This window comes from Tistrella mobilis KA081020-065 (assembly GCF_000264455.2).
GTDB classification, from domain to species: Bacteria; Pseudomonadota; Alphaproteobacteria; order Tistrellales; family Tistrellaceae; genus Tistrella; species Tistrella mobilis.
This window is the reverse complement of sequence record NC_017956.1, coordinates 2,764,197-2,821,401: the sequence shown is the minus strand read 5'-3', so window position 1 is coordinate 2,821,401 and position 57,205 is coordinate 2,764,197. Positions and strand designations below refer to the sequence as shown.

At 69.4% G+C, this 57,205-nt stretch carries 46 protein-coding genes and 1 pseudogene (2 of these 47 only partly in view); 21 read left to right on the top strand and 26 right to left on the bottom strand.

The features are described 5' to 3' along the window. On the top strand, positions 1-2,560 hold the 3' portion of the coding sequence (locus tag TMO_RS32585; RefSeq protein ID WP_051045380.1) for an AMP-binding protein. 185 nt of this gene lie to the left of the window's left edge; only the last 2,560 of its 2,745 coding nucleotides appear in the window; its start codon lies off the left edge, out of view; it ends in the stop codon at positions 2,558-2,560. Here TMO_RS32585 and plsY read toward each other — a convergent pair. The 6 genes from plsY to TMO_RS12805 form a co-directional block, all read right to left on the bottom strand. Beyond that, positions 2,545-3,180 (bottom strand): glycerol-3-phosphate 1-O-acyltransferase PlsY, encoded by a 636-nt coding sequence (gene plsY, locus TMO_RS12830; RefSeq protein WP_014746063.1) that lies wholly within the window; start codon positions 3,178-3,180, stop codon positions 2,545-2,547. The genes TMO_RS32585 and plsY overlap by 16 nt on opposite strands. A gap of 51 nt (positions 3,181-3,231) precedes the next feature. Continuing rightward, positions 3,232-4,575, bottom strand: coding sequence for a dihydroorotase (locus TMO_RS12825; RefSeq protein ID WP_014746062.1), 1,344 nt, complete (start codon positions 4,573-4,575; stop codon positions 3,232-3,234). Positions 4,576-4,659: 84 nt separating this feature from the next. Further along, positions 4,660-5,595: an aspartate carbamoyltransferase catalytic subunit gene (locus TMO_RS12820; RefSeq protein WP_014746061.1), complete on the bottom strand. Its 936-nt coding sequence runs from the start codon at positions 5,593-5,595 to the stop codon at positions 4,660-4,662. A gap of 161 nt (positions 5,596-5,756) precedes the next feature. Next, entirely contained in the window at positions 5,757-6,569 is an 813-nt protein-coding gene (locus tag TMO_RS12815; protein ID WP_014746060.1) for an ABC transporter permease, read from the bottom strand. Further along, a complete protein-coding gene (locus TMO_RS12810) occupies positions 6,569-7,417 on the bottom strand; it encodes an ABC transporter ATP-binding protein (RefSeq protein ID WP_051045514.1) in 849 nt (282 codons plus the stop codon). The genes TMO_RS12815 and TMO_RS12810 overlap by 1 nt, the downstream gene beginning before the upstream one ends. 223 nt (positions 7,418-7,640) lie before the next feature. Beyond that, on the bottom strand, positions 7,641-8,567 hold the full coding sequence (locus TMO_RS12805) for an AEC family transporter (RefSeq protein ID WP_014746058.1): 927 nt from the start codon (positions 8,565-8,567) through the stop codon (positions 7,641-7,643). A 237-nt stretch (positions 8,568-8,804) separates the two neighbouring features. Between TMO_RS12805 and TMO_RS12800 the strand changes: the two genes are divergently transcribed. After that, positions 8,805-10,154: an alanine/glycine:cation symporter family protein gene (locus TMO_RS12800; RefSeq protein WP_041606261.1), complete on the top strand. Its 1,350-nt coding sequence runs from the start codon at positions 8,805-8,807 to the stop codon at positions 10,152-10,154. Between the two features lie 14 nt (positions 10,155-10,168). On the opposite strand, the gene glmU is transcribed toward TMO_RS12800, so the two are convergent. Next, positions 10,169-11,533, bottom strand: coding sequence for a bifunctional UDP-N-acetylglucosamine diphosphorylase/glucosamine-1-phosphate N-acetyltransferase GlmU (gene glmU / locus TMO_RS12795; RefSeq protein WP_014746056.1), 1,365 nt, complete (start codon positions 11,531-11,533; stop codon positions 10,169-10,171). A 218-nt stretch (positions 11,534-11,751) separates the two neighbouring features. Here glmU and TMO_RS12790 point away from each other — a divergent pair, with 218 nt between their 5' ends. Further along, positions 11,752-12,909: a glycosyltransferase family 4 protein gene (locus TMO_RS12790; RefSeq protein WP_014746055.1), complete on the top strand. Its 1,158-nt coding sequence runs from the start codon at positions 11,752-11,754 to the stop codon at positions 12,907-12,909. A 3-nt stretch (positions 12,910-12,912) separates the two neighbouring features. On the opposite strand, the gene TMO_RS12785 is transcribed toward TMO_RS12790, so the two are convergent. Next, entirely contained in the window at positions 12,913-13,761 is an 849-nt protein-coding gene (locus TMO_RS12785; protein ID WP_014746054.1) for an oxidoreductase, read from the bottom strand. 75 nt (positions 13,762-13,836) lie between these two features. On the opposite strand from TMO_RS12785, the gene TMO_RS12780 reads away from it, so the two are divergent. Next, positions 13,837-14,433 carry a TetR/AcrR family transcriptional regulator gene (locus tag TMO_RS12780; protein ID WP_014746053.1) on the top strand — a complete coding sequence of 199 codons (597 nt, stop codon included), beginning with the start codon at positions 13,837-13,839 and terminating at the stop codon, positions 14,431-14,433. Positions 14,434-14,475: 42 nt separating this feature from the next. Here TMO_RS12780 and TMO_RS12775 read toward each other — a convergent pair whose 3' ends face one another. From TMO_RS12775 to TMO_RS12745, 7 genes and pseudogenes are all read right to left on the bottom strand, one after another. Then, positions 14,476-15,903, bottom strand: a complete 1,428-nt coding sequence (locus TMO_RS12775) for a gamma-aminobutyraldehyde dehydrogenase (RefSeq protein ID WP_086015170.1) — start codon at positions 15,901-15,903, stop codon at positions 14,476-14,478. Positions 15,904-15,932: 29 nt separating this feature from the next. Next, positions 15,933-16,745, bottom strand: coding sequence for an ABC transporter permease (locus tag TMO_RS12770; RefSeq protein WP_014746051.1), 813 nt, complete (start codon positions 16,743-16,745; stop codon positions 15,933-15,935). Then, positions 16,735-17,688 (bottom strand): ABC transporter permease, encoded by a 954-nt coding sequence (locus TMO_RS12765; RefSeq protein WP_014746050.1) that lies wholly within the window; start codon positions 17,686-17,688, stop codon positions 16,735-16,737. Before TMO_RS12765 ends, TMO_RS12770 begins: the two co-directional genes overlap by 11 nt. Then, positions 17,685-18,749 carry an ABC transporter ATP-binding protein gene (locus tag TMO_RS12760; RefSeq protein WP_014746049.1) on the bottom strand — a complete coding sequence of 355 codons (1,065 nt, stop codon included), beginning with the start codon at positions 18,747-18,749 and terminating at the stop codon, positions 17,685-17,687. Before TMO_RS12760 ends, TMO_RS12765 begins: the two co-directional genes overlap by 4 nt. An 81-nt stretch (positions 18,750-18,830) precedes the next feature. After that, positions 18,831-19,928, bottom strand: a complete 1,098-nt coding sequence (locus tag TMO_RS12755) for an ABC transporter substrate-binding protein (protein WP_086015169.1) — start codon at positions 19,926-19,928, stop codon at positions 18,831-18,833. Between the two features lie 260 nt (positions 19,929-20,188). Further along, positions 20,189-21,333, bottom strand: a pseudogene (locus TMO_RS12750) (CaiB/BaiF CoA transferase family protein). A 13-nt stretch (positions 21,334-21,346) separates the two neighbouring features. Next, entirely contained in the window at positions 21,347-22,171 is an 825-nt protein-coding gene (locus TMO_RS12745) for an enoyl-CoA hydratase-related protein (protein WP_014746045.1), read from the bottom strand. Positions 22,172-22,524: 353 nt separating this feature from the next. On the opposite strand from TMO_RS12745, the gene TMO_RS12740 reads away from it, so the two are divergent. The 5 genes from TMO_RS12740 to TMO_RS12720 all read left to right on the top strand — a co-directional run bounded on the left by TMO_RS12740 (position 22,525) and on the right by TMO_RS12720 (position 27,147). Beyond that, entirely contained in the window at positions 22,525-23,307 is a 783-nt protein-coding gene (locus TMO_RS12740; RefSeq protein ID WP_014746044.1) for an enoyl-CoA hydratase/isomerase family protein, read from the top strand. A gap of 97 nt (positions 23,308-23,404) precedes the next feature. Then, positions 23,405-24,451: a TRAP transporter substrate-binding protein DctP gene (gene dctP / locus TMO_RS12735; RefSeq protein ID WP_014746043.1), complete on the top strand. Its 1,047-nt coding sequence runs from the start codon at positions 23,405-23,407 to the stop codon at positions 24,449-24,451. A gap of 14 nt (positions 24,452-24,465) precedes the next feature. Next, positions 24,466-25,014 (top strand): TRAP transporter small permease, encoded by a 549-nt coding sequence (locus tag TMO_RS29485; RefSeq protein WP_014746042.1) that lies wholly within the window; start codon positions 24,466-24,468, stop codon positions 25,012-25,014. A gap of 44 nt (positions 25,015-25,058) precedes the next feature. Next, positions 25,059-26,354 (top strand): TRAP transporter large permease, encoded by a 1,296-nt coding sequence (locus TMO_RS12725; RefSeq protein ID WP_014746041.1) that lies wholly within the window; start codon positions 25,059-25,061, stop codon positions 26,352-26,354. Positions 26,355-26,400: 46 nt separating this feature from the next. Beyond that, positions 26,401-27,147 (top strand): IclR family transcriptional regulator, encoded by a 747-nt coding sequence (locus TMO_RS12720; protein ID WP_014746040.1) that lies wholly within the window; start codon positions 26,401-26,403, stop codon positions 27,145-27,147. Between the two features lie 22 nt (positions 27,148-27,169). Here the strand turns inward: TMO_RS12720 and TMO_RS12715 are convergent, their stop codons facing one another. Continuing rightward, positions 27,170-28,075: a LysR substrate-binding domain-containing protein gene (locus tag TMO_RS12715; protein ID WP_014746039.1), complete on the bottom strand. Its 906-nt coding sequence runs from the start codon at positions 28,073-28,075 to the stop codon at positions 27,170-27,172. Positions 28,076-28,371: 296 nt separating this feature from the next. Here TMO_RS12715 and TMO_RS31075 point away from each other — a divergent pair, with 296 nt between their 5' ends. The 6 genes from TMO_RS31075 (at position 28,372) to TMO_RS12685 (ending at position 38,988) form a co-directional block, all read left to right on the top strand. Then, positions 28,372-31,329, top strand: coding sequence for a DUF4011 domain-containing protein (locus tag TMO_RS31075; RefSeq protein WP_187297779.1), 2,958 nt, complete (start codon positions 28,372-28,374; stop codon positions 31,327-31,329). Between the two features lie 136 nt (positions 31,330-31,465). Continuing rightward, a complete protein-coding gene (locus TMO_RS31070; RefSeq protein ID WP_145978234.1) occupies positions 31,466-33,937 on the top strand; it encodes a DUF3320 domain-containing protein in 2,472 nt (823 codons plus the stop codon). A gap of 280 nt (positions 33,938-34,217) precedes the next feature. Next, on the top strand, positions 34,218-35,138 hold the full coding sequence (locus TMO_RS12700) for a PhzF family phenazine biosynthesis protein (RefSeq protein ID WP_014746036.1): 921 nt from the start codon (positions 34,218-34,220) through the stop codon (positions 35,136-35,138). 188 nt (positions 35,139-35,326) lie between these two features. Beyond that, positions 35,327-36,532 carry an O-antigen ligase family protein gene (locus TMO_RS12695; RefSeq protein ID WP_187297778.1) on the top strand — a complete coding sequence of 402 codons (1,206 nt, stop codon included), beginning with the start codon at positions 35,327-35,329 and terminating at the stop codon, positions 36,530-36,532. A 134-nt stretch (positions 36,533-36,666) separates the two neighbouring features. After that, positions 36,667-37,374: a tetratricopeptide repeat protein gene (locus TMO_RS29480; protein ID WP_014746034.1), complete on the top strand. Its 708-nt coding sequence runs from the start codon at positions 36,667-36,669 to the stop codon at positions 37,372-37,374. 144 nt (positions 37,375-37,518) lie between these two features. Next, entirely contained in the window at positions 37,519-38,988 is a 1,470-nt protein-coding gene (locus tag TMO_RS12685; RefSeq protein WP_014746033.1) for a sigma-54-dependent transcriptional regulator, read from the top strand. Between the two features lie 11 nt (positions 38,989-38,999). Here TMO_RS12685 and TMO_RS12680 read toward each other — a convergent pair whose 3' ends face one another. The 3 genes from TMO_RS12680 to metC form a co-directional block, all read right to left on the bottom strand. Further along, positions 39,000-40,745, bottom strand: coding sequence for a hypothetical protein (locus tag TMO_RS12680; RefSeq protein WP_014746032.1), 1,746 nt, complete (start codon positions 40,743-40,745; stop codon positions 39,000-39,002). A gap of 112 nt (positions 40,746-40,857) precedes the next feature. Further along, positions 40,858-42,135, bottom strand: a complete 1,278-nt coding sequence (locus TMO_RS12675; RefSeq protein ID WP_014746031.1) for a PQQ-dependent sugar dehydrogenase — start codon at positions 42,133-42,135, stop codon at positions 40,858-40,860. Between the two features lie 43 nt (positions 42,136-42,178). After that, a complete protein-coding gene (gene metC, locus TMO_RS12670) occupies positions 42,179-43,411 on the bottom strand; it encodes a cystathionine beta-lyase (protein ID WP_014746030.1) in 1,233 nt (410 codons plus the stop codon). A gap of 352 nt (positions 43,412-43,763) precedes the next feature. Here metC and TMO_RS12665 point away from each other — a divergent pair, with 352 nt between their 5' ends. The 5 genes from TMO_RS12665 to TMO_RS12645 all read left to right on the top strand — a co-directional run bounded on the left by TMO_RS12665 (position 43,764) and on the right by TMO_RS12645 (position 49,206). Continuing rightward, positions 43,764-44,795 carry an amino acid ABC transporter substrate-binding protein gene (locus tag TMO_RS12665; RefSeq protein ID WP_014746029.1) on the top strand — a complete coding sequence of 344 codons (1,032 nt, stop codon included), beginning with the start codon at positions 43,764-43,766 and terminating at the stop codon, positions 44,793-44,795. A gap of 177 nt (positions 44,796-44,972) precedes the next feature. After that, entirely contained in the window at positions 44,973-46,178 is a 1,206-nt protein-coding gene (locus TMO_RS12660) for an amino acid ABC transporter permease (RefSeq protein ID WP_014746028.1), read from the top strand. Between the two features lie 4 nt (positions 46,179-46,182). Beyond that, complete coding sequence (locus tag TMO_RS12655; protein WP_014746027.1) at positions 46,183-47,286, top strand: amino acid ABC transporter permease; 1,104 nt, start codon at positions 46,183-46,185, stop codon at positions 47,284-47,286. 49 nt (positions 47,287-47,335) lie between these two features. Further along, positions 47,336-48,115: an amino acid ABC transporter ATP-binding protein gene (locus tag TMO_RS12650; protein WP_051045512.1), complete on the top strand. Its 780-nt coding sequence runs from the start codon at positions 47,336-47,338 to the stop codon at positions 48,113-48,115. Positions 48,116-48,240: 125 nt separating this feature from the next. Further along, on the top strand, positions 48,241-49,206 hold the full coding sequence (locus TMO_RS12645) for an alpha/beta fold hydrolase (RefSeq protein ID WP_014746025.1): 966 nt from the start codon (positions 48,241-48,243) through the stop codon (positions 49,204-49,206). An 11-nt stretch (positions 49,207-49,217) separates the two neighbouring features. Here TMO_RS12645 and TMO_RS31690 read toward each other — a convergent pair whose 3' ends face one another. The 4 genes from TMO_RS31690 to sseA form a co-directional block, all read right to left on the bottom strand. Beyond that, entirely contained in the window at positions 49,218-50,165 is a 948-nt protein-coding gene (locus TMO_RS31690; protein WP_014746024.1) for an FAD-dependent oxidoreductase, read from the bottom strand. Next, on the bottom strand, positions 50,162-51,586 hold the full coding sequence (locus TMO_RS12635; RefSeq protein WP_014746023.1) for an FAD-dependent oxidoreductase: 1,425 nt from the start codon (positions 51,584-51,586) through the stop codon (positions 50,162-50,164). Before TMO_RS12635 ends, TMO_RS31690 begins: the two co-directional genes overlap by 4 nt. Further along, positions 51,583-52,206 carry a putative acetyltransferase gene (locus TMO_RS12630; protein WP_014746022.1) on the bottom strand — a complete coding sequence of 208 codons (624 nt, stop codon included), beginning with the start codon at positions 52,204-52,206 and terminating at the stop codon, positions 51,583-51,585. The genes TMO_RS12635 and TMO_RS12630 overlap by 4 nt, the downstream gene beginning before the upstream one ends. A 298-nt stretch (positions 52,207-52,504) precedes the next feature. Then, positions 52,505-53,359, bottom strand: a complete 855-nt coding sequence (sseA, locus tag TMO_RS12625) for a 3-mercaptopyruvate sulfurtransferase (RefSeq protein ID WP_014746021.1) — start codon at positions 53,357-53,359, stop codon at positions 52,505-52,507. A gap of 279 nt (positions 53,360-53,638) precedes the next feature. Here sseA and TMO_RS12620 point away from each other — a divergent pair, with 279 nt between their 5' ends. Then, on the top strand, positions 53,639-54,853 hold the full coding sequence (locus tag TMO_RS12620) for a 2OG-Fe(II) oxygenase family protein (RefSeq protein WP_014746020.1): 1,215 nt from the start codon (positions 53,639-53,641) through the stop codon (positions 54,851-54,853). Here TMO_RS12620 and TMO_RS12615 read toward each other — a convergent pair whose 3' ends face one another. The 3 genes from TMO_RS12615 to TMO_RS12605 form a co-directional block, all read right to left on the bottom strand. Further along, positions 54,854-55,624: an alanyl-tRNA editing protein gene (locus TMO_RS12615; protein WP_014746019.1), complete on the bottom strand. Its 771-nt coding sequence runs from the start codon at positions 55,622-55,624 to the stop codon at positions 54,854-54,856. A 51-nt stretch (positions 55,625-55,675) separates the two neighbouring features. Next, positions 55,676-56,680, bottom strand: coding sequence for a cysteine synthase A (locus tag TMO_RS12610; RefSeq protein ID WP_014746018.1), 1,005 nt, complete (start codon positions 56,678-56,680; stop codon positions 55,676-55,678). 209 nt (positions 56,681-56,889) lie between these two features. Then, positions 56,890-57,205 carry the 3' portion of an osmoprotectant NAGGN system M42 family peptidase gene (locus TMO_RS12605; protein WP_014746017.1) on the bottom strand. The gene runs 908 nt beyond the window's last position, so the window shows 316 of its 1,224 coding nt (coding positions 909-1,224); the start codon falls outside the window, past its right edge; it ends in the stop codon at positions 56,890-56,892.

Genomic DNA, 57,205 nt, shown 5'->3' with positions numbered 1-57,205 from the left:
CGCGGCGATCGACGGCCGGAGGGGGGCGCGCGGAGAGGGCCTGGGCGGAGAGGGCCTGGGCGGAGAGGGATCGGGCGGAGAGGGGCCGGAGCCTGTGGCGGTGGCGATCCCCGCCTCGGCCGGTTGCCTGGCGGCCCTGCTGGGGGCGCTTGCGGCCGGGCGGCCCTATGTGCCGATCGACCCCTCCTTTCCGGCAGCCCGCAACGAGCTGATCCTGGGCCATGCCGGGGTGCGGCTGGTGCTGACCGATCGGGCGACCGCAGCCGGGCGACCGGAGCTGATGGCGGCGGCCATGGCCGCAGGGGCCACGGTGCTCGCCATCGACGATCTGGCGCCGCCGCCGGCCGGCTGGTCGCCCCGGGGCGGGCCGGATGATGCCGCCTATGTTCTGTACACCTCCGGCTCCACCGGCCGCCCCAAGGGGGTCTGGCAGACCCAGAGGGGGCTGCTGCACGACGTTTTTCAGTATCGGGACGTTCTGGACATCTCTGCCGCCGATCGCCTGACCTGGCTGTATTCGCCAGCGGTCAACGGTGCCATTCGCGACATGTATGGCGCGCTCCTCGCCGGAGCCGCCGTCATTCCGGTGGACCTTAGGACCGAAGGCGTCGCCGCCGCCGGCCGGCGCTTCGCGGCCACCCGCCCGACCATCTTTCACGCCATGCCGACGGTGCTGCGTGTCCTGGCCGATGGCGGGGCCGGCCCGGCGGCGCTGGGCGGCATTCGTGTCGCCTATCTGGCGGGGGAGCGGATCCTTGCCGCCGATCTGGCGCGCGTCTTTGCCGATGCGCCGGCTGATGCCCGGATCTATGTCGGCATCGGCTCCACCGAGAATGCCACCATCTACCGACACTGGCTGATCGATCGCGAAACCTGCCCCACCAATGGGGTGGTGCCGGTCGGCTGGCCGGTTGCAGACCGAAGCATGCGGCTGGTGGATGCCGGGGGCCGGCCGGTCCCGGATGGCGATATCGGCGAGATCGAGGTCGAAAGCCGTTATATGGCGGCAGGCTATTGGCGGGATCCGGAGCTGACCGCCGCCACCTTTCTGACCGGCGGCGATGTGGCGCCGGGGGCACGGCGGCTGCGTCCGGGCGATCTGGGCAGGATCCGCGCCGACGGGCAGCTCGAATTCCTGGGCCGGGCGGATGGTCAGCTCAAGATCCGCGGCCATCGGGTGGAGCCGGCCGAGGTGGAGGCGGCCCTGCGCGCCCTGCCGGGGGTGGGGGATGCCGCGGTTCTGCCGGACCGGACACCGCAGGGCGAGACGGCCCTGGCGGGGGTGGTGGTGCCGGCGCCGGGGCGGCTGATCGACCCTGCGGCCCTGCGCAGCCGCCTGGCTGCGGAGCTGCCGCCGCATCTGGTGCCGCGGCGTCTGCTGGTGATGGCGGAACTGCCGCGGCTGGCCAATTTCAAGCTGGATGGTCGCGCTCTTGCCGACTGCCTGGCTGACCTGCCGACGGTACCTCTCGCATCTCCGGCGCCGGCACTGGTATCGGTCGGCGAGACGGGCGATCCGGCGCTGGCCGATGCCGTCGACCGTGCCTGGGCCGAGATGTTCGGCGCCGCCGCCCCCCTGGCCGGCATGACCTTCACCGAACTGGGCGGCGACAGCCTGGAGTTGATGCGCTTCGCCACACGGGTGGAGACGCTGGCCGGCCGGCCGTTGCCGGTCACTCTTCTGAACGGCGCGATCACGCCGGCCGATCTGCGTCGGGCGTTGAGTGGCGGCATGGCGGGCGTGACGGACCGCCTGCTGTTTTTCGTGCCGGGGGTGATGGGCATGGCCCGGCATCTGATCGTCCTGGCCGCGCGCTGTGCCGGGATGGCGACGGTGCGTCTGGTGGCCCTGCCGGACCTGGATGCGGAACTGTCCCGGCGGCGGGGCATCGAGGATCTGGCGGCGGAGGTGGCCGACAGGATCGCCGCCCATCTGACCGGCGCGGCCGGACCCGATGGCGCCACGCCTGATTTCGGTCTGGTCGGTCTGTCCTTCGGCGGGCGGCTGGCGGTCGCCGCGGCGCAGATCCTGGCCGATCGCGGTCTGGTGGCCGGAATGGTGGTGGTCGGCGACATCGTCGCCAGCCATGACGATGCGGCCTCCCTGCTGCAGGCGGGCAGGATCCCCGAACCGTCGCCGGGCTTCCGACGGCGGCTGGTTCGTGGGATCGGCCAGCCGATGTCCAAGCTGTTCTTCACCCTGGCGCAGAGGCCCGACCATCGGGCGCTCAGGCTGGTCGCGGCCTTTGCGCGGCGGGCGGCACCGGGACGCCGGAACCGGATCCGGGTAGAACGGGCGCTGATTTCGGCCATTCGCCGGGCCATGATCGTGGGATGGCAGCCGGGCCGGCTTGACTGCCGTCTGCTGCTGATCGTGACATCGCATACCCGGTCGTCATATGCCGGGCATGGCCATCTTCTGGGCTGGGACAGGGTGTCGTCGGATGTCCGGCTGGTGGAGGTTGCAGGCGATCATGCAGCGCTCGCGACCGACGAGGCCAATCTTGCGCGCATCGTGGCCGCGATCGGAGACGCCTGGCCGGATCAGCCCTCCGCCTGATCTGTTCCCGCTCCGTCCTTCTTCTTGCCGATCTTCGGTTCGGTTCCGGCCAGCAGCCTGGCGATGTTGGTCTTGTGGCGGATGAAGACCAGCACGGCGATGAACAGCGTGACGCCGGCCAGCTCCGGCGTGGCCAGGAACCACGACAGCACCGGGGCGGCGGCGAAGGCGACCAGCGCCGCCAGCGACGAGAAGCGGGTGAGGAAGGCTGTGACCAGCCAGATGGCGCAGGCGGCAAGACCGATCCGCCAGTCGGCGGCCAGCAGCACGCCGAGCCCGGTGGCGACGCCCTTGCCGCCCTTGAAGCCCAGCCAGACCGGGAAGAGATGGCCCAGAACCGAGCCCCCGGCGGCCGCCAGTGCCGCATCGGGGCCGAGCAGGGCCAGCGCGATCAGGGTGGCGGCCGCCCCCTTGCCGCTGTCCAGGATCAGCGTCGCCAGCGCCAGGGGCTTATTGCCGGTGCGCAGCACATTGGTGGCGCCGATATTGCCTGAGCCGATCTTGCGGACGTCGCCGAGCCCGGCCATGCGGGTCAGCACCAGACCGAAGGGGATGGCGCCCAGCAGATAGCCGCCCAGGGCGGCGATGACGAGCAGCCAGGGGGCGGTCTCTGCAGCCATGGGCGGGGGCTCCTGCGGGGATCAGGGGGGCTGGGGTGAGGGCCTTGCGGGTCAGGCGAGCTGGAAGACGGTACGGCCGCGGACCACGGTCCGCAGCGCCCGACCGCGCAGGGTGCGGCCATCGAAGGGGGTGTTCTTGGACTTCGAATGCAGCAGGGCCGCGTTCAACACCCATTCATGTTCGGTGGAGAACAGCACCAGATCGGCGGGTGCGCCCTTCGCAAGCCTGCCGGCGGCGATGCCGAGCAGATCGGCCGGCTTCAGCGTCATCGCCGCCACCGCATCGATCAGCGACATATGGCCGTCGCGGACCAGTTCCAGGGTCAGCGGCAGCATGGTTTCCAGCCCGACCACGCCATTGGCGGCATGGGCGAAGGGCACGCGCTTGCTGTCCTGGTCGTGGGGGGCGTGGTCGGTTGCGACCGCATCGATCGTACCGTCGGCCAGGCCCTCGATCATGGCGTCGACATCGCGGGCGGCGCGCAGCGGCGGCGCCATCTTGGCGAAGGTCCGGTAGTCGCCGACCGCGCGGTCGTCGAGCGTGAAGTGATGCGGGGTGACCTCTGCCGTCACCGGCAGGCCGCGGCGCTTGGCCTGGCGCACGGCCTCCACCGCCTCGGCGGTGGAGATATGGGCGACGTGATAGCGGGCCTTGCCGCCGGTCAGCTCCAGCAGGCGGATGTCGCGCTCCACGATCACGGTCTCGGCCGCAGACGGGATGCCGGGCAGGCCGAGCCGGGTGGCGGTCTCGCCCTCGTTCATGCAGCCGCAGCCGGCCAGGCTGTGATCCTCGGCATGCTGGGCGACCAGCAGGCCCATGCCGCCGGCATAGGACAGCGCCCGGCGCATCACCAGCGTGTCGCGGACCGGCAGGCCGTCATCGCTGAAATAGGCGGCGCCGGCTTCTGCCAGCAGGCCCATCTCGACCAGCTGTTCGCCTTTCAGCCCCTTGGTGATCGCGGCCACCGGCAGCACGTTGACGAGGCCCGTCTCGCGCGCCCGCCGGCGGATGAAATCGACCAGCGCGATGTCGTCGATCACCGGCGCGGTATTGGCCATGCAGGCGATGGTGGTGACACCGCCCGCCGCCGAGGCGCGGCTGCCGGTTTCGATGGTTTCCTTGTGCTCGTGGCCCGGCTCGCGCAGATGGACATGCATGTCGACCAGACCCGGCGCCAGCACCAGGCCGGTGCAGTCCACGACCTGCACGCCCTCGGGCACGCCATCGGCGAAGAGGCCGGCGCCGATATCGACGATGGTCTCACCCTCGGTCAGCAGCGTGCCGATGCGGTCGGTGCCGGTCGCCGGATCGATCAGCCGGGCGTTGACATAGGCGACCCGGCCGGGCATCGGGCTGCGGTCGGGCGTCGTTTCGGCGAAGACGGGCGTGGGCATGACGCAGATGTCCCTTGGGGGAGAAGCGGCGGGCAGGTGCGGGACCGGCCCTGAAAAACGTCGGCTGTCGGATCTGGCGGCGGATCAGGCTGGCAGGTTGCGGCAGAGCACGTCCAGGCAGGCCTGTCGCACGGCGACGCCCAGCTCCACCTGATCCAGGATCACGCTGCGGTCGATGTCGTCGGCCAGCTCGCTGTCGATCTCGACGCCGCGATTCATCGGTCCCGGATGCATGACCAGCGCATCGGGGGCGGCCACCGCCAGCTTCTGGTAGGACAGGCCGTAGAAGTGGAAGTATTCGCGGATCGAGGGGATGAAGGCGCCGTGCATGCGCTCCAGCTGCAGGCGGAGCATCATCACGATGTCGACGCCTTCCAGCCCCTCTTCCATCCGGTTGTAGACCTTGACACCCATGCGCTCGATCGCCGTCGGCACCAGGGTCGGCGGCGCGATCAGCCGCACCTCGGCGCCGATGGCGTTCAGCAGATGGATGTTCGAACGCGCGACCCGGCTGTGCAGGATGTCGCCGCAGATCGCGACCTTGAGCCCGGCGATCCGGCCGCGGCGGCGGCGGATGGTCAGCGCATCCAGCAGGGCCTGGGTCGGGTGCTCGTGATTGCCGTCGCCGGCATTGATCACCCCGGCATGGACCTTTTCCGAGAGCAGCTTCACCGCGCCGCTGTCGCCATGGCGCACCACCAGGATGTCGGGATGCATGGCGTTCAGCGTCTGGGCGGTGTCGATCAGGGTTTCGCCCTTCTTCACGCTCGACGTCGCCACCGACATGTTGATCGCGTCGGCACCGAGCCGCTTCGCCGCCAGCTCGAACGAGGTGCGGGTGCGGGTCGAGTTCTCGAAGAACAGGTTGATGACCGTCCGGCCCTTCAGCGTCGACCGCTTCTTCTCGGCCTGCCGGTTCAGGTCGACATAGCCGTCGGCCAGGTCGAGAAGATAGCCGATTTCGTCGGCGGTCAGCCCCTCGATGCCGAGCAGGTGGCGGTGTGCGTAGCCGGTGTCCATGTGGCAGTCCCTTGACCCGACGGCCCGGCGAGCGGCTGTCGCCGGCCGTGCGCGTGCGACGGCGGGCGCGGAAGGACCCTTCCGCACCTCGGCGGCGGACTATACGGGAGGGGGGACCGCTTCCGCAAGCCCGGTGCAAACCCTGATGAGCGTGTGGCCGGTCAGGCGAAGCGCCGGCCGCGGTCCCGGCGATAGGCCATCAGCGTCACCCAGGCGAAGACGATGCCCCAGCCCAGCAGCCAGGCCCAGTGCACCAGCGGCAGCGGCCCGTCGGCAATGGCGCTCCAGGCCAGTTCGGCATAGTGCCGGGTGGGGGTGAGCAGCGAGATCTGGTTGACGATCGCGGGCAGCATGTCCGGCGGCAGCCACAGCCCGCCCAGGAAGGCCAGCGGGAAATAGACCAGATGGGCGATCGGCACGCTGGCCCGGGCCGTGACACTGAAGCCGATGGCGAGACCGAGCAGGGCGAAGGGCACGCCGCCCAGCACCAGCACCAGCAGCAGTTTCAGGCAGGCGAGAAAGGTGAGCGTGGCACCGTTGATCAGCACCGCGAGCAGGATGACCGGGGCCACGGCCGCGAGCGAGAAGGCAAGGGCGGTCGCCACCTGGGCGGCGATGCGCGGGCCGCCGCCGGCCGGCAGGGTGCGCAGATAGGTGAACCAGGGCCGTTCCCGCGACTGGGCGACGCCGACACCGAACTGGAAGAAGGCGACCCCCAGCACGCCGAACAGCCCCCAGGCGGCGGCGAGGCGCCCGGCCTCGGCCGGGTTGGAGGCGTTGGTTGCGCCGAAGAACAGGTAGAGCAGCGAGGGCATGGCCACGGTCGACATGGCGAACGAGCTGGACCGGCCGAGTTCCTTGAGATTGGCCGCCAGATGCGCGCCGAACAGCCGGCCGAAACCGGGTGCGGCGGGCGCCGTCGCCACCTGGGCGAGACCGGCCTGCTGCGGGCGGGTGGTTTCGGTTCCGGCCATCACGCAGCCTCCCCACGGCCGGTGCGCACGATCGACATCAGCGCCTCCTCGAGCGTTGCCGCCCGGACTTCGAGATCGGAGAAGGGCGCCCCGCTCATCACCAGGGCGCGGACCGTGTCGTCTGCGCGGGCGGTGACCAGGACGATTTCGGTGCCCGAGCGCTCGACCCGTTCGATGCCGAGCGCCTTGGCGTCGAGCGGCGGCAGATGGGCGGCAGTGAAGCGGACCCGGCGCAGGCTGACCCGGCCGCGGATGTCGTCGAGCGCGCCTTCCGCGACCACGCGCCCCTGATCGATCACCGCGATCCGCCGGGCGAGCGCCTCGGCCTCTTCCAGATAATGGGTGGTGAGCAGCACCGTGCCGCCGCCGGCGACATAACCGTCGACGGCCGCCCAGAGCATACGCCGCGCTTCGACATCGAGGCCCGTGGTCGGCTCGTCGAGGAAGACCGCGGCCGGGCGGCCGGCGAAGGCGAGCGCCACCGCCAGCCGGCGCTTCTGCCCGCCGGACAGCCCGCCGGTCTGGCGGGCGGCAAGCGGGGTGAGGCCGAAACGGTCGAGCAGTTCCGCCTTGGGCACCGGGTTCGGATAATGGGCCGAGACCAGATCGATGACCTCGCCCACCTTCAGCGTTTCGGGGAAGCCGGTGTCCTGGGGGGTGGCGCCGACCATGGCGCGTGCCGCCGGATCGTCGGGGCTGCGGCCGAACAGCTCTACCCGGCCCTGATCGGGCCTGCGCAGACCCAGCAGAAGGGAAAGTGCCGTGCTCTTGCCGGCCCCGTTCGGGCCGAGCAGGGCCAGCACCTCGCCGCGGTGAAGTGTCAGGTCGATGCCGTCCAGCGCGGCCATCGCGCCATAACGCTTGGTCACGCCGATCAGGGCCGCGGCCACATCGGCTGTGGCGCTGCGGCGGGCGGGATCGGTGGCGGCGACGGACCTGGACTGTCTCGGCTGGCTCACGGTTTCCTGTCCCTGCGGCGGATGATCGTCTCGTTCCGGCACGCGGTGGCGCCTTTGGGCTTGGCGGTAACGCCTTGGAAGCACGAGGTCAAGCCGAAAGCTGTGCGGGGCGTCACGGCACGACCAGGGCCAGCATCAGCGGCATGGTGATCAGCGCCGCGAAGGTGCTGACGGTGATGACGGCGGCGGCGAGCGGTGCATCGCCCCCAAGCTGGCGGGCGAGAATATAGGCCGATGTCGCCGTCGGACATGCGGCAAAGAGTACCGCCACGGTCCGGGTGGTGTCGTCGGCGCCGAAGGGCCAGAGGATCAGCAGGGCGATCAGCGGCATACCGAGCAGCTTGATGGCGCCCGAAAACCCGATCGCGAAGGCCGCCCGGCCGTCCAGATGCAGCGACAGCCCGGCGCCCACCGACAAAAGCGCCAGCGGCAGAGAGCCGCGGGCCAGGATGTCGAGCACGCCGTCGACCACCGGCGGCAGGCCCAGCCCCGAGACACCGAGCGGAATGCCGATCGCGCAGGCGATGATCAACGGGTTGGTGACGATCAGCCGGAGCAGAGGCGGGCGTGGCGGCGCGTCCTCGCCCGGCGGGACGGCACAGGCCGCCACGCAGATCACCGAAATCAGGTTCAGCAGCGGCACCATCGCCGCCACCGCAAGACCGGCGAGCGCCATGCCCTGCTTGCCGGCGATGGCGGTGGTGGCCGCGAAGGCGACATAGGTGTTGTAGCGCAACGCTCCCTGAAAGACCGAACTGAAGCCCGGCCCGTCCACCGGCAGCAGGCGGCGGATCAGGACCAGCGCGCCCGCCATGATCAGGATGCCGCCGGTGAGCGCCGCCGCCATCGGCACGGCGCTGGCGGCAGGAAAGGCGCCGCGGGCGGTGCTGGTGATCAGCAGGGCCGGAAACAGCACCAGATAGGTCAGCCGGTCGATCATCGGCCAGAAGGCATCGCCCGGGATCTTCGCCCGCCTGAGCCCGGCGCCGAGCAGGATGACGGCGAAGACGGGCAGCAGGGCAAGGAAGGTCTCGGTCATCGGGCGATCCGGCGAGGACGGGCGGGGCGCCAAGCATGATCCGCACCGAGCTGGCGTGCAATCCCTGCGGTCGCAGAGCGGACGTATGGTCCTGCATGAATCTGCGGAATTGAACGGTGTTCGGGTGCGGAAAGGTTGCGTCATCACCGGTCAGCGGCCAATCTTGGCGGCAAGATGAACCTCGCGGGGGGCTTTCGACCCGCGCCGGCCGCCCCCGCGCCGGAAGAAGAGGTGAAGATGACCGAGTTGAACGAATTGCTGGGCGCCGTCTCGGGCGTCGTCTGGGGGCCGGTGACGCTTGTGCTGCTGCTGGGCACCGGCGTCTATCTGATGCTGGGGCTGGGTTTCCTGCCGCTCCGGCGCATCGGTACCGGCTTCGCGCTGGCCTTCGGGCGGCGCAAACCGGGCGATACGGCCGTGGCGGGCGAGATCAGCCCCTTCCAGGCGCTGGCCACGGCGCTGTCGGCCACCATCGGCACCGGTAATATCGCCGGCGTCGCCACCGCCATCGCGCTCGGGGGCCCGGGGGCGGTGTTCTGGATGTGGATCACCGCGCTTTTCGGCATGGCGACCAAGTTTTCCGAAGCCGTGCTGGCGGTGAAGTACCGCGAAACCGACCTGTCCGGCGCCCATGTCGGCGGGCCGATGTATTACATCCGCAACGGGTTGGGCGCGAAATGGGCCTGGCTCGGTCTGCTTTTCGCACTGTTCGGCATGCTGGCGGGCTTCGGCATCGGCAACACGGTGCAGGCCAATTCCATCTCCACCGCCATGGAGCACAGCTTCGGCGTGCCGCTCTGGGTCAGCGGGCTGGTGATGATGGTCCTGGTCTTCGTGGTCGTGATCGGCGGTGTCCGCCGTATCGGGGCGGTGGCCGAGAAGCTGGTGCCGGCGATGGCGGTGTTCTATATCGGCGGTGCGTTGCTGGTCATCCTGCTCGGCATCGACCGGGTGCCGGCGGCGTTCGCGACGATCATCGACGGCGCCTTCAACGGCACCGCCGCGGCCGGCGGCTTTGCCGGGGCGACGGTGATGGCCGCGATCCGCTTCGGCGTCGCGCGCGGCATCTTTTCGAACGAGGCGGGTCTGGGCAGCGCCCCGATCGCCCATGCCGCCGCCCGGACCAATGATCCGGTCCGCCAGGGCCTGATCGCGATGCTCGGCACCTTCATCGACACCATCATCGTCTGCACCATGACGGCGCTGGTGATCGTGATGTCGGGCCTGTGGACCGAGGGTGCCAGCGGCGCCCCGCTCAGTTCCGCGGCCTTCGAGGCGGGGCTGCCCGGTTTCGGCGGCTGGATCGTCACCATCGGCCTGGTGCTGTTCGCCTTCACCACCATTCTGGGCTGGAGCTATTACGGCGAGCGCTGCGCCCAGTTCCTGTTCGGCCCCAAGGTCATCCTGCCCTACCGGCTGGCCTGGGTGGCGGCGCTGTTCGCGGGCGCCGTCGCCGATCTGGGCCTGGTCTGGACGATCGCCGACATCCTGAACGCGCTGATGGCGGTGCCCAACCTCATCGCCCTGCTGGCGCTGTCGGGCACGGTGTTCGCCACCGTGAAGGCCTGGAAGGCCGGCCAGGACTGATCGGCCTCTGCCGATCAGTCCTGGCCCGCACGGGTTTTGAACCGGGCGCGCAGCTCTGCGGCGCGCCCGGGCTTTTCCACCTGGCGGCCGCGGGCGATGGCCAGCGCATCCGGGGCCACATCTTCGGTGATCACCGAACCGGTGGCGATATAGGCGCCGTCGCCGATCGTCACCGGCGCCACCAGGCAGCTGTCGGAGCCGATGAAGGCATCGGCGCCGATCACCGTCTGCCATTTGCCGACGCCGTCATAATTGCAGGTGATGGTGCCCGCGCCCAGATTGCTGCGCGCGCCGATCCGGGCATCGCCGACATAGGACAGATGGTTGACCTTGGCGCCCTCGCCGAGCGTCGCATTCTTGATCTCGACGAAATTGCCGACATGGGCGTTCCGGCCAAGCTCTGCCCCCGGCCGCAGCCGGGCGAAGGGACCGACCGTCGCACCGCCGTCGACGGTGCAGCCCTCCAGATGGCTGAAGGCGCGGATCACGACACCGTCGGCGATGCTGACCCCGGCGCCGATCACCACATTCGGCTCTATGATCACGTCGCGGCCGATGCGGGTATCGGCCGAGAGGAAGACGGTCTCGGGCGCCACCAGCGTCGCCCCTTCATCCATGGCACGCAGACGAAGCCGGGCCTGCAGCGCGGCCTCGGCCGCGGCCAGCTCGCTGCGGGCATTGACGCCCAGCACCTCGTCGGCAGCGGCGGCTTCGACGGCCACGGCGCTGCGGCCATCGGCCCGGGCGATGGCGACCGCATCGGTCAGATAGTATTCGCCCTTGGCGTTGTCGTTGCCGATCCGGTCCAGGATCGACAGGGCGGCTGCGGCATCCAGGCACATCACGCCTGAATTGCACAGGCCGATGGCGCGTTCTTCGATTGTCGCCTCCCGGAACTCGACGATCGCCTCCAGCCGGCCATCGGCATCGAGCTTAAGCCGGCCATAGGCGCCGGGATCGGCCGGGCGGAAGCCCAGAACCGCAACCGCGGCATCCTGCACGCGCCGGGCCTCTGCCAGTGCGGCCAGGGTTTCGGGCCGGATCAGCGGCGTGTCGCCATAAAGCACCATGACGTCGCCGCCGTCGGCGGCGGCCGCCTCCAGCGCCGGCCGGGCGGCCAGCACCGCATGGGCCGTGCCCAGCTGGTCGGTCTGGTCGTGGACGGTGACGTCGGGGGCGGTCTTGGCCAGCACCGCCCGCACCCGATCGCCACCGGCACCCACCACCACCGCGATCCGGTCGGGCGCCAGGCTTCGCGCACCGTCGATCACATGCAGCACCATCGCGCGCCCGGCCACGGCATGCAGCACCTTGGGCAGGTCGGAACGCATACGGGTGCCCTTGCCGGCGGCGAGAACGATGCAGGTGATCGGGGTCATGGGGAACGGCCTCAGCGAAGACAGGCAGAATGGGTGGGCCGACGATAGCCCGGCACGGGCGGCGCTGCCAGCCTGCAGCGCGCCCATGCTGCGCCCCCCGGGATTGACGGCGCCCGGGATTGACGGCGCCCGGGATTGACGGAGACCGGGCGGCGACCGAAGATCCCCGCCGCCATTCATCCACAGCCACATCGCGCCGTACCAGAAAGCTCCCCTCCATGACCGGTGTCCGTTTCGACCGCCCCTTGCGCATCCTGCAGGTGATTGAGGCGACCCTGGGGGGCGCCGGGCGCAATGTCATCGACCTGGCCGAGGGCATGGCGGCGCGCGGCCATCAGGTCACCCTGGTCTGGTCGGCCGAACGTGCCGACGGCCCCTTCCTGGCCGGGCTGCGCCAGCTGGGCGGGCGGGTGGAGACGGTGGAGCTGTCGATGCGCCCCGATCTGCATCCGGGCGACCGCCGGGATCTGGCGGCGCTCCGTGCGATCATCGCGGCCTCGGGGCCGCTGGACGTGCTGCATCTTCACGGGTCCAAGGCCGGGCTGCTGGGCCTGTTGGCGGCCCGGCGGCAGCGGATCCGGGCAAGGGTCTACACCCCCCACGGCCTGGCGACGCTCGACCCCGATCGGGGCATGATCGGGCGGATCACCGCCGGGCTGCGGGAACGGCTGCTTGCCGCGCGCGCGACCCGGATCATCGCCGTCTCCGAGGACGAGCGTGTCCATGCCCGGGAATATCTGAAGATCGATCGCCGCCGGCTGGAGCGGGTGGCGAACGGCATCGCACCGCCCGAACCGGTGACCCGCGCCCAGGCCCGCACCGAACTGGGCCTGCCCCAGGAGGCGCTGGTGGTGGGCTTCGTCGGTCGGCTGGTCGCCGAAAAGGGCGCCGACCGGCTGCCGGCACTGGCCGAGGCGGTGCGGCAGATGGGGCTGGATCCCGTCTGGGCGGTGGTCGGCGACGGCCGCGATGCCGGCCGGATCCGCGCCGAGGCGAAGCGGCGCGGCATCGACCGGATGGCCTGGCTGGGGGTGCAGAACGGCGCCCGGGCCATGGCCGCCTTCGACCTGCTGGTCGTGCCCAGCCGCTGGCAGGGCCTGCCCTACACCCTGATCGAGGCTTTGCACCGCCGGCTGCCGACGGTGGTCATGGATGCAGGCGGTGCCCGCGAGGTCCATGGCACGGGCCAGGCCGGCATCGTGACCCCCGCGGGCGACGTTCAGGCGATGGCGGCGGCGGTGGCCGGGCTGCTCGCCGACGAACCCGCCCGCCGCCGCATGGCCGAGGCGGCGGGCGGGCTTGCCCGGGAATATTCGGTCGAGGCGATGGTCGAGCGCACGCTCGGCGTCTATGCCCGGGCCCTGGCCCAGGGCTGAGCGTCACCCGGCGGCAAAGCCGGTCGATCGGGACAGGGGCTCCCAGGTCGCGATCTCATCCCGCATCGCCTCCAGCTTCTGCGTCACCAGGCCCAGCGCATCCGCGCCCAGAAACAGCCGCACGGGTGGTGCGTCCGCCGCGACCAGGGCAAGGAGCGCCTGTGCCGCCTTGTCCGGATCGCCCGGCTGATGGCCGCTCTTGGCCTGGCGGGCGGCGCGGATCGGATCCATCACCCCGTCATAGTCGGCGATGCTGCGCGGCGTGCGGTCCATGGAACGGCCGGCCCAGTCGGTCCGGAACTGCCCCGGGGCCAACGCCGTGACCCGGATCCCGAACGGTGCCACTTCCTTGCCCAGGGCTTCGGATATGCCTTCGAGCGCGAATTTGCTGCCGCAATAGAAGCTGATCCCGGGCATGGTGATGAACCCGCCCATCGAGGTGACGTTGACGATATGGCCGCGGCGCCGCGCACGCATGCCCGGCAGCACCGCCTTGATCATCGCCACAGGGCCGAAGACGTTCGCAGCGAACTGGCGCCGGAGATCGTCGAGGCTCGATTCTTCCAGCACGCCTTCATGACCATAACCGGCATTGTTGACCAGCACGTCGATCGGGCCGGCCGCAGCCTCGGCCCTTGCAACCGCCTCCGGTATGGCGTCGTAATCCGTGACGTCGAGCACCAGCGGACAGGCGCGATCCGGTGCCAGGGCGGCGAAACGCCCGGCATCTTCCGCCCGGCGCACGGTGCCGATCACCCGGTGGCCGGCGGCGAGCGCACCGGCCGCGAAGGCGCGGCCAAGGCCCGAACTGACACCGGTGATCAGGAAGGTTTTCGAGAGGTCGTTCATCATGTCGGCTCCGCCAGTCGATCAAAAACTATATCATGATATAAATCTGAAATACGGCTCTGCAAGCCCGAGGGCGTCATGAGCACGCGCGAGCGGATCCTGATTGCGGCAGAACGTCTGCTGGGGACGGGACGGCCGGATTTCTCCATGCGCGAACTGGCGGCGGAAGCCGGTGTCAGCTTCGCGACGCCTTTCAACCAGTTCGGCAGCAAGCTTGCGATCATGCAGGCGATGTCGGCGGCGCTGATCGCGGAAATGCACCGGCGCTTCGCGGCCGCCCCGCCGCCGGCGGATGCGCCGGGGCGCGTGCTGGCGGCGGTCGGGGTTGCGGCTGGGGTGATGCTCGAACAGCCGGCGGTGAACCGTGCCGTGATGGGCGCGATCGGGGCGCCGGCGGCAGAACCAGGCACGGTTCTGGCCGCATCCCGTGCGCTCTGGGCGGCGGCAATCGGCGCCGGCGCCGGGCTTGCGGCGCCGGCATATGCCGCGACGGTCCTGCCCGACCAGCTGGCCTTCGGCTTTCGTGGCGTGCTGTCCTTCTGGACGGCGGGGGAGCTGACCGATGCCGATCTGCCGGTCCAGGCCCGAAAGGCGGCGGCCGCGGTGCTGCTGGGCTTCGTCGTGCCGGAGCGGCGCGATGCGCTGATGGCGATCCTGGCCGGAGCCCCGGACTGACACCGCGCTTGCGGGCCTCGGTCCGGGGCTCCGGGGGAGCGGTCAGACGGTCTTGACCATCACATGGCGGACGACGGTGTAGTCCTCCAGCGCGTACATGCTCATATCCTTGCCATAGCCGGACTGCTTGATGCCGCCATGGGGCATTTCGTTGGTCAGCATGAAGTGGCAGTTGACCCAGGTGCAGCCGTATTGCAGGCGCGAGGCCGTCGCCAGCGCCTTCTTCACGTCGCTGGACCAGACCGAAGAGGCGAGGCCGTAATCGCTGTCATTGGCCCAGGCCACCGCCTCGTCGACATCCGAGAACCGGGTGACCGAGACCACCGGCCCGAAGACCTCGCGGCGGACGATCTCGTCGGACTGGCGGGCGCCGGCGACCACCGTCGGTTCGTAGAAGAAGCCGCGGCCCGGCGCCTGGCGGCCGCCGGTGGTGATCTCCACATGATCCAGCTCGCTCGCCCGCTCCACGAAAGAGGCGACGCGGGCGCGCTGACGGGCGGAGATCAGCGGGCCGATATCGTTCTGGCTGTCGTCGGCCTGTGCGAACCGAAGCCCCTGTACGGCCGAGGACAGATCGGCGACCAGCCGGTCGTAGATCTTCGGCCCGGCATAGATCCGGCAGGCGGCGGTGCAGTCCTGGCCGGCATTGTAGTAGCCGAAGATCTTCACGCCTTCGACCACCGCTTCCAGATCGGCATCGTCGAACACGATCACCGGCGCCTTGCCGCCCAGTTCCAGATGGGTGCGCTTCACCGAGCGCGCCGCCGCGGTCAGCACCTTCTTGCCGGTGGCGATGTCGCCGGTAAGCGAGACCATCGACACGCCCGGATGATCGATCAGCCGCTGGCCGACGCTTTCGCCGCGCCCGACGACCACATTGACCACGCCTTCGGGGAAGATTTCGGCGATCAGACCCGCCAGTTTCAGCATGGTGAGCGGGGTCTGTTCCGAGGGCTTGATCACCACGGTGTTGCCGCCGGCGAGCGCCGGGGCGAGCTTCCAGGCCGCCATCATCAGCGGGTAGTTCCAGGGCGCGATCGAGGCGACCACACCCACCGGATCTCGGCGGATCATCGAGGTATGGCCGGCAAGATATTCGCCCGCCACCGCGCCGTGCATACAGCGCGCGGCGCCGGCGAAGAAGCGGAAACAGTCGACGATCGCCGGGATCTCATCGGCGAGCACCGCATGGCGCGGCTTGCCGCAATTCAGGGCTTCCAGCGCCGCGAAGCCTTCGGCCTCGTCCTCGATGCGCTGGGCGAGTTTCAGCAGCAGGGCGGCACGTTCGGCCGGCGTGGTGCGCGACCAGGCGGTGAAGGCCCGGCCGGCCGCCGCCACCGCTGCATCCACCTGATCGGGGGAGGCCTCGGGCAGGTCGAGCAGAACCTCTTCGGTCTTGGGGTTCAGGATCGTCTCGGGCGTGTCGGTGCCCGCGACGAAATCGGCGCCGATCAGCATGCGCGTGTCCAGGGGCGTGTTCGCATCCATCGGACGGTCTCCTATTTTCCGGAGCCTTCGACCGCTTCGCCGCCGCGGGTGAGGTAATAGGCGGCGAGGATCGGCAGGAAGGTGACGATGATGACCAGCACCGCGACGACATTGGTCACCGGCCGCTGCCGCGGGCGCACCAGTTCCGACAGCATCCAGATCGGCAGGGTGGACTGCTGACCGGCGGTGAAGGTGGTGACGATGACCTCGTCGAAGGACAGCGCGAAGGCGAGCATGCCGCCCGCGAGCAGCGCCGTCGCGGTGTTGGGCAGGATCACGTGAAAGAAGGTCTGGAAGGCGTTGCCGCCGAGATCCATCGAGGCCTCGATCAGCGACGGGTTGAGCCGGCGCAGCCGGGCCACGGCATTGTTGTAGACGACCACGATGCAGAAGGTCGCGTGGCCGAGCACGATGGTCCAGAACGAGAAGGGGATGTCGGCCACGCCGAAGGCGGTGCGCATCGCCATGCCGGTGACGATGCCGGGCAGCGCGATCGGCAGGATCAGCAGCAGGGTCACCGGCTCGCGCCCGAAGAAGGCGAAGCGGGCAAGGGCGCCTGCGGCCAGCGTGCCCAGCACCAGGGCCAGCGCGGTGGCCATGGCGGCCGCCTTCAGCGACAGGCCGACCGCATCCCAGATGTCCTGACGCTGCCAGACCACCGCGAACCACTTGAGCGTCAGCCCCGGCGGCGGGAAGGCATAGGATTTCTCTTCGGTCGTGAAGGCATAGAGGACGATGAAGGCCAGCGGCAGATGCATGAACAGGATACCGAAGCCGGCCGCGAGCTTCAGCCCGCGCGAGGGGCGGGAGAGGTCAGACCGCATCGAAGGCCCCCATGCGCTTGGCGGCGGTCAGGAACAGGGCCATGACCAGGATCGGCACCACCGCGAAGGCGGCGGCGAGCGGCAGGTTGCCGGCGACACCCTGCTGCATGTAGACCGCCTGGCCCAGCACCAGCGCCGAGGTGCCGATCACCTGCGGCACGATGTAGTCGCCGAGGGTGAGCGAGAAGGTGAAAATGCCGCCCGCCACCACCCCCGGCATGGCCAGCGGCAGCACGACGTTGCGGAAGGTCTGGCCGGGCGTGCCCCCCAGATCCGACGAGGCCTCGATCATGCTGGCCGGCACCCGTTCCAGTGCGGCCTGGATCGGCAGGATCATGAAGGGCAGCCAGAGATAGAGGAACACCACCACCATGCCGGTATAGCTGACCGAAAGCGACGGGCCGCCGACCAGCGGCAGCGACAGCCAGGCATCGAGCAGGCCCGCGAGCCCCAGCCGGTCCGCGAACCAGCCGATCGCGCCTTCCTTGGCCAGCAGCAGCTTCCAGGCGTAGAGCTTGACCAGATAGCTGGACCAGAGCGGCATCATCACCGCCAGATAGAAGGCGGCCTTCATCCGGCCGCGGGCATAGCGGGCGGCATACCAGGCGACGGGGAAGCCGATCACCGCTGCAAGCACCGTCACCACGGCAGCGATCGTGATGGTGCGCAGCACGATGTCGAGATTGGCCGGGCGCATCAGCTCGCCGAAGGTCTTGAGCGTCGGCTCGTAGATCAGCGTGCCGGCGAATTCGTCGATCGAGAACAGCGAATGGGCGAGCAGGGTGAAGAGCGCGCCCAGATAGACCACGCCCAGCCAGAGCAGCGGCGGCACCAGCAGAGAGAGCAGCAGCAGGCGCCTGCGACGCAGCAGCAGGTCCGAAAGCCGGCGGACGGGACCGCCTGCCATGGCGGGCGGCGGGGCGGCCGCGGCGGCGGTGCTCATGCCTCCTCCATCGGCGCCAGCGCCGCGGGATCGAAGGCGAGGGTGACCCGGCTGCCGGTTGCGGGAACCGCCCGGCCGGCGGGCACGGCGGCGGCGAGTACGGGGCCCGCATCGGTGCGCACGCTCAACCGGCGCACGGGCCCCTGATAGAGGATGTCGGTGAGGACGCCCGGCAGCGCCATCCGGCCCGGGGGCACGGGGGCGGCGCCGGCCAGGACCTCGATCTTTTCCGGGCGGAGCGAGGCGAGCCGGGCGGGGCCGCCGGCGGCCCCGGCGGTTGCCGGCTCCAGCACATTGGCGGCCCCCACGAAGCCCGCGACGAAGCGGGTGCGCGGGCGTTCGTAAATCGCCTCGGGCGTGTCGACCTGAACGATGCGGCCCTGGTCGAAGACGGCGACCCGGTCGGCCATCGACAGCGCCTCGCCCTGATCATGGGTCACGAAGACGAAGGTGAGACCCAGCCGGCGCTGCAGGGCTTTCAGCTCCACCTGCATCTCTTCGCGCAGCTTGAGGTCGAGGGCGCCCAAAGGCTCGTCGAGCAGCAGCACCTTCGGCTCCAGCACCAGCGCCCGGGCCAGAGCCACGCGCTGACGCTGACCGCCCGACAGCTGGGCCGGCCGGCGGTCGCCGAAGCCGTCGAGACGGACCAGAGCCAGGGCCCGGGCGGCGCTGTCGCGGCGGCGGCGGCGGTCGATACCGCGCATCTTCAGCCCGTAGGCGACATTGTCGAGCACCGAGAGATGCGGGAAGAGGGCGTAATCCTGGAAGACGGTGTTCACCGCCCGGGCATAGGGCGGCACGCCCTCGGCCGTCTCGCCGAAAATCTCGATATGGCCGGAGGTCGGCTGCTCGAACCCGGCGATCAGCCTGAGACAGGTGGTCTTGCCCGATCCCGAGGGGCCGAGCATGGCGAAGAATTCGCCCGCGCCGACCTCGAGATCGACCGCATCCACCGCCCGCACCGGCCCGAAATGGCGCGAGACCCTGGCGAAGCGAACGGCCGTGACGGCCGGACCGGCCCCGGCGGCCGAGCTGTCGGGAGAAGAGGGCATCGTGAACATGTGCCATTCAGCTGTTCGGAAGGGCGCGGGGGATGGCGGTGAAGGCACGGCGATATGACCGTGCCTTCGCGAGGGCCGCGATCAGCGGCCGCCCAGCACCGCGATATAATCCGAGACCCAGCGGTAATAGGGCACGCAGCCTTCGGCCTGGCTTTCGCATTTCGAAACCGGGGTGCGCCAGAAGCTGATCCGGTCGAAATTGCCCATGCCGTTGGTGGCGCAGCCCTCGTCGCCCAGCAGCGCATTGCCCGTGCAGGCGGCAGGCACCGCGGGCACCGAGCCGAACCAGGCGGCGAGATCGCCCTGCACCTTGGGCGAGAGCGAATGCTCCATCCACATATAGGCGCAGTTCGGATGCGCCGCTTCGGCATGCATCATGGTGGTGTCGGCCCAGCCGGTGGCGCCTTCTTCAGGGATGGTCGAGGCGATCGGCTTGTTCTCGGCCTTGAGCAGGTTGACCTGGAACGGCCAGGAGGACGAGGCGACGACGCCCTCATTGGTGAAATCGTCGATCTGGACCATGGCGTCGTGCCAGTAGCGGTGCACGATCTGGCGCTGGCCGCGCAGCAGGTCGAGCGCCGCCTTGTACTGGGCCTCGGTCAGTTCGTAAGGATCCTTGATCCCCAGCTCCGGCTTGTGGGCCTTGAGGTAGAGGGCTGCGTCGGCAATGTAGATCGGGCCGTCGAAGGCCTGGATGCGGCCCTTGTTCGACTTGCCGTCGGGCAGGGTGGTCTCTTCGAAGACCACCTTCCACGAGGTGGGTGCCTCTTTGAACACCTCGGTCGAATACATCAGGACGTTGGAGCCCCATTGATAGGGCGTGCCGTAATGCACCCCGCCGACCGTGTGCCAGGCGGCGCTCTTCAACCGGTCGTCGACGGTGCCCCAGCTCGGGATCAGGTCGGTGTTGATCGGCTGGACCTTCTTGCCCGCGATCAGCCGCAGGCTGGCATCGCCCGAGGCGGTGACGAGGTCGAAACCGCCCTCGTTCATCAGCGCCACCATCTCGTCTGAAGTGCCGGCGGTCTTCACATTGACCTTGCAGCCGGTCTTCTCTTCGAACCCGGTCACCCAGTCATAATTCTTGTCGGTGTCGCCGCGTTCGATATAGCCCGGCCAGGCGACGATATCGACGCGGCCTTCCCCCGGGCCCAGGGCCTTCATCATCTCGGCCGACATGGCGGCGTCGGCGCCTGCGATCTGACCCGCGGCCAAAGCGGTGCCCACGGCCCCCGCGACCAACCTCTTGATGCGCATGGAACTCTCCCTGACGGTGCAAGCCGGCCGCACGGCGCCGGGCCACTGCCCTGCCGCCGTCTCCCCGCGGTCCGATGTCCGGGAACAAGTCTGCGCGCGTGTGGCTCCACCGCGCCACACCAAAGCATCGTTGGGTTTCCATCGGAAAAACCGATGCCCTGGATGGCATGTCGTCGGACGGGTCAGTCGTGGCCGAGGATGTCGGCGTTGTGCTCGCCGAGTTGCGGGGCGCGGCGATGAATGCCCGGCCGTTCACCGCCGAGCGAGAGCGGCAGGCCCACCACCTCCAGCCCGGCCTCGGGGATGGTCTCCACGATGTCGAGGGCGGCGAGCTGGGCATCGGCCGCGATGTCGGCGAGGCTGTTGATCGGGGCGCAGGGGATGCCGGCGGCCTCCAGCCGTTCGGCCCAGTCTGCCTTGCTGCGGGTGCGCATGATCGCCTCCAGCTCGGGCAGTAGCACCGCCTTGTTGGCGACCCTGAGACCGTTGCTGGCATAGCGCGGATCCGTGGCCCAGTCGGGGCGGCCCACCGCGCGGGCGAGCTTTGCGAACAGCCGGTCGTTGGCGGCGGCGACCACGATTTCGCCGTCGGCGGTGGGCAGCGACTGGAAGACAACGACATTGGGATTGCCGCTGGCATGGCGCTGGGGTTGCCGGCCGGTCACCTTGAAGGCGGCGAAATAGATCGACAGCCAGCCCATCGCCGTTTCAAGCAACGAGACATCGACCGTGGTGCCCCGCCCTGTCTGCCCGCGCTGAAGCAGGGCGGCCATGCAGCCCAGTGCCGCCCAGACCCCCGTGCCCAGATCGAGTACCTGCATGCCGACCCGCGACGGCGGCCCGTCGGGTGTGCCGTTGATGCTGAAAATGCCGGCGAAGGCCTGGACGATCGGTTCGTAGCCGGGCGTCAGCCGCATCGGCCCGCGGGCGCCGAAGGCCCAGAGCGAGCAGTAGATGAGCTTCGGGTTGATGGCGGCCAGGCTGTCCGCATCCAGCCCCATCTGTTCCATCATGCCCGGTCGCATGTTCTGGACCAGGATATCGGCATCGGCCAGCAGCCGGCGCAGTTCGGCCATACCTGCCGGATCCTTGAGATCCAGCGTGATGCCGCGCTTGTTGCGGTTCATGGCATGGAAGGTGACGGCAGTGTCGCCGGCGAAGGGGGGCCCCAGCCACGGGCATCGTCGCCGCCTTCGGGACGTTCCACCTTGATCACATCGGCGCCGAGGGTGGCCAGGATTTCGCCGGCATGGGGGCCGGCCAGATTCTGGGCGATCTCGATCACGCGGATCCCGTCGAGGGGCAGGATTGATGCCGGGGGCAGCATGGGCAGGGCTCCTTCAGCGACCGGTGAAGGCCGGGGCGCGGCGTTCGACGAAATGGGCGACGCCCTCGCGGAAATCCTCGGTCGCGAAGCACTTCACCTGTTCTGAATCGGCAAGATGGGTGGCGGTGGCGAGGTCCTGGAACAGCCCGGCATAGAGCTGCTGCTTGATGATCCGCATCGAGCGTGGCGAGGAGAACTCGGCAAGGTCGGCCGCGACGGCATGTACGGCCTCGATGAAACCTTCGGCCGGCAGCGCCCTGACCAGGCCCAGCGCCGCCGCCTCGCGTCCGGTCAGCACGCGGCCCGACAGCAGCAGGTCGGCGGCGGCCATCGGCCCGATCAGCCGGGGCAGGATCCAGGCCGAGCCGTGTTCCGCGATCAGCCCGCGGCGGGCGAAGGCGGTGGTGAGCTTGGCGTCCTCGACCATGTAACGCAGGTCGCAATAGAGCGTGATGCAGAGCCCGACCCCGGCCGCAGCACCGTTGATCGCGGCCACGATCGGCTTGGGCACATCGAGCAGCCAGGAATAGCGCTGGCCGAAATTGTCGGGCGTGTAGTCACGGGCGGCGGCCGGTGCCGCCTTGCTCTCCCCCGGTGCCGCAGGCGTCAGCCGCCCCATATCGGCCCCGGCACAGAAGCCGCGGCCGGCGCCGGTAACCATGATCGCCCGCACCGCGTCGTCGGCGACGGCACGGTCCATGGCCGCGCGGAATTCCGCCTCCATGCGCGGTGTCCAGGCATTCATCTTGTCGGGGCGGTTGAGGGTGAGCGTCGCAACCCGCCCGGTCACCATATAGAGCACCTCGGCGTTGGTGCCCGTCTCCGCTGCGTCGGCCATGCCGTTCTCCCCGTCCTGTCGCGTGTTTTGGCCTTTTCTGGATAACAGCGGCCGACAGGACGCGGAAGACGGTTCAGGTTTGTGGAGATCAGATACACATATGTGAATCCAGATGCAGCGCAGGCCGCGCCGTCGTCCACATATGTGGACATGCAGACATATATATGGAAAAACAAAACACATCTGCGAAACGGTCGCCGGGTCGCGGCCCTTCTGCCTATACTTTGGACGCTGCAAGGCGGGAGGAACGCCGGAGCGTGATGCTCTGCAGTCGCCGAAGAATGAGGCGGATCTGCCGGCCACCTGCCGGAGACATCGAAGATCCGCCGGCAAAAAAACGGGCAGTCCGAACCATGTCGATCACGCAGAAGGGAGACGTCCACGTCTCGACCGACGGCCATGTCACGGTCCTCGAGATCCGGCGTCCACCGAACAATTTCTTCGACCTCGACCTCATCCGTGATCTGTCGAGCCTGGTCGAGGCGCTGGACGAGGACAGCGACTGTCGGGCTATCCTGCTCGCCTCGGAGGGCAAGGCCTTCTGCGCCGGCGCTGATTTCCAGCGCCGCCCGGCCGAACTGGCCGGGGCGGTTGAAGACCGCAACCCCCTCTATTCCGAGGCGGTGCGCCTGTTCCACAACCGCAAGCCGATCGTTGCCGCGGTGCAGGGGCCGGCGATCGGTGGCGGGTTGGGCTTGTCGCTGGTGGCGGATTTCCGGGTGGCCGCACCCGAAGCGCGCTTCGGGGCCAATTTCGTCAAGCTGGGCATTCATCCGGGCTTCGGGCTGACCCATACCCTGCCGCGGGTGATCGGTGTCCAGAAGGCGCAGTGGATGTTCATGACCGGGCGGCGCCTGACCGGCGAGGAGGCCGCGGCCGTCGGCCTCGTTGATCTGCTGGTCCCGGCCGACCGGCTGCGTGCCGAGGCGATGGCCCTGGCGCAGGAGATCGCCGAGGGCGCACCGCTTGCGGTTCAGTCGACCCGCGCCACCCTGCGCCGGGGATTGGCCGATGCGGTGCAGGCCCAGACCGATCACGAATTCGTCGAGCAGAAATGGCTCGCCCGGACAGAAGACCACCGCGAAGGCATCCGCGCCGTCGCCGAACGTCGCCCGGGCCGCTTCGTCGCCCGCTGACCAAAGACACCTCACCCGGATCTGCCGGCTCCACGCGACGCTCAAGATCGCGGCGGCAGGATCCTTGCGCCCTGCATCAGACAAGGGAGGACAACGGATGATCAATCGCCGCAGTTTTGTGAAGCTCGCCGCCGCCGGCGCGGCCGCGGGCAGTTTCGGCATGCCCTGGATCGCTCGTGCGGCGAAGCCGATCACCCTGAAACTGGCGGATTCGCTGCCGACCACCCATTACTCGATGCCGATCATCAAACACTGGATCAAGCAGATCGAGGAGGGGACCGAGGGGCGGATCAGGTTCGAGCACTACCCCGCCGAACAGCTCGCCAGCGCCCGGGACCTGCTGGATGCGGTGCAGACCCGCATCGCCGACGTCGCCTATATTCCCGCGCAGTATTTTTCCGAGAAGCTGCCGATGGCGACGGTCGGCAGCCTGCCGATCCCTGAGATCAAGGCCGATATCTACGCGCTTGAAGCCGCCTATTACGAGATCGGCCTGGGCATTCTGGACGAGGTGGAGTTCAGGGATGCCGGCATCCGGGCGCTCAGGGCCTCGTCGACCGAGGCCTACAACCTGCACATGGTCAGCCGCAAAATCGTGACCCTGGACGACCTCGCGGGTCAGAAGATCCGGGTCGGCGGCAATGTCCAGCAGCAGGCGATCACGGCGCTTGGCGGTATCCCGGTCACCGTCACCCCGCCTGAGATCTACAACGCCATGCAGAACGGCACGCTGGACGGCACCGTCTTCCACATTCCGAGCATCCATTCCTACAAGCTGAACGATCTGGTGCGTTACAGCACCGACAACCTCAATCTGGGCGTGTTCAACAGCTATTATGCGATGAACCGCGACCTTTGGGACGATCTGCCGCCCGATATCCAGGCCGTGTTCGACAAGGTCGGCCGCGAGTTGATCAGGTTCGAGGGCGACACCATCTCGCGCCAGTCCGATACCTGGCGGACGGAATTCCGCAAACAGGGGATCGAGGTCTACGATCTGGCGCCCGAGGTGATCGACGAGACCACCCGGCGGCTGACGCCGATCCGGCAGAAATGGGCGGAGCTGTACGAGACCCGCAACCTGCCGGCCGAGCGCGTGGTCGATGCCTGGGTCGCGGCGCTCAAGAAGCACGCCCGGGCCTGAGGGAGGGCGGGGGTTTGGACACGCTCGACCATCTGATCGGCCGGCTGGAGACCCTGTTCGAATACGTCGCCATCGCGCTGCTCGCGATCATGATGCTGATCATCACCATGGATGCCGGCGGCCGCTATCTGTTCGCGGCCCCGGTCTTCGGCACGCATGAATTCGTCGAGTTCTATCTGATGGTTGGCGTGGTCTTCCTCGGCATCGCCCAGTTGCAGGCCAGGCGCGGCCATGTCGCTGTGAGTTTCGTCTCGCGCAACTTCCCGCGTCCGGTCCGCCGGCTGCTGGAGGCCGTGTTCCTGGCGGCGACGCTCGCGGCCGTCACCGGCATTGGCTGGATGGCGGTGGAACAGGTCTCGACGAACATCATCCGCGACCGGGTGATCGCGACGCCCTTCCCGTTCAGCCAGGTGCCGATGCCGGTCTGGCCGTCCTGGGTGCTGGTGGCGGCCGGGGTGATCCTGCTCTGGCTGCGCATGGCGCTGCAGCTTTTGCGATGCCTGATCTCGGGCGAGGTTCCCGACGCGGAGACCTTCGAAGAGACGGACAGTGCCATCCATTGAGGGCCGGGGCTCCGGAAGCCCCTGCCGCACGGGATATCGCCCCCATGTTCGACACCGCCTTTCCGATCGTCCTGTTCCTGGTGACCCTGGTTCTGGGCATGCCGATCGGCTTCTCGCTGATCGTCGCCGGCGCCGCCGGCATCTGGATCAATGCCGGCTGGATGCCCCTGCTCGGCATCCTCCGGGCCGAGCCCTACCGCCATGCCTCGTCGTTTCTGCTGACCACCATTCCGCTGTTCATCCTGATGGCGGAACTGCTGGCCCGTGGCACGGTGGTGCAGGCGATGTTCCGCTGCGCCTATGCCTTCGTCGGCCATCTGCGTGGCGGGTTGGCGCTGGCGGCGGTGGGGGCCAATGCCGGTTTCGCCGCACTCAGCGGCTCCAGCACGGCCGCCGCGGCGGCGATGGCGCGGATCTCGATCCCCGAGATGCGGCGCTTCGGCTATGACGACCGGCTGTCGCTCGGCACGGTCGCGATCGCCGGCACGCTTGCGATCATGATCCCGCCCAGCCTGGGGCTGATCATCTACGGCATCCTGACCGAAAGCTCGATCGGCCGACTGTTCGTGGCCGGTATCGTGCCCGGCCTGCTCTCCGCCACCGGCTTCGTGATCTCGATCATGATCTGGGTGCGCCGGGACCCCACCATCGCGCCCCAGGTGGTGAGGACCGCCTGGCCGGAGCGGCTGCGCAGCCTGACCGCGATCGGCCCGGCGATGCTGCTGGTGGTGTTCGTCGCGGGCTCGATCTATTCAGGGGCAGCCACGCCGACCGAGGCGGCGGCGATCGGTGCGCTGGCGGCGCTGGTGATCAGCGTCGTCTTCGGGGGGCTGCGCGGGGAGGGCATGCTGGCCGCCTTCCGTGCTTCGATCCGCAGCACCGCATTGATCTTCACCATCATCATCGGCGCGATGATCTTCGGGAAATATCTCGCCATCACCCGGCTGCCCCAGGATCTGCTGGAGACGATCGTGGCGCTGAACATTCCCGGCTGGGCGATCATCGCGATCCTGATCGTGATCTATCTGATTCTCGGCTGTTTCCTGGACCAGCTGGCGGTGATGCTGCTGACCCTGCCGCTGACCTTCCCGCTGGTGGTCGGGCTTGGCTACGACCCGATCTGGTGGGGCATCGTGCTGACCAAGACTTCCGAGATCGGCCTGGTCACACCACCGCTCGGGCTGAACAGTTTCGTGGTCTCGGCCTCGGCCGATGCGCCACTGGAGAAGACCTTCTCGGGCGTGTGGCGGCTGCTGATCGGTGACATGATCGTCCTGCTGCTTCTGCTGCTGTTCCCGGCGCTCTCGCTCGGCCTGCCCGGCTGGTGGTACGGTCCGTGACGGCAGACATCCGGGACAGGACGACCAGGGAAGGAGACGACGGATCATGTCGACGGCCGCGATCAAGACCGCCCGGCGGGTCTTCGAGGTGCTGGAATATTTCGACGAGGTGAAGCGGCCGCTGACGCTGCGCGAGGTCTCGGCCCATTTCGGCTATCCGGTGTCCAGCACCGCCGCCCTGCTCAAGAGCCTGCTGCAGCTGGGCTATGTCGATTTCAACCGGCCGACGCGCACCTATATGCCGACCATGCGCGTCGCCATGCTGGGCGACTGGATCCAGGCATCGCTGTTCGGCGAGGGCCGGATCCTCAGGCTGATGCAGTATCTGAACGAGATGACCGGCGAGATGGTGAGCCTCGGCACCCAGTCGGACATCTACATGCAGTATGTTCACGTGCTCTACTCGCGCGAGGGTCTGCAATACCGCGTGCGGCCCGGCACCGTGCGTTCGATGACCCACTCCGGCTATGGCTGGCTGCTGTTGAGCGCCATGCCCGATGCCGAGATCGACAAGCTGCTCCGGCGAGTGAACATCGAGGAGAGCGACCCGGCCCGGCGGATGACGCTGGACGAGCTGATGGTGCCCGTGACCGAGGTCCGGCAGCTGGGCCATGTCTATTCCCGCCACACTGTCACCCCGGGCGCCGGGGTGATCGGCATGCTGCTGCCGCCGCAGAGCTATGGCCGCCGCTTCACGGTCGGCGTCGGCGGCCCGGTCGACCGGCTGGAAGAGAAGCACGACATGATCCTGGCCCTGCTGCGCGAGGCGATCCCCCGCTTTCTGCCCGGGTGATCTCTGATGGCATCGGCCCCCCCTAACGCCGGGCGGCCTGGCGGGTTGCGGCGACCGAGACAAAACCGGCGGCCGCGGCAGACAGCGGCGATCCGCGGCGCCAGGCGGTGGCGACCTGGATGGCGGGCAGATCCTCGGCCACGCCCCGCGCTTCGATCTTGTCGCCTTCCAGCGACCAGGGCCGGTAGGTGAGGTCGGGCAGGATCGCGACGCCGGTGCCGGTGGCGACCAGGCTGCGCACCGCTTCGACCGAGCGGGTGCGGAAGGCGACCGGCGGGCGGATGCCGAGCCGGCGCCAGACCACCTCCGACGCCTCGGCGATCTCGTCGATGGTGAGCAGCACATGGGGCTCGGCGGCTAGGTCGCGCAGGCTGACCCGCTCTTCGGCAGTGGCGGCATGGCCGAGCGGCAGCCAGACCCGATAGGGCGAAATCTCCACCACCTCGATCTGCAGGGCAGAACTGCTGCGCCCGGGCGCCAGCACCATCACCGCCACGTCGAGTTCGCCGCCGACCAGCAGATGTTCCAGATAGTCGCCATTGTCCTCGACCGTCTGGACATCGACATCGGGGAAGGCGCGGCGGAAGCGGGCGAGCAGATCGGCGAGGACATAGCCCGCCACCAGCGGCGTGACCCCCAGCGCCAGCTGGCCCTTCAGCACGGCGCTCTCGCCGCGGATCGCACGCCGGGCATCGGCGACATCGGCCAGAATCCGCCGGGCATGGGCCAGGAACTGATGGCCCTTGAGCGTGGGGGCGACACCGCGGGCATGACGTTCGACCAGCGGAAAGCCCAGATCGATCTCCAGCCCGCGCAGCGCTTCGGTCACCGTCGATTGCGAGATCGACAGCGCCTGGGCGGCGGAGGAGATGCTGCCGCGCTCGACGATCGCGACGAAATACTGCAGCTGGCGCAGCGAGAAGGCCATGCGGGTCGGGCTCCCGGGGGCGGTGCGGCGGGCGCTGACATCATGGCGCGGGGCGGTACCCGATGGGAAGGCCGGTACGCGGTCGGTTGGCCGGGGACGCGCCGGGCGTTGACCAGGAACCCGCTGCGGCGTTGAATTTTGCCGGCGCTCCTTCTACAGCTTGAGCCGAGCCCCGCCGCGGCCCGTCCGCGGTACCCTTCCCCGTCGGATGGTGAGCGGAGATGAGCGAAACGGTGTCCCCCGAGAACGAGCCCGTCACCGCCGCGGCGACCGAGCCTTCAGTCCTGCGGAGCGGATTGCCGCTGGCAGCGAAGCTCGACCGGGCGCGGATGGACCTGCTCGATCTCTCGGCGCGCAATCGCCTGCTGAACCTGCCTCAGGCCCGGCGCAGCCGCATGCTCGACATCGTCGACGAGCGCGCGACCGAAATCTACCGGCTGCTGGTGGGCGAGGGGCGGCGCTTCACTTTCCTGCCCGGCCGCGAGACCGAAGAGGAGCAGGTGGAAGAGGGTGGGGCGGAAGGGGGTGCTGCAGCCGGCGAGGCCTTGGCGCAGCCCGAGGACGAGGCGGTGGATGCGCGGGGGCTGGCCGCGCGTCACACCGACACGAAGCTCCAGACCCGTCTCGGCTCGGAAGGGCTGCAGCGTCGTCTGCTGGACCTGCATCTGGATGCGCGCACGCTGGAGGAAGAGCAGGGCGTCAACATCCTGTTCCTGGCGCTGGGCACGCTGGTCTGGACCGACCCCGCCGCGGGCGGTCAGCTGCGCCGGGCGCCGCTGGTGCTGGTGCCGGTGCAGCTGGAGCGCGGCAGCGCCACCGAGCGTTTCCGCCTGGCCGCACGGCCCGAGGACGTCGCGACCAACCTGTCGCTCGAAGCCTTCCTGGACCGCGAACACGGCATCACCCTGCCGGCCTTCGACGCGGAAGCCGAGAGCGAGACCGATCCGTTCACGGCCTATGTGACGGCGGTCGCCGAGGCGGTTCACGGCCGCAAGGGCTGGGAGGTGCGGCCCGACGAGGTGATCCTCGGCTTCTTCTCGTTCTCGAAATTCCTGATGTATCGCGACCTGGATCCGGCGGTCTGGCCGGCGGATGCGCCGCTGACCGACCGGCCGCTGATCCGCGGCCTGCTGGACGAGGGTTTCGGGGTCGAGGATGTCGATTTCGACGAGGACGTGCCGGTCGATCCGCTGATCGGGCCCGAGGATCTGGTACATATCGTCGATGCCGATGCCTCGCAGACGCTGGCGATCCACGAGGCGCGGCGCGGCCGCGACCTGGTGATCCAGGGCCCGCCGGGCACCGGCAAGTCGCAGACCATCGCCAATGTCATCGCCGCCGCGGTCGCCGACGGCAAGACCGTGCTGTTCGTGGCCGAGAAGATGGCAGCGCTGGAGGTGGTGAAGCGCCGGCTGGATCAGGCGGGCGTGGGCGAGGTCTGCCTGGAACTGCACAGCCACAAGGCGACAAAACGGGCGGTTCTGGAGGATCTGAAGCGCAGCTGGGAGCTGGGCACGCCCCGGATCGGCGATGACGAGACCCTGTTCCATCGCCTGGGTCGCAGCCGGGCGCAGCTGAACGCCCATGCCGAACGGCTGCATCGCGCGCTGGAGCCGACCGGGCTCACACCCTATCAGGTGATCGGCGAGCTGGTGCGCCTGCGCGCGGCCGGTGTGGCGCCGGCCGATTTCGATCTGGCCGAGGCCGCCCCCGGCTGGACTGCGCCCGAGCGGACGGCCCTGGCCGCGACGCTGGACGATCTCGCCCGCCGGATCGAAGCGGAGGGGCCGCCCGCATCCCATCCCTGGCGCGGCGTGGGGCTGGATACGATCAGCCCGCTGGATGCCGACCGCCGGCTGGCCGAAATTGCGGCGCTGGAGCGCGGACTTACCGGCTGGCGCGCCGAGGCGGAGGTGGTGGCGGGCCTGCTGGACCTGCCGGCCCCCGCCACGCTGGACGGCAGCAGCCGGCTGCTGGCCCGGGCCGAGCGGCTGGCGGCTGCACCGGATCTGCCGCCCGCGGTGTTCCTGGACCCGGTCTGGTCGGTGGCCGCGGATGATGTGGCGGTGCTGGTCGAGACCGGGCTTGCGCTCCGCGATCAGGCGACACGGCTGCGGCCGGGGCTTGCCCCCGGGGCGGACGGGCTGGCGACCGCCGATCTTCAGGCAGCCCGTGACCGGCTGGCGGTCCTGCCCGCAGGCTTCGATGCGGCCGCCCGCGACCGGCTGGCCCGGGTGGTGGCGGCGCTGCCGGCGGTGATCGAGGCGGGCAGCCGTCTGGCCGGTCACCTGGGGCTGCCGGCGCCGGAAACCCTGCGCGAGGCCGGGGCGCTGATCCGCTGCGGCGCGGCCGTGGCCGCGGCCCCCGACCTGCCGGCGGAGCAGCTGGCGGCCGAGAGCTGGGAGGCGGAGCGGGCCGCGCTCACCGATCTGGTCGAGGCGGTGCGGGCCGCCCATGATGCACGGCTTGCCGCCGGCGACCGCGTCACCGAGGCCGCCTGGTCGACCGGGCTGGCCGAGGCCCGCCAGGCGATCGCCGAGACCGGCGGCAGCCTGTTCCGGATCTTCAGCGGCCGCTGGCGGCGGGCGAACCGGCTGGTCAAATCGATCCTGACCGGGCCGAAGCCCGAAGATGGCGAACTGATCCAGCTGCTCGACCGGGTGATCGCCGGCCAGGCGGCGGCGGCAAGGGCAGAAGCGGGCGACGCCCTGGGCCGTGCCGCTTTCGGCCCGGTCTGGCGCGGGGCACGCAGCGCGCCAGAGCGGCTGGAGGCGATGCTGGCCTGGGTGAACGGCCCGGCCGGCGACGCCGCCACCCGCCGCACGGCCGCGGCCTGTGCCGACCGGCCGCTTGCGGGCGATCTGGCCGCGCGTCTCGGGGCTGCGGTTGCAGCGGTCGCGGATGATCTGGACCGGCTGGCCCAGGATCGTGGGGCCGGCGGCCCCGGCGCTGCTCGGCACCGATCTGGGCGGAGAACGGGCGCCGCTGGCGGCATCCGCTCTGGCGCCGGTGGTTGCGGCCGAGGCCGTGGTCGATGCGGCCTTCGCCGCCCTGATCGCTCCGACCATCCTGGCCGGCGAGCGGCTGGCGGCCCTGGACGATCTGCTCGAAATGCGTCGGCGCGAGGCCGTGCTCGCCGATGCCGCGGTCACCGGCCGCGCCGCTTTCGGGCCGCTCTGGCCGGCCGGCGACCGCGCGGCGGCGGATTGGGACACCATCGCCCGGGCGGCGGCCTGGCTGACGGCGGAGCCTGACTTGCGGGCGCTGGCGGCCCGCACCCCCGATCGTGCCGCGCTTCGTGGCCGCACGGCCGCGCTGGTGGAAGCCGGCCACGGCATCGTCGATCAGGTGGTCGGGCTGTGGTCCAGGCTGGCCTTCGATCCGCGGGCCATGTTCGGCGAGACCGGCATCCCGGATCTGGATCTCGATGCGCTGGCGGCCCATCTTCGCGGTTGGCTGGCGGCGCCCGAGGGGCTGCCGGCCTGGGCTGCGATCCTGGCTGCGGCGCGGGCCGCACGTGCTGCCGGTCTGGCGCCGCTGGTCGACCGGCTGGAGGATGGGCGGCTGGACCGGGCGGGCGTGATGCCGGCCTTCGAGATGGCCGCTTTCGAGGCGATCTGGCAGGCGATGACCGCGGCCGAGCCGGCGCTGGCCGGTTTCGACGGCACCGCCCAGGACGGGCTGGTGCGGAGCTTCGCGGCGCTGGACCGGGCCCGGATCGACCTCGCCCGGTCGGAAGTGCGGACCGAACATGCCCGCAGCCGTCCGCGGGTGAATGGGCTGGGCCCTGTGGGCGTTCTGAGGGGAGAGCTGGCCAAGAAGCGCCGGCACATGCCGATCCGCCAGCTGATGAGCCAGGCAGGCCCTGCGGTTCAGGCGCTGAAGCCGGTCTTCATGATGAGCCCGCTGTCGGTCGCCCAGTTCCTGGAGCCGGGGCGGATCGGCTTCGACCTGCTGGTGGTCGACGAGGCGAGCCAGATCCAGCCGGTGGATGCGCTGGGGGCGATTGCCCGCTGCCGGCAGATGGTGGTGGTGGGTGACGAGCGCCAGCTGCCGCCCACCGCCTTCTTCGCCCGCATGACCGCCGATGCGCCTGATGCGGAGGATGACGACGAGACCACCCGGATCGCCGATGTCGAGAGCATTCTGGGGCTCTGCGTGGCCCGCGGCCTGCCGCAGCGCATGCTGCGCTGGCATTATCGCAGCCGGCATCAGTCGCTGATCGCGGTGTCGAACCATGAATTCTATCAGGACCGGCTGCATGTGGTGCCGAGCCCCTATGCGGGGGAGGCCGGGCTGGGGCTCGATTTCGTCCATGTGACCGACGGCGTGTTCGAGACCGGCGGCAGCGGCACCAATCCGACCGAGGCGCGGCGGGTGGCCGAGGCGGTGATCGCCCATGCCCGCACCACGCCCGAGCGCTCGCTTGGGGTCGCCACCTTCTCGGTGCGCCAGCGCCGGGCGATCCTGGATGCGCTGGAGGCCCTGCGCCGGGCCCATCCCGAGACTGAGGACTTCTTCAACGCCCATCCGGCCGAACCGTTCTTCGTGAAGAACCTGGAAAACGTTCAGGGCGACGAGCGCGACGTGATCTTCATCTCCGTCGCCTATGGCCGCAATGCCCAGGGCTATATGGCGATGCGCTTCGGCCCGGTTGGTGCCGAGGGCGGCGAGCGGCGGCTGAACGTGCTGATCAGCCGGGCGAAACGGTTCTGCCGGGTCTTCGCCTCGATCACCGACGAGGACATCGATCTGGAGCGGGCGCGCGGCCGCGGCGTCGCGGCGCTCAAAACCTTTCTGCGCTATGCCCGCACCGGCAGCCTGGAGGTCGCCCGCCGGTCGGGCCGGCCGGCCGACAGCGTGTTCGAGGAACAGGTCGCCCGGGCGCTCAGGGCGCGCGGCCATGTCGTCCACGAACAGGTGGGGCTGGCCGGCTTCTTCATCGATCTGGCGGTGGTCGATCCCGACCGGCCCGGCCGCTATCTGCTCGGCATCGAATGCGACGGGGCCGGCTATCATGCCGCACGATCGGCCCGGGACCGCGACCGGCTGCGCCAGGCGGTGCTGGAAGACCACGGCTGGATCATCCACCGGATCTGGTCGGCCGACTGGTTCGCCCGCCCCGAGGGCCAGCTGGCGGCGGTGGAGGCGGCCATCGTCGGGGCCCGCGAGATGCTGGAGGCTCGCGATGACGGCCGCGCCGCGGCGGCCGCGGCCATGTCGCCCGAAGACGCAGCGCTGGCCGCGGAACTGGGGCTGGAAGGCGGCGAGGACGAGGCGCCGGCCGAGGATGACCACATCACCCCTGCCTATGTCGAGGCGGACCCGGAAGTGCCGGCCGAGCTGCAGGGCATGGAGCTGCACCAGGTGACGCCGGCGAAGCTGGCGCCGATGGTGATGGCGGTGGTGAAGGTCGAAGGGCCGGTGCATCTGGACGAGGTGACGGCGCGGCTGCGCGATGCCTGGGGGCTGGGGCGCGCCGGGGCGCGGATCCAGGCCGCCGTGCGGGCGGCGGCATCCTATGCCATTCGTCGCCGCCATCTGGTCGACGAAGGCTGGTTCCTGAGCCTGCCGGGAGAGCCGGTGCGCATCCGCGATCGCAGTGCCGTAACCTCGGCGGGGCTGCGCAAGCCCGAATTGTTGCCGCCAGCCGAGATCGAGGCCGGGCTGATGCGGATCGCCGCCGAGAATCTGGGCGTCACCCGCGAAGAGCTGCAGCGCCAGCTGGCCCGGATGCTGGGCTTCCGCGCGCTGAGTGCCGGGCTGCGCTCGGTGACTGAAGACGAGATCCGCCGGCTGACGGAACGCCGCCGGCTGGTGGAGCGCGACGGGCTGATCGTCGTGGCCGAGCCGGCGCCGTGACATATCGGTGACCTGGGGATCTGACCGGAAGTTGTAATGGTTCGATCACAGCCATGACTTCCGCGGCATGGTACACCCTCCGCGGGCGTCGACAGGCGGCGGCCAGCCCGTGTGGCCGGCACTGCATGTCATGTCCATTAAATTGAAAGTTGAAATCACGGTCTGGTTCTTGCCTATTATGAGCGGGTGTCGAATGAACGCGATCAACGGCGGCGACGGCATTCGTGGACGAGCGTCAGCGGTCGGAATGCGCCACGCTCTCACAAGGGGAAGCGGTCCCATGCTGGAATTGCATCGTGTGCGGCTCTACGCCCGGAGCGGCCAGGGCGGCGTATCTGCGGTGGTGATCCTGGGTGCGGACAATGCCTGCGAGGTTGCGACCCGGCTGGATGAGCCGGCGACGACGGCTGTTGCCGTGACCCCCTCGCTCAAGGCCGATGCCCGGCTCGACGTCTGGCGCGACGGTATGCGCCAGGAGGTGGACGGAACCGGCCTGCTGGCGGCTGCCCATGTCCTGCTCGGCCGCGACGGCCGCGGCCCGATCCGCTTCGAAACCGGCGGCCGGGTGATCCCGGTGCTGCGCGAGGCCGACGGCCGGCTGCGCTATCGAGCGACGCTCTCTCATGAAATCGTCGGCCATTTCGACGGGGCCGAAGTTCTGTCTGCCCTTGGCGTACCGCCGATGCGGGTCCCCGGCAACATGCCCTTCGGGCTGGCCGCGACGCAGCGCCGCATCCTGCTGGTGCCCATCGAGGATGCCGCGACCCTCGGCGCCATCCGCCCCGCCTTCACGCGTCTTGCCGCCTGGAGCGCCGCCCACGAGCAGGCGCCGGTGCTGGCCTATGCGCCGGCCCATGGCGAGATGGGCGGAGCCGATTTCATCGCGCGCCTTTTCGACCCGCTGGCCGGGCGCACCGAAGAAACCCCCGGACCCGAAGCCGTGGCAGCCCTGGTCGGCACTCTGGCCCGTCGGGGCCTGGCCGGCGGCCTGCGCCCGGTTGCCGTGGCGCAGGGCCGTTTCAACGCCCCGGTGGTGGCCCTGCAGGCCCGGGCGGAACTGGTCGTCTCCGAGACCGGTGCCGCCAGCCGTTCCGGCGTGAAAGTCTGGGTGGGCGGCGAGGTGCGCCATTTCGGCTTCGCTGCCATGGACGGGCTGGGCATTGCCGGCGCCGGGCTCGGCGATCTCAAGCTGGGGGCATGACGGCTTCTGCCGGGTAAAATCCGGGAAAGTAAGCAATCAGAACGTCGCGTTGACGGCGGATTCGGGATATAAGGCAAGATCTTCCATATCTCTCCAGCCAGATTTTGCCCGAGAGGATGACCTTGTCCCAAAATAATGTGAGTTCCGCGGGCGCGGAGGCGCAGGATCGTCTTAGAGCCGTGGGACGCATGATTGCAATGATCTTGCCCATTTTGATGATACTGGGGCCAGGGGTGACTGATGTCGGTGGCTCTTTGGTTGCGCTTTTGTTTCTCATCCATGGCGCCGTCAATCGGGACACGGTTGCGCTTCGGGCTTGGTGGTTTCGTCTGGCGCTTGTTCTATGGGTGTTCATGCTGGCTACGGCGCCCTTTGCGCTGGCCAGCGTGTCTGATGCATTCAGCCGGGCCGGGACTTTCATCAGATTTCCGATGCTCGCAGCGGCTCTCGGTTTCTGGCTGCTGACGGAACCCAAATGGCGCGACCGCTACGTGGCGGTTTTGCTGGCCATCGTTTTGTTCAGTGCCGTCTGGGCGCTGATGGAATGGTACTGGGTCACCAGGATTGTCCAAAGCTATTCGCATCCCCTGCGGCTGACCGGCCCATTCGATGATCGCAAGGTCGGCATTTTTCTGACCAAGACGATGTTCCCATGCCTGGGTTTCGCCCTGGCCTGGGCAGCTGCAGGATCGATGCGACGGCTGGCTCCCGTCGGTGTCGGGCTGTTTCTGGTGCTGCTCGCAATCTTCCTGTCAGGCGAGCGGAGTGCCTTTCTGCTGGCAGGCCTTGGTCTGTTGATTATGGCTCTGATCGTGCCCGTGCCAGGTCTCCGTCGTTTCATGCGGTATGGGTTGCTGATTGCAATTGTTGGCGCGGTGGTGGCCTACATCCTGTCTCCCGCAAGTTTCGACCGTCAGATCGGCTCGACCCTGGGGACGCTGTCACGTCTGTCGACGACGTCCTATGGCCTGCTCTGGCAGTCCGGCGTCGAGGTCGGCGAACTCTCGCCTGCGGTTGGCGCCGGAGGAAAGAATTTTCGGGATGTCTGCCCGGAAATCCGATCCCCTAACATCAGACTGCGGGGCACCGACTACTCGGAATATCTGGAGTTTTGTTCGACTCATCCGCATAACGCTTACATTGAATTCTTTGCGGAGCACGGTGTTATCGGCCTGGTTATCTTCCTGGCATTGGTCGGTGGTTTTGTCGCAGCATTCCTGCCGCAGCGCATGGATCCGGTGGCCGTAGGGGCCGGGCTCGGCATCCTGTTGATTCTCTGGCCGGTCGTTCCGCATGGCAGCTTCTTCAACAACTGGAATGGTGTGGTTTTCTGGTCGCTGGTCGGATTGATGGTGAGCCGGGTGGCGCTCCCGCGGCCGTGCCGCGCAGGTTGACCGACGGTACCTGCTCCGGCTTGCATCCCCTCGGCCGCTTGCGGAATATTAGCTGCGCGGGAGAGTACTTATTGGCACCGGGCGGGGTGCGCATCGGGGGTGACATGAGGCTGGCCAGGGTGAAGGGGCGTGGGGTGCAGACGGCACTCCGCAGGGCGGTCGTGATCGGTCTGGCGGCCATGATGCCGGTCGGTGCCCAGGCCTGGACGCCGCCGCAGGGCTTCGCCACCGCTGCCCATGCCTGGGAGACCGGCGACTATGCCACCGCCCGTAACCTGTTCGGCAGGCTGGCAGAGGCTGGTGACGCCCGCGCCGCCTTTTATCTGGGGGTGATGGCAGAGCAGGGGCAGGGCGGGGAAGCAGATCCGGCGGCGGCTGCCTCCTGGTACGGCCGCGCCGCCGATGCCGGGGATGCGCGTGCCGCCTTCAACCTGGCGCGCCTGCTGGACCAGGGCGCAGGCCCGGCTCTGCCGGCCGATCCGGTGCGGGCGGCGATGCTGTACGAACAGGCGGCGCGTGCCGGCATCGTCGCCGCCGATACCGGCCTTGCCCTGATGCAGCTCGACGGCCGTGCCGCCGGGGGCGATGCCGCTGCTGCGCGGTCCCGCCTGCTGCGCGCGGCGCGTGCCGGCGACGGGGCCGCCGATCACGCCCTGGCGCTGCGTGCGCTCGTGGGGGATCCGCCGGACATGGTGGAAGCGGTGGCCCGATGCCGCCGCGCCGTTGCGCGCGGATATGCGCCGGCGCGTGCTCTGCTCGATCAGCTGTCGGCTGCCGCGGATCCCGGGCTCCTGGAAGCTGCGACCGCGCGGGAGCCGGTGCTCGATACGCCGGGTAACTGACACCGGCGCCGATTGGCGCGCCCTACACCTGATGCGGGTGTCGTCGTGGACGCTGACCGCGCCCCGGTCTTCTGCTAGCCTTGTTTTGCGGGTGGCCGGGGGGACCCATGGTCACCGCATCAGGCAGTATGGTGACGTGGCGGTATGGTGGCGGACGAGAGTGCATCCGAAGTTCTGATCATCGAGGACGACGCCCTTCTGGCCCGCCTTTACGCGGAACAGCTCCGTGGCGCCGGCATTCCTGCCGTGGCCGTGGGGACGGCGGCAGCCGCCTTCGAACGGATTGCGGCGACGCCCCCGGCGCTGGTGCTGCTGGATCTCAGCCTGCCCGACGCCAACGGGCTCGACATTCTGGCCGATCTGCGCCGCCGGGGCGGCTGCGATGTGGTGGTGGTGACGGCGCATGGCTCGGTGAATGTGGCCGTCGAGGCGATGCGCGCCGGCGCCCACGATTTCCTGGTGAAGCCTTTCCCGCCCGAACGGCTGGTGGTGACGGTGCGCAACGCACTGGCGCTGGGCACGCTCACCCGGCTGGTCGACCGCATCGGCGAGCGTGAAGCCTATTGCGGCATGATCGGCCGGTCGCTGGTCATGCAGGGCATCTATCGGATCATCGAAGGGGCGGCACAAAGCCGGGCTTCGGTCTTCATCACGGGCGAGAGCGGCACGGGCAAGGAGCTGGCGGCCGAGGCGCTGCATGCCCGCAGCCCGCGCGCCCGCGGACCCTTCGTCGCACTCAACTGCGCCGCCATCCCGCGCGATCTGATGGAAAGCGAGATCTTCGGCCATGTCCGCGGCGCCTTCACCGGCGCCCATACCGACCGCGACGGTGCGGCGACCCGCGCCCATGGCGGCACGCTGTTCCTGGACGAGGTCTGCGAGATGGATCTGGCGCTGCAGAGCAAGCTGCTGCGTTTCCTGCAGACCGGCGCCTTCCAGAAGGTGGGCTCGGGCGTGACCGAGCGGGTCGACATCCGCATCGTGTCCGCCACCAATCGCGACCCGCTGGTGGAGGTGGAGGCCGGCCGCTTCCGCGAGGACCTGTACTACCGTCTGCATGTGGTGCCGATCCACCTGCCGCCGCTGCGCCAGCGGGGCGACGATGTGCGTCTGATCGCCCGCCATCTACTGGACGATCTGGCGTCCCTGGAAGGCAAGGGCTTCCGCAGGATCGACGCTGCAGCCGAGGCGGCGCTCGCGGCCTATCGCTGGCCCGGCAATATCCGTCAGCTCTACAACGTGCTTCACGGCGCGGTGGTGCTGAATGACGGGGAGGTCCTGACCCTGGACATGCTGCCCGCCCAGCTGCGCGAGGCAGAGGCGCGATTGCTCAAGCCCGCGACGACCGGCGCGCCGCCGCCCGAGCTGGATTTCGAACCGGTCGCGGATGGGGAGGTGGACGAGGTCGGCGGCGGGCGCGATCCGGACACTCCCGGCATCTATGGTGCAGAGGGTGAGATCCGGCCGCTCTGGCAGGTGGAGCGGATGGCGATCGAACGCGCGATCGAGCTTTGTGGTGGCAATGTGCCCCGGGCCGCCGCCCTGCTCGGCATCAGCGCCTCCACCATCTATCGCAAGCGTCAGGCCTGGTCGGAGGCGCCGACCGATCCCTGATCCGGTCGGCGTCAGCTGCCGCGCAGACCGGTGAGGCAGCGAGGACGGCCGAGCGTGGCGCCACTGGCCCGGGCGAAGGCATGGGCAGTGCGCATCGCCCCTGCGGCGGCCAGGATCATCGCACCGGCAAGCCCGGCCGCCGTGGTGGCGTTCTCGCTGCCGGCTGCCGCGCCGATCGCCGTGGTGGGATCGAGGCGTGGCGCCGATGGCAGGGCGCGCGCAGGTGCCGCCCCCGATGACGGGTGGCCGAACGGATCATGGTCCTGCGCCGGCAGGCAGATCACCTGCGCGATTTCGGCGAAGAGCGTGCAGGCAAGCTCGGCCATCCCGCCCGAGACACGCGGGTCGAGCACCGGCCCCGCCAGCTCCAGATCCAGCCGGCGCTGACCGCTCGCGATCATGCGCGCGGCGATCCGGTCGATCTGGGCCGTCGCCGCCTCGGCAAAGGCCGCCGGCTGGGGCGCGGCGAGGCGGTCGGCGGTCGCGTTCAGCACGCGGGCGACGACCCGGGGGGCGATGCCCGCATCATGGAGCCCGGGCCGCGGCCGGGGGGCGCCATTGCCGAGGGCGGCGATGCGCGAGCCGATGGCGGCCAGACCCGAGATGAGGCCGAGGGCCGAAAGCGTGGGGGCCACGCCGTATTCGCGCGGCAGCGGCAGGCGCCAGACGGCATCCAGCCCGGAAGCGGCGGGGCCGGCACCGGCATCGGCCACCAGCATGGTCACCGATCGCGCGCCGCCCTGGCGCAGCCGGCGCGGCAGATCCGTCCCGCCGGCCAGATCGGCCGGGTCCGGCAGGATGATCACAAGATCGACCGGCAGATAGGGGCGGGCGCCGTCTTCGATCGGCCGGACCATCACCTCCAGCCCATAGCAGCGCCGCCAGAGATCCGCGGCTGCGGCTGCGGCCGGCATCAGCGGGGCGGCTGCGCTGAAGGCGATGCGGCCATGGATGCCGGCCGCAGCCGACACCGGCAGCGGTGCCGCATCCGGCGCGGTCAGCCCGGCCCCCAGGCGCACCGCATGGGCCAGATGATCCAGATCATGTGCGGTAAGATCGCGGCCGGCAGCCGGCATCGGCGGCACATCGGCCGGCCGGGCGGCCGGGCCGATGCGGCGGGCGATCACCCGGCCGCAGGCATCGGCGACCCGCACCCGGTCGGCCGAGAGGGTGGCGACATCGCCGGGCCGGAGCCCCACCGACACCGGATCCGCTCCGCTCAGCAGGCGTTCGTCGCTGGCGACCAGGCCGGTGTGATCGCCTGCCGCAAAGCACAGCGCCGTCTCGCCGCGGGCGACGAACATCCGGCGCGGATCCTCGTCGATCAGCAGGGTGAAGGACATGTCGCCGCCGGTGCGGTCCATCAGCCGGCGCAGTGCCAGCTCCGTATCCTGGCCGGGCCGGTCCAGATCGGCCAGCAGCGCCGCCAGGGCGATGTTGCGGCGCAGATCGGCGGAGGTCGGCTCCACCGCGCCGTCGCCCAGGCCAAGCCGGCAGATCGCGGGTGCCGGGCCCACGATACCCAGCGTCGTCTGGCCCAGCCGGATCAGCCGCGCATCGGGGCGGATGACATCCTGGCGTGCGGCGACGTGTTCGGGAATCTCGGGCCCGATCGCCGCCAGACCAGCGGCGGCACCGTGGGTCGCGAACATACGGGTGTCACGCCGCACGATGCGTGCCGGGTCCAGCTTGTCCAGTGCAGAATGCAAACGGTCACCGACCGGTTTGCCGTTCAGAATGCCGATCAGCGCGCTCATGGGGGGTCTCGCTCGAGAAAAGGGGCGAACCATCCGGTTCGGTTGCCTCTCTTCTGGCAAGCTCCGTGCCATGCCGCCGGCACATCACTGCGCAATCAGCTTGAAAATCCGGTCAGTTTCCCGTTGTGACAACACGCCAAAGCGTGCCGCCGGTATCGTCGGCGATCAGCAGGGCGCCGGCGCGGTCTACCGCCACTCCGGCCGGCCTGCCCCATACCTGCGCAGGCTCCCCACGCCCGCCGTCATCGAGGCGGAAACCTGAAGCGAAAACCTCGTAGACCCCGCCATCCGCCGGTGCGCCATCGGCATTGAAGGGCACGAAGGCCACGACATAGCCGCGGGGCTCTGCCGCATTCCAGGACCCGCGCAGGGCGACAAAGGCACCGCCGCTGTATCGTTCCGGGAACATTGTGCCATCGTAGAACGTCAGTCCGATCGGTGCAGAATGCGCCTGAAAACGCGAATCGGGGGTGATCAGCCGGGCCAGCCGGCCTTCGTCCTGCCCCTCCAGCCCGGGCTGGACCACCGGGTCGCCGCCGGCGCCGGCCCAGCCATAGGGCCAGCCGTAGAAGCCGCCCTCCCGGACCCGGGTCAGATAGTCGGGCACCAGATCGTCGCCCAGCCCGTCGCGCTCGTTGACCACGGTCCACAGCGCGCCGGTCTTGGGGTGGATCGCCATCCCCACCGGATTGCGCAGCCCGGTCGCGAAGCTGTGGCCGCCATCGCCCGGCCCGTCGAAGCGGCGGATGGTCGCCCGGGGCTCGGGCTCCACCCCCACATTCCCGCGGGAGCCGATGGAGACCCAGAACCCTTCCCCTTCGGGATCGAGTTGAAGACCGCGGGTCCAGTGACCACCGGCGCTGCCCAGAGCGTCGGGCGGGGTCACGGCTTCGGGTTCGGCGGTGATGCGGGTGTCGCCGGGCGTATAGGGCCAGCGCCAGACCCCGTTGGTGTCCGATACCCAGATCGTGCCCTCGCGGAAGCCGATGCCATGCGGGCGGGCCAGGCCGTCGATCAGGGTTTCGCGGACCTCCGCCCGGCCGTCGCCATCCGCGTCGCGCAGCAGGGTGATCTTGCCGGCCCGGCTTTCGGCCAGCAGGACATCGCCATTGGCGGCAACCGCCATGACCCGGGGATGCGCCAGCCCCTCGGCGAAGAGCGTGGCACGGAAGCCGTCGGGAACGCGCAGGGTGGCGGCCGCGGGCCGGTCGACCGTCTGCGGCGAATTGGCCGGGCTCGGGGCATTGCCCGGGGCCGGCAGGCGGTCGGCATCGACCCTGAGCCGGGTTCCGGGTGCCGGATCGGTTGCAGCTGCGGGGCCTGCCAGGCTGAGGCTCAGGCCAAGGCCGAGCGCAAGAACAGCCGGGGCGATGGGAATGGCGGCGGTCATGACGTCTCCCTCGTCTCGGGGGCCGCCTGCCGCCGCCCGTTCGTCAGGCGTCGGCGGCGGCGGCATAGCGGGCGAGGCCCGCGTCCAGATCGGCGATCAGATCGGCCGGGTCTTCCAGCCCGGCATGGATGCGCAGCAGTGGTCCGCGGCCGGTCCAGCGGTCGCGGGTGGCGGTGCGGGCCCGGCGCGGGTCGGCCGGCAGGATCAGGCTTTCATAGCCGCCCCAGGAAAAGCCCATCTTGAACAGGGCCATGTGGTCGACCATCGCCGCGATCCGGTCGCGGCTGCCCGGCTGAAGCTCCACCGCGAACAGGCCGCTCGACCCCTGGAAGTCGCGCAGGAAGGCCTCGTGGCCCGGGCAGCCGGGCAGGGCGGGATGCAGCACCTGACGCACCATGTCGTGCCCGGCCAGGTGTCGGGCAAGGGCCAGGCCGGTTTCGCGGTGCCGCGCCATGCGCACCGACAGGGTGCGCAGCCCGCGCAGCGCCAGATAGCAGTCGTCCGGTCCCGGAGGGGCGCCGATCTCGCTGGCCGCCCGGCGCAGCGCCGGAAAGGCCTCTTCCGTGGCCGACAGAACGCCCATCATGGCGTCGGAATGGCCGACCAGATATTTGGTTCCGGCCTCCATCACCACGTCGACCCCCATGGCGAGCGGCTTCAGATAGAGCGGCGTCGCCCAGGAATTGTCGAGCGCGGTGCGCACGCCCGCGGCCTTGGCCGCGGCGATCATCGCCGGCAGATCGGCCACTTCGAAGGTGAGCGAACCCGGCGCTTCCAGCATCAGCAGCTTCGTGTTCGGCCGGAAATGATCGGCAACCCCAGCCCCCGCCATCGGGTCGACATAGGTGACCTCGACGCCGTAGCGGCCGAGGAACTGGTCCGCCAGCGCCCGGGTCGGTTCGTAGACGTTGTCGAGCACGACCACATGATCGCCGGCACCGGTAAAGGCGGTAAGCATCGCCAGGATCGCCGTCTTGCCCGAGGCGAGCGCGATGCCGCGCGCACCGCCCGCCAGCTCGGCATAGGCATCTTCCAGCGCATGGGTGATCGGCGTGCCGTAGCGCCCGTAATAGACCCCGCGGGTGGGGTCGGCCGCGGCCTTCACCAGCGCGTCGAGTGTGGGAAACAGCACGGTCGAGGCGTGATGCACCGGCGGGTTGACGATGCCGTGATTGGCGAAGGGATCCCGCCCGACGTGAACGATCCGGGTGTCGATCCCGTGGGGATCTTCGTTCCTGTGTGCCCCTGTCGCGTCGGGACGCGTCTCGTCGGACATGGTTCCGGCTCTCCTCGATCCGTGCATTCGGCGCGGCCTTGCGCCGTCGGGCGCATTTCAACGCGCGCAGCCGCCGCTGACAACCCGGCTCGATGCCTCAGGGCGCACGCTTGCATGACGATTGACCGGTGTGCTACCAACGAACAGGGGAAGATGTGGAGCTTTCAGGAACGCGTCCGGGGGGGCGCGCTCCGCGGATCCGGCGGGAGGGCCGCCGGACAACCGTGCTCCGCTCGAAACGACGCATGTCGGACGGACGTTTTGCATCGCGGGCCCTGGGGGCTGCATGTGTGCGTCCGGAGTCCGCCGATCAGGCGGCATCGACCTGCAGATGAGGGGCTTTGCGATACACATGTCGATCAAGACCTTCGTGGCCGCGCTTGCGGCTACCGTCGCCGTCGCGGCGCTTGGCGCGCCCGCCCATGCCGGCGCGACGCTGGACGCGATCAAGAAGAACGGCACGCTGCGCTGCGGCGTGAACACCGGTCTGCCGGGCTTCTCGGCGCCGGACAGCACCGGCCGCTGGAGCGGCATGGACGCCGACTTCTGCCGTGCGGTCGCGGCCACCATCCTCGGCGACGCGGAAAAGGTCCAGTTCGTGCCGCTGTCGGCCCAGGCGCGCTTCACCGCGCTGCAGTCGGGTGAAATCGATCTCCTGTCGCGCAACAGCACCAACACGCTGACCCGCGACGCCTCGCTCGGCCTGTTCTTCGTCGGTACCTGGTTCTACGACGGCCAGGGCTTCCTGATCACCAAGGCCGCGGGCGTCAGCAGCGCCAAGGAACTGGACGGCGCCACCGTCTGCGTTCAGTCCGGCACCACCACCGAGCTCAACCTCACCGACTACTTCCGTGCCCATGGCATGAAGCTGCAGCCGGTGGTGTTCGAGAGCTTCGAGGAATCCTACAAGGCTTATTTCTCGGGCCGGTGCGATGCCTACACCACCGACATCTCGGGCCTTGCGGCGCTGCGGTCGGTGAACGCGCAGAACCCGGAAGATCACGTGATCCTGCCCGAGGCGATCTCGAAGGAGCCCCTGGCACCGGCGGTGCGTCGTGGCGACGACGAGTACTTCACCATCGTGAAGTGGGTCCGCAACGCCCTGATCGAGGCCGAGGAATACGGCATCTCGTCGAAGAATGTCGACGAGATGAAGTCCTCGTCCGAGAACCCGGTCGTGCGCCGCATCCTCGGCACCTCGCCCGGCATGGGCCAGACGCTGGGCCTGGACGACGAGTGGGCCTATCGCCCGATCAAACAGGTCGGCAATTACGGCGAGATCTTCTCGCGCAATGTCGGCCCCGAAAGCCCGCTGAAGCTGGAGCGCGGCCTGAACGCGCAGTGGAGCGACGGCGGCGTGCTGTACGCCGACCCGATCCGCTGATCGCCTGCATGGTGGCGCCGGCGACCGCCGAGGGCCGGCGACCCAACAGGTCTGAGGGGGGGCGTGATCGGCTGATCACGGCCCCCTCGGCCGTCTCGGGCTGCTGTTCGTGATGTGCCACCGGTGGACCCCGGCCGCCGTAACGCATCCGCGACGAGCGAAGGGCTTCCAGAGCCGATGACCGACACCAGCCGCCGTCCGGGCACCTCCGCCCCGGACGGCACGCCGCCCCGTCGTTCGATGCTGAACGACGCTGGCGTGCGTGCGGTGTTGTTCCAGATCATCGCCATGGCAATCGTGATTGCCATCGGCTGGTATCTGGTGGGCAACACCCTGCACAATCTCGCCACCCGCAACATCCAGACCGGCTTCGACTATCTGAGCCGCGAGGCCGGGTTTGCGATCGGCGAGTCTCTCATTCCGTACAATGCGACCGACACCTATGCCCGTGCCCTTTGGGTGGGCGTGGTCAACACGCTGAAGGTGTCGCTGATCGGCATCGTATTCGCGATGCTGATCGGCGTGGTGATCGGTGTCGCCCGCCTGTCGAGCAACTGGCTGCTCGCCAAGCTGGCGACGATCTATGTCGAGACGTTGCGCAACATCCCGGTGCTGCTGCAGCTGTTCTTCTGGTACGGGCTGATCACCGAGGTTCTGCCGGCGCCACGCCAGGCGCTGCAGCCGATCGAGGGCGTGTTCCTCAGCAATCGCGGCTTCAAGATGCCGGCCCCGGCCGACCATCCTGCCTGGTGGGGGGCGCTGATCGCGCTCATCGTCGCGATCCTGGCCGTGCGCTTCCTGCTGGCCCGTGCCCGCAGGATCCAGGCGGCGACCGGCGACCGGCCGAAGACGCTGATCCCCTCGCTCGCCCTGCTGATCGGCCTGCCGGTCGCGGTCTGGGCGGTGATGGGCGCGCCGCTTGCGCTCGACATGCCGGAATTGCGCGGCTTCAACTTCCAGGGCGGCGTCTCGGTCTCGCCGGAATTTGCCGCGCTGACGCTGGGCCTCACGCTCTACACCGCTGCCTTCATCGCCGAAACCGTACGGTCGGGCATTCAGGCGGTCGGCAAGGGCCAGTGGGAAGCGGCTGCCGCACTGGGCCTCAAGCCCGGCGTCACCATGCGGCTGATCATCCTGCCGCAGGCCCTGCGCGTGATCGTGCCGCCGACCACCAGCCAGTTCCTGAACCTGACCAAGAACAGCTCGCTCGCGGTCGCGATCGGCTATCCGGACATCGTGTCGGTGGCCAATACGACCCTGAACCAGACCGGTCAGGCCATCGAGAACATCGCCCTGATCATGCTGGCATACCTGACGGTCAGCCTGTCGATCTCGGCGTTCATGAACTGGTACAACAAGCGCATCGCGCTGGTGGAGCGCTAGGCCGATGACCGCTCAGACCATACCGGAAAAGACGGCCGCAGAACGGCCGCCCGCGGCGACGGTGGGACCCATCGCCTGGATCCGCGGCAATCTGTTCAACACCTGGTACAACGCGCTGATCACCGTGGCCATCGCCTGGGCGCTGATTTCGTGGCTGCCCGGGCTGATCGACTGGGCCTTCGTCGATGCGGTCTGGGGCCGTGCTGCGCCCGAGGCCTGCAAGGCGGCGGAAGGGGCCTGCTGGGCCTTCATCCGCGAGAAGTACCGCCTGATCCTGTTCGGCACCTATCCTTACGAGGAACAGTGGCGGCCGCTCGCCTCCATCCTGATCTTCGTGACCCTGGTCGCCGCCAGCGGCTACCGGAAGTTCTGGAGCCGGAAGCTGGTCTATGTGTGGATCGCGGCGCTGCTGCTGATCTGCCTGCTGATGTGGGGTGGTGTCTTCGGCCTGCCGCTGGTCGAGACCCGGCTCTGGGGCGGCCTGATGATCACCCTGGTGCTGTCGGTCTTCGGCTGCGGCATCGCCTTCCCGATCGCGGTGCTGCTGGCGCTGGGGCGCCGGTCGAACCTGCCGATCATCAAGGCACTGTCGGTGACCTATATCGAGCTGATCCGCGGCGTGCCGCTGGTGACGCTGCTGTTCATGGCCTCGGTCATGATCCCGCTCTTCCTGCCGGAAGGGCTCAACATCAACAAGCTGCTGCGGGCCCAGATCGCAATCATCATGTTCGCGGCCGCCTATCTGGCCGAGGTGGTGCGCGGCGGCCTGCAGGCCATCCCCAAGGGGCAGTACGAAGCGGCCGACGCGCTCGGCCTCGGCTACTGGCAGAAGATGCGGCTGATCATTCTGCCGCAGGCGCTGAAGATCAGCATTCCGTCGACCGTGAATTCGTTCCTGTCGACGCTGAAGGACACCTCGCTGGTGGTCATCATCGGCATCTTCGACCTGATGCTGGCGACCCGTGCGGCGCTGAACGACGCGCCCTGGCGGACCTATTTCGCCGAGGCCTATGTCTTCGCGGCGCTGGTCTACTTCGTCTTCTGCTTCGCGATCTCGCGCTACAGCCAGTGGCTGGAGCGGTATCTGGGTCGCGGTGCCCATCGTTGAGGGAAGGATCGATCCGATGACCAATCAGACCGACATGGCCGCCGGCGAGATGCCCGAGGCCGCCGGGCCGCGGGTCGCCTCTGCCCGCGGTGCCGACAGCATCATCCGACTGGATCACGTCAACAAGTGGTACGGCCAGTTTCACGTGCTGCGCGACATCAATCTGGATGTCGCGCGCGGCGAGCGCATCGTCATCTGCGGACCCTCGGGGTCGGGCAAGTCGACGATGATCCGCTGCATCAACCGGCTGGAGGAACACCAGAAGGGCAGCATCGTCGTCAACGGCGTGGAGCTGAGCAACGACGTCAAGGCGGTGGAGAACATCCGCCGCGAGGTCGGGATGGTGTTCCAGCACTTCAACCTGTTCCCGCATCTGACGGTGCTGGAGAACCTGACCCTGGCGCCGCTCTGGGTCCACAAGGTGCCGCGCAAGGAAGCCGAGGCGACGGCGATGTCCTATCTGGAGCGCGTGCGGATTCCGGATCAGGCCAACAAATATCCGGGCCAGCTGTCGGGCGGTCAGCAGCAGCGCGTGGCGATCGCGCGCTCGCTGTGCACCAACCCCAAGGTCATGCTCTTCGACGAGCCGACCTCGGCGCTGGACCCCGAGATGATCAAGGAAGTGCTCGACGTGATGATCGAGCTGGCCGAGACCGGTATGACCATGCTCTGCGTGACCCATGAAATGGGCTTCGCCCGCACCGTCGCCGACCGGGTGATCTTCATGGATCGCGGCGAGATCGTGGAAGAGAACGTGCCCGAGGAATTCTTCCTCAACCCGCAGAACGACCGGACCAAGGCCTTCCTGGGGCAGATCCTGCATCACTGAGCGATCTGCAACCTCTGGCTGTATCCAGACCCCCGGCCTGTTCCAGGCCGGGGGTTTGTCTTTGAAGAGACGGGAGAATTTTCCGACGCTTGATCAGCCATCCGGCTTCGGGCGATACTAAGTGCATGCGCGCCATGGTTGATGACAGGCCGGCCGAGCCCGGCATGGCTGCCGAAGGGTCCCCGCTTTCGGGCAGCTTCACCTCCGGACGGTTCGATCCCGGTTCCGGCCCGGTTCTTCATGTCCAGTCCTGGCCCGGCGGCGATCCGGCCGGCCGGCCCCTGCTGATGACCCATGGCACCGGCTATTGCGGCGCGACGCTGGAGCCGGTGGCGCTGAACCTTTCGGCCCATGCCTCGGGCGTGTGGAGCTATGACCGTCGCGGCCATGGGGCGTCGGGCCGTACCCCCGGCGATTACGGGTTCCGGGCCTTCGCGTTGGATCTGATCGCGCTGGCCGATGCCATGGGCTGGCGCGGGATCGACGTGCTGGCCCATTCGGCCGGCGCCACCGATGTGCTGCTGGCGGCCGCACTCCGGCCCGAGCTGTTCCGGCGGATGGTGGTGATCGAGCCCACGATTTCCGAACCGGGCGCCGGAGTGGAACCCGAGCCCGAAGGCTGGGCCTTCGGCCGTGGCCTGGTGGAGGCCGCCGGTCGGCGCAAGCCGCGCTTCACCGACCGCGAGACCGCACGGGCGCGCTTCGCCTCGCGCCCGCCCTTCGACGTGGTGACGCCGGCGGCGCTGGATCTTTATCTGGATTGGGGGTTCCGCCGCGACGGCGCCGAGCTGGTGCTGGCCTGCGAGCCGGAAACCGAGGCCGACATTCTGGGGCCGATCGCGCGTGCCATGGGCAATGCCAATAGCGGCGACCCGGCGGGCGACCCCTTCCTGCTGCTGCACGACCAGCATGTGCCGGTGCTGGTGGCCAAGACCGCCCGGTCGCATCCGGTGTTTCAGAACATGTCTGCGATCGCGGCCCGGCACATGCCGGGCACCCGCGATTTCGTCACGCTCGACACCGCCCATCTGGCGCCGATGGAAGCGCCGGACCAGGTGGTCGATCTGGCCCGACCCTTCCTTTACGGCTGATCCTGACAAGGTCAGGCGGCGAGCAGCCCGGCCAGACGCTCGCCCGCGATCAGCGCCGCGCCCATGTCCCAGTCGCCGCCGCCATCGGCGACGAACAGCCCCGCCCGGCCGGGCACGGCCCCGGCCATGGCGGCGGCATCCGGCGCCTGACCGGCCACCCGCCACATGCGGGTCAACAACTGCCCGGCCGTGTCGGGCAGGATGGCGGTGACCCGGGCGGCGGCGGCGGCGATTTCGTCGGGCGACAGCGGGGCGGCCGGGGCGGCTGCGCGGGCCGCAGCACCCGAGGCGGAGGTCGCGACCGACCCGTCTTCGTGCAGGGCGACCAGCCAGCCGCCGTCGCCGGTACCGCGCAGCACCGCCCGGCCGTCTTCGGCCAGCATCACGTCACTGGGCCGGCTGCGGCAGGTTTCGGGGGTGATCCGGTCGGGACGAAGCTTCAGGCGCAGCGACACCGCCGGACGGACCGGCAGATCGGCCTTCAGCCAGCTGCCGGCCGTATCGCGGGCGGGGCCGGCGGCGATCGCCATCAGCCGGCCGGCGATGCCATAGCCGGGGGCGCAGGCAACGCGGAACCCGGCTTCGGTTTCCTCGGCCCCGATCGCGGCCACCCCCTCGCGCAGATCCACGCCCCGTTCCCGGGCGCGACGGCTGAGCGTTTCGGCGAAGAGGCCGGGGGCCAGAACGCCCAGGCCTTCGGGCAGGGTGTCGGCCGCGCCTTCGGGCACCGTCGCCGTGGTCACCAGGGCCGCGGCTTCGTCCGCACCCAGCAGGCGGGCAAGGGCGGCGCGGCCCTCGGTGCCGATCAGCCCGCAGATGCCGTCCAGATCGCGGCCGGCACCGGCGGTCGCTTCCAGCACCGTGACCCGGAAGGCCTGCCGGCGCAGCCCGATCGCGGCTGCAAGGCCGACCACCCCGCCGCCGACGATGACGACGTCGCAATCCACCAGCCGGCTCATCCTGCACGCTCCGTGATGTCGTTGACTTGTCCCCGTCCGGCTGCGGCCAGCATGCCCAGCGGCACGGGCATGGCCGGGCTTTCGCCCTGGCTGGTGCCGAGGCCGGCGAGCGGCAGGGCGCCGAGGGCGGCGATCAGTTCGGCCAGAACGCCGGCCCGGCCCAGGCCGCCGGCGCGGGCCAGATCGACGCCCAGCACCGCCGCGGCCCGGCCCAGCCGGTCCAGGCGATGGCGCGCCGCCACCTGCTTCAGCCGGCCGAGCGTCAGCCCGCTTGCCGGATCGATCGGGGCGTCGTCATCCTGGGCCAGAACCCAGCCGGTGGGGTAGGGATGGTCGACCGCGATCTCGGCACCGGTGCGCCGGTCGTGCGAGAGCAGCGGCGTCATCCGCGCCAGTTCGATCCGGGCCTCTGCAATGCCCAGATCCGAGGCGACGGCAAGCCCTGCCGCAGCACCAAGCCGGTCGGCGACTGCCGGGCGCGGATGGGGGCCGGCCTCGCCCGCGACATAGAGCCCGGGGCATTCCGGCACCCGGCCTTCGGCGTCCAGCTGGGGCAGGAAGGCCCGGCGGTCGGGATCGAAAGCCAGCGCCACGCCGGCCGAGGCGAGCAGGCGGTGATCGGCGATCATGCCATGGCCGACACCCACGGTGTCGCAGACGATGTCGCGGGTCTCTCCGCGGCCGTCGGTGGCGATGATCCGCTCGACATGGCCGTCGCCTTCCACCCTGAGACGGGTGATGCCGGTCAGGACCGGCACGTCGCGGCCTACCAGGCGTAGCCAGCGGCCGAGCCCGGTGCCAGGGCGGCCGCTTTCGGCACCGATCGGGCCGCGCCGCCACGGGTCGGGATCGAGGTCGATGACCGCGGTCAGCCGGCGGCCGGCACGCACCAGCCGGTCGGCGACCTCGTAAAGGCCGGGGCCGCCGCCGATCAGCACCGGGCGCTGGCCGATGGTGGTGTTGCCGGCCTGTTCGGGGGCGCGGTAGAGCGTGCCCAGATCGGTGACGCCGGAAAGCTGGCCGCCGGGCAGCGGGATCGGCCGGGTCTCGGCACCGGTGGCGAGCACCAGACGGTCGAAGGCGAGGCGCGAAATGCCGTCGCGGCCGGCCAGCAGCACCGCGCCATCCTCGATGGCCCAGGCGACATGGCCGGTGATCAGGCGCACGGCGCTGCGGATGCGGGCGGCGCGGCCGCGGAAGCGCAGAAAATCGACATCGCCGGCGGGGGAGCCGGCATCGGCTTCCGAGGCGCCGACGAAGGCGCGGCCGCCCCAGTCGTCGGCCGGCGCGACCACGATCGGCTGGAGGCCGTGGGCGAGCAGTTTTTCGGTGGCGGCCAGACCGGCCGGGCCGGCACCGATCACCACCACCCGGCGGCCCGCCGGGGCAGGACCCGTCTGGAAGGTTTCGCCGATGGTCATGTCGGGGCCTCCCCCACCGGGCCGGGCACGATGTTGGACAGATCCGTCCCCTCGGTCAGCAGGCCGCCGGTGCCGGCATTGCGGCCGCGATCGCTGCCGGTCAGGGCCAGATCGGCCGGCATGGGGCTGCGTTCCTGCCGGAACACGCCGAAGCCGCCGCGCTGATAGGTCTGCATGGCCTTGGGGTGGTCCAGATTGGAGCAGCGCGCCCAGAGCCGTGTCGGATGATAGCTCCAGGCGATGTCCACCACCTGGTCGAGCAGGAAGCCGCGGAAGCTGCGGCCGACATATTCAGGCATGAGTCCGTGATACGCGATTTCGATGGAATCGTCCTCGGCCCGACGGTCGAGTTCGGCGAAGCCCGCAGGCACGCCGGCGACATAGAGCACGAAGATCTCGATCTTCTCGTCGGCGAGAATCTGGCCGATGGCCTCGTCGTCAAGGCCCAGGCGTTCGGGGCGAAGCAGGTTTGCCCGGGCGCCGGCATGCAGATAGCGGTAGAAATGGACCGGCATGTTCCAGGCCCGGAGCAGGGCATACTGCCCCGAGGGCAGCTTGCCACGTCCATGGCGGTCCGGCGGCGAGGTCATTTCGAAGTAGGTGACGACAAGTTCCGTCATCGACGCTTTCTCCACGCGCGGTGGCGACCATCGCCCCGCGACCCGGTCAGGCCAGCCGTCAGACCAGGCCGGTCGGACGGGCGGTATCGGAAACCGCAGGTTCCGTCGGCCCTTGCGGGCATCGGAACGAAGACGAACCGCCGCAGGCCGGATGCGGCCTGCGGTCGGTGGCAGCGTGAGCGGGGGACACGAGCACCGGCACCGGCGGCGGCTTTGCCCGCCGGTGCGGTTATTCTGGCCGGCACCATGAGTTCAGCCGGTGCGGTGCCGGTCGGCACCCTTATGGTCCGGGCGGAGATCACCGTTCGATCGGCAGGCTTTCGTCCGACCCCCAGTCTGCCCAAGACCCGTCATAGACCGGCACGTCGCGCTTGCCCAGCAGATACATGGCCAGCGCCAGCATGCCGGCGGTGATGCCCGATCCGCACATGGCGATCACCGGCTTCGACGGATCGACGCCCGCCGCCAGGATCCGCGCTTCCAGCCGTTCGGCATCCAGCACCGTGCCCGACATGGGGTCGAGCAGGTCGGTATAGGGCAGGTTGAGCGCGCCGGGCACATGGCCCGCCCGCACGCCCGGCCGCGGCTCGGGCGCCTCGCCGCGGAAGCGGTCGGCCGGGCGCATGTCGACCAGCTGTGTGCGGCCGTCGCCGGTGGCGCGGGCCACCTGATGGCGGTCCTTCACCAGCAGGTTGTTGACCCGGGCGGTGAAATGCCGTTCCCGCGGCGGTTCGGGGCGTTCCTCGACCACCGGTCGGCCCTCGGCCAGCCATTTGGGCAGGCCGCCATCCAGCACCGCGACATCGTCATGGCCGAAGACGCGGAACATCCACCAGGCGCGGGCGGCGCTGCGCAGGCCGATCGCGTCATAGACGACGATCTTCACGCCGTCGCCCAGGCCCAGCCGGCGGACCCGCGACGAGAACTTCTCGGGCGCGGGCAGCATATGCGGCAGATGGCTGGTGGTATCGGCGATCTCGTCGATGTCGAAGAACACCGCACCGGGGATGCGCAGCTTCGCATGCTCGGCACGCGGATCGCGGCCCTCCTGCGGGAAAAACCAGGACGCATCGACGACGCGCACATCGGGCGCATCGAGGTGGTCGGCGAGCCAGGCGGTGCTGACCAGGGCGTCGGGCTTGGCGTAGGGCATCGGGGGCAGCGTCCTCCGTGGTTCTTCCCGGGCCGGATCGGTCGATGGCGCCTGGCCCGACCCCGGCCGGCGCCGGTCTCGTCTGATCTTGCTCAATCAATCTTGGGCAGGTGTCGCGGCCCGTGCGGAGCTGCGTCCCGCCACCTCGTCGGCCACATGATACCGGACCCGCGGCGGCACCGCCACAGCCGCCCGCGGCTCTTGCACCCGCTTTACGGCGATGGGACGCTCCTGCATTCTGAACGTCACACGTTCACGGCCCCCCCGGAGACCTGCACCATGTCCGACACCGCTGTTGCCGCGGCCCGTACTTTACCCTTCCTGCCCGGCGACCCGGTGCCCTGGTTCCAGGGGGATTGTGCCGGCAATCCGAACTTCGCCTTTTCCACCGTTGCCGGCCGCTGGTCGGTGCTGGTGCTGCTGGGATCGGCTACGGTGCCGCAGCTTCAGGCCGCCGTGGCGACGATCGCCGGGGCTGCGCCGCTGTTTGCCGATCCCGGGCGGACCTGTTTCTTCGTGACGCTGGATGCGGCCGACCGGGTCGGCCAGCCTGCGCGCCTGCCGCTGCATCTGCCGGGCTTCTATGCCTTCGCGGATGCCGATGGCGAAATCTCGCGCCGCTATCGGGCGATCGATCCTGCGGCAGATCCGCGCAGCGGCCATGTCGCCTACCGGCCCTACTGGCTGCTGCTCGACCCCACCCTGCGTGTGGTTGCGGCCGGCGGCATGGAAGACACGGCCCGGCTGCTGGATCTGGTGGCGCAACTGCCGGCGCCGGCCGCCCATGGCAGTGTGGTCGCCGAAGACGGGCGGATCCTGACCGTGGCGCCGGCCGACGATGCCGGCCAGCCCTGGGCGCCGGTGCTGGCGGTGCCGCGCGTCTTCGAGCCGGCCTTCTGCCGCCGGCTGATGGCCGAATACGACCGGCTGGGCGGCGAAGAGAGCGGCTTCATGCGCGAGGTCGGCGGCCGCACGGTCGAGATGCGCGATTACGGTCACAAGCGCCGCGCCGACTGTCTGATCGAAGACGAGACGCTGCGCGCCGGCATCCGGGCGCGGATCGAGCGCCGGCTGCTGCCGGAGCTGCAGAAGGCCTTCCAGTACAAGGCGACGCGGATCGAGCGCTATATCGTCGCCTGTTACGACGGCGACGGGGCGGGCGGCTATTTCCGCCCGCACCGCGACAACACCACCCGCGGCACCGCCCATCGCCGCTTCGCGGTGACCATCAACCTGAATGCCGAAGATTATGAGGGCGGCGAGCTGCGCTTCCCCGAATTCGGCGACCGCCGCTATCGGGCGCCCACCGGCGGCGCGGTGGTGTTCTCGTGCAGCCTGCTGCACGAGGCCCTGGCCGTGACCCGCGGCCGCCGCTTCGCCTGCCTGCCCTTCCTCTATGACGACGACGGCGCCGCCATCCGGGCGCGCAATGCCGAATTCCTTGAAGATCCGCAGTTGGCGGCCGTGGCGCGGGGCACCGCGGCCGTCGGTTGATCAGCCGGCGAAGGCGATCACCACCCGCCGGTTCTGGCGCCCCTTCTTTTCGATCTTCACCACCTCTACCGCACCGATCTCGCCGGCGCGGGCGACATGGGTGCCGCCACAGGGCTGAAGATCGACATGAGGGGCGTCGGCGCCGGCCGTGCCCGCGCCGATCCTGACCAGCCGCACCCGGCCGGCACCGCGCGGCGGCTGGACCGACATGGTCTTGACCAGATGCGGCGCCGCATCCAGCTCGGCATCGGTGATCCAGTCGGTTTCGACCGCATGATCGGCCCGGATCAGATCGTTCAGCGCGTCGGTGATCGCCTGTTTGTCGAGTGTGGCATCAGGCCAGTCGAAATCGAGCCGGGCGCGATCGGCGCCGACCTGGCCGCCGGTGACCGGCGCCACCACGATCGCCGAGAGCAGATGCAGGCAGGTGTGCAGCCGCATATGGGCGTGGCGGCGCTCCCAGTCGAGTTCGGCGGTAACCTCGGTGCCGATGGCGGGCGGCGCCTCGGCGCCTGTCGCGTCCAGGCGATGGATGATCTCGTCGGGCTCCCCGCCGGTCTCGGGTTTCCGGCCCTTCACCGCCTCGGTCACCGTCCAGACCCGGCCGACCGCATCGGTCAGCCGGCCCGAATCCCCCGGCTGACCGCCGCCGGTCGGGTAGAAGACGCTCCGGTCCAGGATCACCCCGCCGTCTTCGGTGACGGCCACCACGCGGGCGGTGCAGCTTCGGGCGTAGGGATCGTTACGGAAGACAGGATCGGTGGCAGGCATGGACACGCTCCGGTTTCGAACGGGGGAAACCGGAGCTTGCCGCGAGACGGCTCAGCGGTCCAGCCAGGAGGGGACCGGCAGGTTCTTCGACCGCAGGAATTCGGCGTTGAACAGCTTGCTGGTATAGCGCTGGCCGCTGTCGCAGAGGATGGTCACGATGGTGTGGCCGGGGCCCAGCGCCTCGGCCATCTTCACCGCCGCGCCGACATTGATCGCCGAAGACCCGCCGAGCAGCAGCCCTTCTTCTGAGATCAGGTCGTAGAGCATGGGCAGGCTTTCTTCATCGGTCACCTGCACGGCGCCGTCGAAGCTCACGCCCTCCAGATTGGCGGTGACCCGCCCCTGGCCGATGCCCTCGCTGATCGAGCTGCCCGACGATTTCAACTCGCCGGTGGTGATCCAGGAATAGAGCGCCGAACCCATGGGATCGCCCAGCCAGCACTGGATGTCCGGGTTGCGCTCCTTCAGCGCCATGGTGATGCCGGCAAGCGTGCCGCCGGTGCCGACCGCGCAGACGAAGCCGTCGATCCGGCCGCCGGTCTGCTCCCAGATCTCGGGGCCCGTGGTCTCGAAATGGGCGCGGCGGTTGGCGACATTGTCGAACTGATTGGCCCAGACCGCGCCGCCCGGCTCGCTCTCGGCCAGTTCGTTCGCCAGGCGCTCCGACACGCGGACGTAATTGTTCGGGTCCTTGTAGGGGACGGCCGGCACCTGGACCAGATCGGCGCCCAGCATGCGCAGGGTCTGCTTCTTTTCTTCCGACTGGGTCTCGGGGATGACGATGGTCGATTTGCAGCCGATCGAATTGCCGACCAGCGCCAGGCCGATGCCGGTATTGCCGGCGGTGCCCTCGACGATCCGGCCGCCCGGGCGCAGGGCCCCGCGCTCCAGCGCATCGCGCACGATATAGAGCGCCGCGCGATCCTTGACCGATCCGCCGGGGTTCATGAACTCCGCCTTGCCGAGAATGGTGCAGCCGGTGCGCTCCGACACCTTGCGCAGCTTGATCAGCGGCGTGTTGCCGATGGCATCGGCGAAGCCGTTCATGATGGTCATCTGAGGGATCCCGTCTGTTCTGCGCCGCGGCACATTCTGCGGCGCGACGCCGGAAAATTTTTCTGTCGCATCCTACCAATGGCGATCGATGGGGATCAAGCCGGGGCGCCCGGCAATTCGTCATGGCAGAAGTGTTGTTTCGGAATATAAGAACGCCCCGCCCTTGGGGAAAGGGCGGGGCGTCGGGTGCACCCGTCATCTTACGGCCGTCACTTGTGGGGCTCGGCGGCTTTCTCTGCCGGGGCGGGGGTGCCGAGGCGTTCGGCCGTTTCCTCCTCGTCCCAGTCGGGCGGCACCGGGAAGCCGGTCAGCGGGCCGAGCGGCTTGGCATCGCGCTTGAAGGTCGGCTCGCTCAACATATAGAGCGCTTCGAGCTTCGCCAGATCGTCGAGCGCCGAGCGATGGATCCGCTCGTAGCCATGCGAGGCATCGATGCCGAAACAGACCAGCGCCGTGCGCAGATCGTTGCCCGCCTCGATGGCCGAGGCGCTGTCGGAACGGTAATGGCGGAAGACGTCGCGCTGA

Excerpts from the sequence above, each read along its gene's own strand:
- TMO_RS12740 (WP_014746044.1), top strand. The coding sequence starts at position 22,525 with ATGTCGATCACGCAGAAGGGAGACGTCCACGTCTCGACCGACGGCCAT.
- TMO_RS31070 (WP_145978234.1), top strand. The coding sequence starts at position 31,466 with ATGTTCGGCGAGACCGGCATCCCGGATCTGGATCTCGATGCGCTGGCG.
- TMO_RS12610 (WP_014746018.1), bottom strand. The coding sequence starts at position 56,680 with ATGACCATCATGAACGGCTTCGCCGATGCCATCGGCAACACGCCGCTG.
- metC (WP_014746030.1), bottom strand. The coding sequence starts at position 43,411 with ATGTCCGACGAGACGCGTCCCGACGCGACAGGGGCACACAGGAACGAA.
- TMO_RS12645 (WP_014746025.1), top strand. The coding sequence starts at position 48,241 with ATGCGCGCCATGGTTGATGACAGGCCGGCCGAGCCCGGCATGGCTGCC.
- TMO_RS12800 (WP_041606261.1), top strand. The coding sequence starts at position 8,805 with ATGACCGAGTTGAACGAATTGCTGGGCGCCGTCTCGGGCGTCGTCTGG.
- TMO_RS12780 (WP_014746053.1), top strand. The coding sequence starts at position 13,837 with ATGAGCACGCGCGAGCGGATCCTGATTGCGGCAGAACGTCTGCTGGGG.
- TMO_RS12815 (WP_014746060.1), bottom strand. The coding sequence starts at position 6,569 with ATGGCCGGAACCGAAACCACCCGCCCGCAGCAGGCCGGTCTCGCCCAG.
- TMO_RS12700 (WP_014746036.1), top strand. The coding sequence starts at position 34,218 with ATGCTGGAATTGCATCGTGTGCGGCTCTACGCCCGGAGCGGCCAGGGC.
- dctP (WP_014746043.1), top strand. The coding sequence starts at position 23,405 with ATGATCAATCGCCGCAGTTTTGTGAAGCTCGCCGCCGCCGGCGCGGCC.
- TMO_RS12805 (WP_014746058.1), bottom strand. The coding sequence starts at position 8,567 with ATGACCGAGACCTTCCTTGCCCTGCTGCCCGTCTTCGCCGTCATCCTG.
- TMO_RS12715 (WP_014746039.1), bottom strand. The coding sequence starts at position 28,075 with ATGGCCTTCTCGCTGCGCCAGCTGCAGTATTTCGTCGCGATCGTCGAG.
- TMO_RS12620 (WP_014746020.1), top strand. The coding sequence starts at position 53,639 with ATGTCCGACACCGCTGTTGCCGCGGCCCGTACTTTACCCTTCCTGCCC.
- TMO_RS12770 (WP_014746051.1), bottom strand. The coding sequence starts at position 16,745 with ATGCGGTCTGACCTCTCCCGCCCCTCGCGCGGGCTGAAGCTCGCGGCC.
- TMO_RS12765 (WP_014746050.1), bottom strand. The coding sequence starts at position 17,688 with ATGAGCACCGCCGCCGCGGCCGCCCCGCCGCCCGCCATGGCAGGCGGT.
- TMO_RS12615 (WP_014746019.1), bottom strand. The coding sequence starts at position 55,624 with ATGCCTGCCACCGATCCTGTCTTCCGTAACGATCCCTACGCCCGAAGC.
- TMO_RS12680 (WP_014746032.1), bottom strand. The coding sequence starts at position 40,745 with ATGAGCGCGCTGATCGGCATTCTGAACGGCAAACCGGTCGGTGACCGT.
- TMO_RS12650 (WP_051045512.1), top strand. The coding sequence starts at position 47,336 with ATGCCCGAGGCCGCCGGGCCGCGGGTCGCCTCTGCCCGCGGTGCCGAC.
- TMO_RS12660 (WP_014746028.1), top strand. The coding sequence starts at position 44,973 with ATGACCGACACCAGCCGCCGTCCGGGCACCTCCGCCCCGGACGGCACG.
- TMO_RS12665 (WP_014746029.1), top strand. The coding sequence starts at position 43,764 with ATGTCGATCAAGACCTTCGTGGCCGCGCTTGCGGCTACCGTCGCCGTC.
- TMO_RS12635 (WP_014746023.1), bottom strand. The coding sequence starts at position 51,586 with ATGACCATCGGCGAAACCTTCCAGACGGGTCCTGCCCCGGCGGGCCGC.
- sseA (WP_014746021.1), bottom strand. The coding sequence starts at position 53,359 with ATGCCCTACGCCAAGCCCGACGCCCTGGTCAGCACCGCCTGGCTCGCC.
- TMO_RS12695 (WP_187297778.1), top strand. The coding sequence starts at position 35,327 with ATGATTGCAATGATCTTGCCCATTTTGATGATACTGGGGCCAGGGGTG.
- TMO_RS12785 (WP_014746054.1), bottom strand. The coding sequence starts at position 13,761 with ATGATGAACGACCTCTCGAAAACCTTCCTGATCACCGGTGTCAGTTCG.
- TMO_RS31690 (WP_014746024.1), bottom strand. The coding sequence starts at position 50,165 with ATGAGCCGGCTGGTGGATTGCGACGTCGTCATCGTCGGCGGCGGGGTG.
- TMO_RS12810 (WP_051045514.1), bottom strand. The coding sequence starts at position 7,417 with ATGGCCGCGCTGGACGGCATCGACCTGACACTTCACCGCGGCGAGGTG.
- TMO_RS12655 (WP_014746027.1), top strand. The coding sequence starts at position 46,183 with ATGACCGCTCAGACCATACCGGAAAAGACGGCCGCAGAACGGCCGCCC.
- TMO_RS12675 (WP_014746031.1), bottom strand. The coding sequence starts at position 42,135 with ATGACCGCCGCCATTCCCATCGCCCCGGCTGTTCTTGCGCTCGGCCTT.
- TMO_RS12720 (WP_014746040.1), top strand. The coding sequence starts at position 26,401 with ATGTCGACGGCCGCGATCAAGACCGCCCGGCGGGTCTTCGAGGTGCTG.
- TMO_RS12755 (WP_086015169.1), bottom strand. The coding sequence starts at position 19,928 with ATGTCGGCCGAGATGATGAAGGCCCTGGGCCCGGGGGAAGGCCGCGTC.
- TMO_RS12725 (WP_014746041.1), top strand. The coding sequence starts at position 25,059 with ATGTTCGACACCGCCTTTCCGATCGTCCTGTTCCTGGTGACCCTGGTT.
- TMO_RS12760 (WP_014746049.1), bottom strand. The coding sequence starts at position 18,749 with ATGTTCACGATGCCCTCTTCTCCCGACAGCTCGGCCGCCGGGGCCGGT.
- TMO_RS12630 (WP_014746022.1), bottom strand. The coding sequence starts at position 52,206 with ATGACGGAACTTGTCGTCACCTACTTCGAAATGACCTCGCCGCCGGAC.
- TMO_RS12825 (WP_014746062.1), bottom strand. The coding sequence starts at position 4,575 with ATGCCCACGCCCGTCTTCGCCGAAACGACGCCCGACCGCAGCCCGATG.
- TMO_RS12790 (WP_014746055.1), top strand. The coding sequence starts at position 11,752 with ATGACCGGTGTCCGTTTCGACCGCCCCTTGCGCATCCTGCAGGTGATT.
- TMO_RS12745 (WP_014746045.1), bottom strand. The coding sequence starts at position 22,171 with ATGGCCGACGCAGCGGAGACGGGCACCAACGCCGAGGTGCTCTATATG.
- glmU (WP_014746056.1), bottom strand. The coding sequence starts at position 11,533 with ATGACCCCGATCACCTGCATCGTTCTCGCCGCCGGCAAGGGCACCCGT.
- TMO_RS12685 (WP_014746033.1), top strand. The coding sequence starts at position 37,519 with ATGGTGGCGGACGAGAGTGCATCCGAAGTTCTGATCATCGAGGACGAC.
- plsY (WP_014746063.1), bottom strand. The coding sequence starts at position 3,180 with ATGGCTGCAGAGACCGCCCCCTGGCTGCTCGTCATCGCCGCCCTGGGC.
- TMO_RS12820 (WP_014746061.1), bottom strand. The coding sequence starts at position 5,595 with ATGGACACCGGCTACGCACACCGCCACCTGCTCGGCATCGAGGGGCTG.